General features: G+C 64.3%; 58 protein-coding genes (1 of these 58 only partly in view). 19 read left to right on the top strand and 39 right to left on the bottom strand.

The genetic code is table 11. From position 1 onward, the window contains the following. Positions 1–709 carry the 5' portion of a helix-turn-helix domain-containing protein gene (locus tag G365_RS0100285; RefSeq protein ID WP_019643494.1) on the bottom strand. Its footprint begins 104 nt before the window's first position, so 709 of the gene's 813 nt are visible here — the first part of the coding sequence; its start codon is at positions 707–709; its stop codon lies beyond the left edge, outside the window. A gap of 301 nt (positions 710–1,010) precedes the next feature. Here G365_RS0100285 and G365_RS0100280 point away from each other — a divergent pair, with 301 nt between their 5' ends. After that, positions 1,011–2,471 (top strand): alanine/glycine:cation symporter family protein, encoded by a 1,461-nt coding sequence (locus tag G365_RS0100280; RefSeq protein ID WP_019643493.1) that lies wholly within the window; start codon positions 1,011–1,013, stop codon positions 2,469–2,471. Positions 2,472–2,567: 96 nt separating this feature from the next. Here the strand turns inward: G365_RS0100280 and G365_RS0100275 are convergent, their stop codons facing one another. The 4 genes from G365_RS0100275 to G365_RS0100260 form a co-directional block, all read right to left on the bottom strand. Then, positions 2,568–2,930, bottom strand: a complete 363-nt coding sequence (locus tag G365_RS0100275) for a hypothetical protein (protein WP_019643492.1) — start codon at positions 2,928–2,930, stop codon at positions 2,568–2,570. A 209-nt stretch (positions 2,931–3,139) separates the two neighbouring features. Continuing rightward, positions 3,140–4,810 (bottom strand): methyl-accepting chemotaxis protein, encoded by a 1,671-nt coding sequence (locus G365_RS0100270; protein WP_155976068.1) that lies wholly within the window; start codon positions 4,808–4,810, stop codon positions 3,140–3,142. A gap of 262 nt (positions 4,811–5,072) precedes the next feature. Next, positions 5,073–6,443 (bottom strand): glutathione-disulfide reductase, encoded by a 1,371-nt coding sequence (gor, locus tag G365_RS0100265; RefSeq protein WP_019643490.1) that lies wholly within the window; start codon positions 6,441–6,443, stop codon positions 5,073–5,075. Positions 6,444–6,537: 94 nt separating this feature from the next. Further along, positions 6,538–7,176: a GNAT family N-acetyltransferase gene (locus G365_RS0100260; protein ID WP_019643489.1), complete on the bottom strand. Its 639-nt coding sequence runs from the start codon at positions 7,174–7,176 to the stop codon at positions 6,538–6,540. A gap of 293 nt (positions 7,177–7,469) precedes the next feature. Here G365_RS0100260 and G365_RS0100255 point away from each other — a divergent pair, with 293 nt between their 5' ends. Both G365_RS0100255 and G365_RS0100250 read left to right on the top strand, forming a co-directional pair. Then, positions 7,470–9,962, top strand: a complete 2,493-nt coding sequence (locus G365_RS0100255; RefSeq protein WP_019643488.1) for a nitrate- and nitrite sensing domain-containing protein — start codon at positions 7,470–7,472, stop codon at positions 9,960–9,962. A gap of 160 nt (positions 9,963–10,122) precedes the next feature. Then, positions 10,123–10,560: a GNAT family N-acetyltransferase gene (locus G365_RS0100250; protein WP_019643487.1), complete on the top strand. Its 438-nt coding sequence runs from the start codon at positions 10,123–10,125 to the stop codon at positions 10,558–10,560. A gap of 41 nt (positions 10,561–10,601) precedes the next feature. Here the strand turns inward: G365_RS0100250 and G365_RS19685 are convergent, their stop codons facing one another. Continuing rightward, positions 10,602–11,555, bottom strand: coding sequence for a LysR family transcriptional regulator (locus G365_RS19685; protein ID WP_019643486.1), 954 nt, complete (start codon positions 11,553–11,555; stop codon positions 10,602–10,604). Positions 11,556–11,602: 47 nt separating this feature from the next. Beyond that, positions 11,603–12,526, bottom strand: a complete 924-nt coding sequence (locus tag G365_RS0100240) for a JmjC domain-containing protein (RefSeq protein ID WP_155976066.1) — start codon at positions 12,524–12,526, stop codon at positions 11,603–11,605. 252 nt (positions 12,527–12,778) lie between these two features. Between G365_RS0100240 and G365_RS0100235 the strand changes: the two genes are divergently transcribed. Further along, the gene (locus G365_RS0100235; protein WP_019643484.1) at positions 12,779–13,057 is read left to right on the top strand and encodes a PqqD family protein; all 279 of its coding nucleotides are present in this window, start codon (positions 12,779–12,781) and stop codon (positions 13,055–13,057) included. A gap of 13 nt (positions 13,058–13,070) precedes the next feature. After that, entirely contained in the window at positions 13,071–13,976 is a 906-nt protein-coding gene (locus G365_RS0100230) for a phosphoenolpyruvate carboxykinase (ATP) (protein WP_019643483.1), read from the top strand. A gap of 11 nt (positions 13,977–13,987) precedes the next feature. Here G365_RS0100230 and G365_RS0100225 read toward each other — a convergent pair whose 3' ends face one another. From G365_RS0100225 to G365_RS19665, 11 genes are all read right to left on the bottom strand, one after another. Then, on the bottom strand, positions 13,988–15,985 hold the full coding sequence (locus tag G365_RS0100225; RefSeq protein WP_019643482.1) for an asparagine synthetase B family protein: 1,998 nt from the start codon (positions 15,983–15,985) through the stop codon (positions 13,988–13,990). Between the two features lie 34 nt (positions 15,986–16,019). Continuing rightward, on the bottom strand, positions 16,020–16,169 hold the full coding sequence (locus G365_RS23695; protein WP_155976065.1) for a hypothetical protein: 150 nt from the start codon (positions 16,167–16,169) through the stop codon (positions 16,020–16,022). 145 nt (positions 16,170–16,314) lie between these two features. Then, entirely contained in the window at positions 16,315–16,848 is a 534-nt protein-coding gene (locus G365_RS19680; protein ID WP_019643480.1) for a GNAT family N-acetyltransferase, read from the bottom strand. Continuing rightward, a complete protein-coding gene (locus G365_RS19675) occupies positions 16,848–17,390 on the bottom strand; it encodes a phage tail protein (RefSeq protein ID WP_019643479.1) in 543 nt (180 codons plus the stop codon). The genes G365_RS19680 and G365_RS19675 overlap by 1 nt, the downstream gene beginning before the upstream one ends. 14 nt (positions 17,391–17,404) lie before the next feature. Further along, on the bottom strand, positions 17,405–17,986 hold the full coding sequence (locus tag G365_RS23345; protein ID WP_081628379.1) for a phage tail protein: 582 nt from the start codon (positions 17,984–17,986) through the stop codon (positions 17,405–17,407). Between the two features lie 27 nt (positions 17,987–18,013). Further along, entirely contained in the window at positions 18,014–18,556 is a 543-nt protein-coding gene (locus tag G365_RS0100205) for a phage tail protein (protein ID WP_019643478.1), read from the bottom strand. 299 nt (positions 18,557–18,855) lie between these two features. Continuing rightward, positions 18,856–19,407 (bottom strand): phage tail protein, encoded by a 552-nt coding sequence (locus G365_RS0100200; RefSeq protein ID WP_019643477.1) that lies wholly within the window; start codon positions 19,405–19,407, stop codon positions 18,856–18,858. A 21-nt stretch (positions 19,408–19,428) separates the two neighbouring features. Next, a complete protein-coding gene (locus G365_RS0100195; RefSeq protein WP_019643476.1) occupies positions 19,429–20,007 on the bottom strand; it encodes a phage tail protein in 579 nt (192 codons plus the stop codon). 27 nt (positions 20,008–20,034) lie between these two features. Then, the gene (locus G365_RS0100190; protein WP_019643475.1) at positions 20,035–20,589 is read right to left on the bottom strand and encodes a phage tail protein; all 555 of its coding nucleotides are present in this window, start codon (positions 20,587–20,589) and stop codon (positions 20,035–20,037) included. A 215-nt stretch (positions 20,590–20,804) separates the two neighbouring features. Next, positions 20,805–21,119 (bottom strand): DUF6916 family protein, encoded by a 315-nt coding sequence (locus tag G365_RS19670; RefSeq protein WP_019643474.1) that lies wholly within the window; start codon positions 21,117–21,119, stop codon positions 20,805–20,807. A 392-nt stretch (positions 21,120–21,511) separates the two neighbouring features. Further along, a complete protein-coding gene (locus tag G365_RS19665) occupies positions 21,512–22,705 on the bottom strand; it encodes a MalY/PatB family protein (protein ID WP_019643473.1) in 1,194 nt (397 codons plus the stop codon). A gap of 218 nt (positions 22,706–22,923) precedes the next feature. Here G365_RS19665 and G365_RS0100175 point away from each other — a divergent pair, with 218 nt between their 5' ends. The 4 genes from G365_RS0100175 (at position 22,924) to G365_RS0100160 (ending at position 28,860) form a co-directional block, all read left to right on the top strand. Continuing rightward, the gene (locus G365_RS0100175; RefSeq protein WP_019643472.1) at positions 22,924–23,445 is read left to right on the top strand and encodes an RNA polymerase sigma factor; all 522 of its coding nucleotides are present in this window, start codon (positions 22,924–22,926) and stop codon (positions 23,443–23,445) included. A 101-nt stretch (positions 23,446–23,546) separates the two neighbouring features. Continuing rightward, positions 23,547–24,503 (top strand): FecR family protein, encoded by a 957-nt coding sequence (locus G365_RS22515; RefSeq protein WP_169545004.1) that lies wholly within the window; start codon positions 23,547–23,549, stop codon positions 24,501–24,503. A gap of 116 nt (positions 24,504–24,619) precedes the next feature. After that, positions 24,620–26,911, top strand: coding sequence for a TonB-dependent receptor (locus G365_RS0100165; RefSeq protein WP_019643470.1), 2,292 nt, complete (start codon positions 24,620–24,622; stop codon positions 26,909–26,911). Between the two features lie 401 nt (positions 26,912–27,312). Then, entirely contained in the window at positions 27,313–28,860 is a 1,548-nt protein-coding gene (locus G365_RS0100160; protein ID WP_019643469.1) for a PepSY-associated TM helix domain-containing protein, read from the top strand. Positions 28,861–28,929: 69 nt separating this feature from the next. Here the strand turns inward: G365_RS0100160 and G365_RS19655 are convergent, their stop codons facing one another. Further along, positions 28,930–29,895: an EamA family transporter gene (locus G365_RS19655; RefSeq protein WP_019643468.1), complete on the bottom strand. Its 966-nt coding sequence runs from the start codon at positions 29,893–29,895 to the stop codon at positions 28,930–28,932. A gap of 439 nt (positions 29,896–30,334) precedes the next feature. Between G365_RS19655 and G365_RS0100150 the strand changes: the two genes are divergently transcribed. Further along, positions 30,335–30,880 carry an AAA family ATPase gene (locus G365_RS0100150; RefSeq protein ID WP_026344970.1) on the top strand — a complete coding sequence of 182 codons (546 nt, stop codon included), beginning with the start codon at positions 30,335–30,337 and terminating at the stop codon, positions 30,878–30,880. Positions 30,881–31,154: 274 nt separating this feature from the next. On the opposite strand, the gene G365_RS0100145 is transcribed toward G365_RS0100150, so the two are convergent. After that, positions 31,155–31,679 (bottom strand): GNAT family N-acetyltransferase, encoded by a 525-nt coding sequence (locus tag G365_RS0100145; RefSeq protein ID WP_019643466.1) that lies wholly within the window; start codon positions 31,677–31,679, stop codon positions 31,155–31,157. Beyond that, positions 31,679–33,664 (bottom strand): DNA topoisomerase IV subunit B, encoded by a 1,986-nt coding sequence (gene parE, locus G365_RS0100140; RefSeq protein ID WP_019643465.1) that lies wholly within the window; start codon positions 33,662–33,664, stop codon positions 31,679–31,681. The genes G365_RS0100145 and parE overlap by 1 nt, the downstream gene beginning before the upstream one ends. 397 nt (positions 33,665–34,061) lie before the next feature. Between parE and G365_RS0100135 the strand changes: the two genes are divergently transcribed. Then, positions 34,062–34,445 carry an acyl-CoA thioesterase gene (locus tag G365_RS0100135; RefSeq protein WP_019643464.1) on the top strand — a complete coding sequence of 128 codons (384 nt, stop codon included), beginning with the start codon at positions 34,062–34,064 and terminating at the stop codon, positions 34,443–34,445. Positions 34,446–34,464: 19 nt separating this feature from the next. Here the strand turns inward: G365_RS0100135 and G365_RS0100130 are convergent, their stop codons facing one another. Both G365_RS0100130 and G365_RS19650 read right to left on the bottom strand, forming a co-directional pair. Then, the gene (locus tag G365_RS0100130; protein ID WP_019643463.1) at positions 34,465–35,097 is read right to left on the bottom strand and encodes a LysE family translocator; all 633 of its coding nucleotides are present in this window, start codon (positions 35,095–35,097) and stop codon (positions 34,465–34,467) included. After that, positions 35,090–35,761, bottom strand: a complete 672-nt coding sequence (locus G365_RS19650) for a GntR family transcriptional regulator (protein ID WP_019643462.1) — start codon at positions 35,759–35,761, stop codon at positions 35,090–35,092. The genes G365_RS0100130 and G365_RS19650 overlap by 8 nt, the downstream gene beginning before the upstream one ends. Before the next feature lie 72 nt (positions 35,762–35,833). Here G365_RS19650 and G365_RS0100120 point away from each other — a divergent pair, with 72 nt between their 5' ends. Together G365_RS0100120 and G365_RS0100115 are read left to right on the top strand one after the other, a co-directional pair. Beyond that, a complete protein-coding gene (locus tag G365_RS0100120) occupies positions 35,834–36,304 on the top strand; it encodes an OsmC family protein (protein WP_026344968.1) in 471 nt (156 codons plus the stop codon). 90 nt (positions 36,305–36,394) lie between these two features. Then, positions 36,395–37,273: a dienelactone hydrolase family protein gene (locus G365_RS0100115; RefSeq protein ID WP_019643460.1), complete on the top strand. Its 879-nt coding sequence runs from the start codon at positions 36,395–36,397 to the stop codon at positions 37,271–37,273. 8 nt (positions 37,274–37,281) lie between these two features. Here G365_RS0100115 and G365_RS0100110 read toward each other — a convergent pair whose 3' ends face one another. From G365_RS0100110 to G365_RS23690, 4 genes are read right to left on the bottom strand one after another with little or no spacing between them, the layout of a single operon-like run. Further along, the gene (locus tag G365_RS0100110; protein WP_019643459.1) at positions 37,282–37,722 is read right to left on the bottom strand and encodes a diheme cytochrome c; all 441 of its coding nucleotides are present in this window, start codon (positions 37,720–37,722) and stop codon (positions 37,282–37,284) included. Between the two features lie 3 nt (positions 37,723–37,725). After that, complete coding sequence (locus tag G365_RS0100105; RefSeq protein ID WP_019643458.1) at positions 37,726–38,139, bottom strand: DUF1924 domain-containing protein; 414 nt, start codon at positions 38,137–38,139, stop codon at positions 37,726–37,728. Further along, a complete protein-coding gene (locus G365_RS0100100; RefSeq protein ID WP_019643457.1) occupies positions 38,136–38,675 on the bottom strand; it encodes a cytochrome b/b6 domain-containing protein in 540 nt (179 codons plus the stop codon). The genes G365_RS0100105 and G365_RS0100100 overlap by 4 nt, the downstream gene beginning before the upstream one ends. After that, a complete protein-coding gene (locus tag G365_RS23690; protein WP_019643456.1) occupies positions 38,675–38,818 on the bottom strand; it encodes a hypothetical protein in 144 nt (47 codons plus the stop codon). Before G365_RS23690 ends, G365_RS0100100 begins: the two co-directional genes overlap by 1 nt. A 284-nt stretch (positions 38,819–39,102) precedes the next feature. Here G365_RS23690 and G365_RS0100090 point away from each other — a divergent pair, with 284 nt between their 5' ends. From G365_RS0100090 to G365_RS19640, 4 genes are all read left to right on the top strand, one after another. Further along, positions 39,103–40,167 carry a TRAP transporter substrate-binding protein gene (locus tag G365_RS0100090; RefSeq protein WP_019643455.1) on the top strand — a complete coding sequence of 355 codons (1,065 nt, stop codon included), beginning with the start codon at positions 39,103–39,105 and terminating at the stop codon, positions 40,165–40,167. A gap of 19 nt (positions 40,168–40,186) precedes the next feature. Then, on the top strand, positions 40,187–40,714 hold the full coding sequence (locus tag G365_RS19645) for a TRAP transporter small permease (protein WP_019643454.1): 528 nt from the start codon (positions 40,187–40,189) through the stop codon (positions 40,712–40,714). Further along, positions 40,711–42,012 carry a TRAP transporter large permease gene (locus tag G365_RS0100080; protein WP_019643453.1) on the top strand — a complete coding sequence of 434 codons (1,302 nt, stop codon included), beginning with the start codon at positions 40,711–40,713 and terminating at the stop codon, positions 42,010–42,012. Before G365_RS19645 ends, G365_RS0100080 begins: the two co-directional genes overlap by 4 nt. Before the next feature lie 358 nt (positions 42,013–42,370). Then, positions 42,371–42,649 carry a transposase gene (locus G365_RS19640; protein ID WP_019643452.1) on the top strand — a complete coding sequence of 93 codons (279 nt, stop codon included), beginning with the start codon at positions 42,371–42,373 and terminating at the stop codon, positions 42,647–42,649. A gap of 460 nt (positions 42,650–43,109) precedes the next feature. Here G365_RS19640 and G365_RS23685 read toward each other — a convergent pair whose 3' ends face one another. Further along, entirely contained in the window at positions 43,110–43,349 is a 240-nt protein-coding gene (locus G365_RS23685; RefSeq protein ID WP_155976064.1) for a hypothetical protein, read from the bottom strand. 166 nt (positions 43,350–43,515) lie between these two features. Here G365_RS23685 and G365_RS0100065 point away from each other — a divergent pair, with 166 nt between their 5' ends. Continuing rightward, positions 43,516–43,764 carry a hypothetical protein gene (locus G365_RS0100065; RefSeq protein ID WP_019643450.1) on the top strand — a complete coding sequence of 83 codons (249 nt, stop codon included), beginning with the start codon at positions 43,516–43,518 and terminating at the stop codon, positions 43,762–43,764. A gap of 176 nt (positions 43,765–43,940) precedes the next feature. Here the strand turns inward: G365_RS0100065 and G365_RS0100060 are convergent, their stop codons facing one another. The 6 genes from G365_RS0100060 to G365_RS0100035 form a co-directional block, all read right to left on the bottom strand. After that, the gene (locus G365_RS0100060; RefSeq protein WP_019643449.1) at positions 43,941–45,701 is read right to left on the bottom strand and encodes a thiamine pyrophosphate-binding protein; all 1,761 of its coding nucleotides are present in this window, start codon (positions 45,699–45,701) and stop codon (positions 43,941–43,943) included. Positions 45,702–45,813: 112 nt separating this feature from the next. Next, positions 45,814–47,073 carry an NAD(P)/FAD-dependent oxidoreductase gene (locus G365_RS0100055; RefSeq protein WP_019643448.1) on the bottom strand — a complete coding sequence of 420 codons (1,260 nt, stop codon included), beginning with the start codon at positions 47,071–47,073 and terminating at the stop codon, positions 45,814–45,816. A 173-nt stretch (positions 47,074–47,246) separates the two neighbouring features. After that, positions 47,247–48,017, bottom strand: coding sequence for an amino acid ABC transporter ATP-binding protein (locus G365_RS0100050; protein ID WP_019643447.1), 771 nt, complete (start codon positions 48,015–48,017; stop codon positions 47,247–47,249). A gap of 52 nt (positions 48,018–48,069) precedes the next feature. Continuing rightward, positions 48,070–48,729: an amino acid ABC transporter permease gene (locus G365_RS0100045; protein WP_019643446.1), complete on the bottom strand. Its 660-nt coding sequence runs from the start codon at positions 48,727–48,729 to the stop codon at positions 48,070–48,072. Position 48,730: 1 nt separating this feature from the next. Continuing rightward, positions 48,731–49,429, bottom strand: coding sequence for an aspartate/glutamate racemase family protein (locus G365_RS0100040; RefSeq protein WP_019643445.1), 699 nt, complete (start codon positions 49,427–49,429; stop codon positions 48,731–48,733). Between the two features lie 24 nt (positions 49,430–49,453). Next, entirely contained in the window at positions 49,454–50,323 is an 870-nt protein-coding gene (locus G365_RS0100035; RefSeq protein ID WP_019643444.1) for a transporter substrate-binding domain-containing protein, read from the bottom strand. A 251-nt stretch (positions 50,324–50,574) separates the two neighbouring features. Here G365_RS0100035 and G365_RS0100030 point away from each other — a divergent pair, with 251 nt between their 5' ends. Beyond that, positions 50,575–51,498, top strand: coding sequence for a LysR substrate-binding domain-containing protein (locus G365_RS0100030; RefSeq protein ID WP_019643443.1), 924 nt, complete (start codon positions 50,575–50,577; stop codon positions 51,496–51,498). Between the two features lie 105 nt (positions 51,499–51,603). Here G365_RS0100030 and G365_RS0100025 read toward each other — a convergent pair whose 3' ends face one another. From G365_RS0100025 to G365_RS24040, 5 genes are all read right to left on the bottom strand, one after another. Then, on the bottom strand, positions 51,604–52,005 hold the full coding sequence (locus tag G365_RS0100025) for a 3TM-type holin (protein WP_019643442.1): 402 nt from the start codon (positions 52,003–52,005) through the stop codon (positions 51,604–51,606). Continuing rightward, a complete protein-coding gene (locus G365_RS0100020; RefSeq protein WP_019643441.1) occupies positions 52,005–52,415 on the bottom strand; it encodes a M15 family metallopeptidase in 411 nt (136 codons plus the stop codon). The genes G365_RS0100025 and G365_RS0100020 overlap by 1 nt, the downstream gene beginning before the upstream one ends. Further along, the gene (locus G365_RS19635) at positions 52,403–52,648 is read right to left on the bottom strand and encodes a hypothetical protein (RefSeq protein ID WP_019643440.1); all 246 of its coding nucleotides are present in this window, start codon (positions 52,646–52,648) and stop codon (positions 52,403–52,405) included. Before G365_RS19635 ends, G365_RS0100020 begins: the two co-directional genes overlap by 13 nt. 147 nt (positions 52,649–52,795) lie before the next feature. Continuing rightward, positions 52,796–54,889 carry a phage tail protein gene (locus tag G365_RS22510; RefSeq protein ID WP_155976062.1) on the bottom strand — a complete coding sequence of 698 codons (2,094 nt, stop codon included), beginning with the start codon at positions 54,887–54,889 and terminating at the stop codon, positions 52,796–52,798. 142 nt (positions 54,890–55,031) lie between these two features. Next, on the bottom strand, positions 55,032–56,343 hold a 1,312-nt coding region (locus G365_RS24040; RefSeq protein ID WP_043741054.1), incomplete at its 5' end, for a phage tail protein.

Here is a 56,343-nt window from a genome sequence, read left to right as displayed (position 1 = left end):
ACAGCCGCAGGGCGCGCCGGGTGTCGATCGTCCGCCCAAGATAATCATAGACCACCCGGGCACAGACCGGCACCCGGTCCCACCGCCCCGCCCCCCCCAGACGCAGCCCGTGCAGCCGCACCACCCGGTTCCGGAACGTGGGGATCAGCACGGTCTGGGTGATTTCCAGCCCGGTCAGGGTTTCGTAATCATTCAGAAAAATCCGGTCGCCCAGCATGTGGGCAACCCCCAGATACAGGCCGTGCAGCGGTTTCTGGCCCGGCGCTTCCTGCACCCGTTCGGTGCGCTGGTAATAGACACCGCCATCCCGGCGGGTCAGGGTCACCAGCGTGCGCAAAATCTGGCCGGGATAGGCCATCGACAGATAGGTTTCCAGATAACTGCCGAGAAAGCGCTCCATCCCGTCGCCGCCGGTGTGGGCCAGCCGGGCCAGATGGGCGGCCTCCGGGCGCGGGGTGTCGGTGGCGGTGCCCCACTGCCGGGCGCGGACCTGCACCAGATCGGCAAAAGCGGCGGCAGGCAGCAGGATTTCGTGTTCCTCCACCCCGAAAAAGTCGCAGATCCGCCGGAAGTGGTGGCGGCTGGGCCGGTACTGTCCGGCCAGCCAGCGGTTAAACTGCGGGCGGTTGACTTCCAGCCGCCGGCAGACCTCGGCAATCGAGCGGTGATAGCCACACAGCAATCTCAGGTTGGCGGCAAAGTCATCCATCGTGCTGGGGCCTGCTCCCGGATATGGCGCAGAAGGCTGCATTGACTGCGCTATTCTGCACCATTCTACACCATTCCGGCAAATTGAGTTACCGGCATTCTCCTGCTGAAATCACCTGTCAGGATAAAAAAGCCGCAATCAAGGCTTTTCCAAGGCGAAAAGCGCCGCTATAAGGCCCGCCCCATAACAAATCCACCTGACACCCATAAGCCGCCGCAGTGAACGGTGGCACGCTCAGAGATCAATCGACGCCGCCGCCCCCTCAGCCGGGGCGGCGGCTGAGCCGGAGAGTAAACGCCAGATGTTAGAGTTTCTGAATGACCTGCTGTGGAGCAAAGTCCTGATTGCCGCCCTGATCGGGCTTGGTCTGTGGCTGACCATCGGCACCCGCTTTGTGCAGTTCCGGTATTTTGGCCGTATGTTTGCCATTCTGTCGGCCAATCAAGCCTTCAGCCACGACCGTCACGGTCATCTGTCGTCGTTTCAGGCGCTGATCCTGTCGGTGGCCGGGCGCGTCGGCGGCGGCAATATTGCCGGGGTGGCGGTGGCCATCACCATCGGCGGGCCGGGTGCGGTGTTCTGGATGTGGGTGGTCGGCCTGCTCGGCATGGCCACCAGCTATGTCGAATGCACGCTGGCGCAGGCCTATAAGCAGGCCAATCCCGACGGCACCTTCAGCGGTGGCCCGGCCCATTACATCGCCCGCGGTCTGGGCAAGAAGTGGCAGTGGCTGGCCGTTGTTTATGCCGCCCTGCTGCTGGTGACCTTCGGCTTCGGCTTCTCTGCCGTGCAGTCCTATTCCGTTGCCACCTCGATGCAGGATGCCTTCGGCATTCCGGCGGAAGCGTTCGGGGCCGGTCTGGCCCTGCTGATCGGTGCGATCATCTTCGGCGGCGTCAAGCGCATCGCGCAGGTGTCGGAAGTGATGGTGCCGGTGATGGCGGTCGGGTACATCCTGCTGGCGCTGGCGGTGCTGGGGATGAACATCGCCGAACTGCCGGGCGTGCTGATGCTGATCGTCAAAAGCGCTTTCGGGCTGGAACAGGCGGTCGGCGGCGGCATCGGCGCGGCGATGCTGATGGGCGTCAAGCGCGGCCTGTTTTCCAACGAGGCCGGTCTGGGCAGCGCCCCCAACGTGGCGGCGGTGGCCTATGTGCCCCACCCGGCCAGTCAGGGGATTGTGCAGGCGTTTTCGGTGTTTATTGACACCATCATCATCTGTTCCTGCACTGCCTTTATCATTCTGCTGGGCACCGTGTATCACCCGGGCATGTCGGCAGAAATGGGCGGTGTGGCGCTGACTCAGGCCTCTCTGGCCAGTCACGTCGGTGAATGGGGCCGGGCCGCCGTCAGCATCGCGCTGCTGCTGTTTGCCTTCACCACCATCATTTACAACAGCTACCTTGGTGAAAACAGCCTGAAGGTTCTGGCGGAAAAGATCCCCGGCGCGGTGATCGGGTACCGCGTTCTGGTGATCGTGCTGTGCGGCTGGGGGGCCACCACCGACCTTGGCACCGTGTTCGCGTTTGCCGATGTGACCATGGGCTTCCTTGCCCTGTGCAACCTGCTGGCGCTGGCCCTGCTGTATAAGCCGGCCATCCGCCTGATGAAGGACTTTGACCGTCAGGTCGCCGCCGGTGTGACCGAGCCGGTGTTTGACGCCAGCCGGTTTACCGATATGGGGGTTGATCCGGCGGCATGGCAGCTGGAACCCGAAGAGGCCGAAGCCCTGAAAGAGGTGCAGGCCAAAGCCGGGGCATAACCCGCAGCCGCAGAAACAGAAAAGGCCGGAGCAGTATTGCCCCGGCCTTTTTCTTTACCCCTCACCGGATCATGCGACCCGGAAGGCGCCTGCCGCTTACTCGTATTCAGCGGAGGTTTCGCCGGAGGCGCGGTCGTAATGAATGGTGATCTTGGAGGTGGTGCACAGGTCAAACTGTTCCCACTCAGCGGTTTCCTTGTCGGTGTAAACCACCTTCACGTCCCACTTGCAGGCCTGAGTCCCGCGGGAAAACTTGATGTGAACGCTTTTGCCGTTCTCCAGCACGTCCTGCCCCAGCACGTCTTCCTGCCAGTCAGAAGCGGCGGACGGAGAAACGTAAACTTCCTCGATGGCATAGCCGGTCTTGTTGACCATGGTGAAGTCCTGCTTACCGCCGGCGACAGCGGCAGTGGAGAACCCGGCCACGACGACGGCGGCGGCAATGAAACGAGCGAACATTGCGATGTTTCCTTGGCTGAATGTCAGTGCAGCCCGGATGTGCTGCCCGGTTAAGGGCGGCGGATCCCCCCGACGCTGCGCCGCACACTATGACTGAAAAACAGAGTTATCGAAAGAGCCTATCATTAAACCGCAAACAACTTGCCTTACCGGACACAATTCCGTGTACCGTCAACTCCCGGCGCAGGCGGGCGCCGGGTGCGCCCCCGTCACGCTGCCTTAATCGCCGACAGGAAGCGTTCAACTTCCCGCCGCAGGCCATCGGTTTCGGCCTCCAGACTGCGGGCGGCGGCATCAACCTTGGCGGCGGCCAGACGGGTCTGGTCGCTGGCATCCGACACCGCGCCGATGCTTTCCGTCACATCCTGACTGCCCGCTGCGGCTTCCTGCGCGTTGCGGCGGATGTCTCCGGTCGCCTCGCCCTGCTGCCGCACCGCCCCGGCAATCGCCCCGGTGATGGCGCTGACCTCGGCAATGGTGTCGCTGATCCCGGCAATCGCCGCCACCGCCTCAGCCGTGGTGCCCTGCACTGCGGCAACCTGCGCCGTAATATCGTCGGTGGCCCGGGCGGTCTGGGTCGCCAGCGACTTCACCTCATTCGCGACCACGGCAAACCCTTTTCCCGCCTCACCGGCCCGGGCCGCCTCGATGGTGGCGTTCAGGGCCAGAAGATTGGTCTGGTCGGCAATGGCGGTGATCAGGCCGACCACCTCGCCGATACGGGCAGCCGCATCGGACAGGCCACGCACGATGCCATCGGTCCGCCGGGCACTGTCCACCGCTGCCGCCGTCGCCTGCGACGACCGTTCCACCTGCGCCGCCATATCGTTGATCGACCGGGTCAGTTCAGCCGCAGCCACCGCCACGGCCTGCACATTTGCCGAAGACCGCCCAGACACCCGCGCGACATGGCCGGACCGTTCCGCCGTTGCCCCGGCCCCGGCATCCAGACTGACCGATGCCGACCGCAGGCTTTCAATGGATCCGTCAACGGTATCAATCAGGTGCAGCACGGTCTGATCAAAGGCTGCGGTCAGGGCATCCACCCGCCCCTGCCGGGCCCGGGCCGCCTCTGCCGCCGCAGCCAGATCACGCCGCAGCCCCTGCGCCTGTACCAGCGCCTGCCGGAACACCTCAACCGCCTGCGCCATTTCCCCGATTTCGTCGCGGCGGTTCAGGCCCGGCACCGTGATGGCGGTGTCATCCGCCGACAGCGACCGCATGCTGGCCCGCAGCCGGTCAAGCGCCCGGAAATTCCTGTGCAGCAGCCACCACACCCCGGCGCAGATCACCGCCACCAGAACGGCGGAAATCGCCACAATCCGCACGATCAGGGCATCAACCACCGTCTGGAACGATGCCCGTTCCAGCCCCACATACAGCACACCGATCACCGTGCCGTCAGCGGCGCGGATCGGGTCATAGGCGGTGTAAAAGCCCTTGCCGAGAATATCCGCCTCCCCCCGGAACGGTTTCCCCTGTTTCAGCACCGCCTCATACACCGGCCCTGCCGCCAGTCTGGTGCCCACCGCACGGCTGCCATCCGGCTTCAGCACATTGGTGGTGACCCGGGTATCACCGGCAAACACCGTTGCGGTGCCGCCGACTAGCGCCTGAATCTTATCCACCACCGCCGTATTGCCGTTCAGCACCAGATCCCCGGCAGAGAGGGTGCCGTCAGGGGCCAGCCGGAAAGGGCCGCCGGCCTGCTTCAGAACATCCCATGCCACATTCATGCTGGTGGTCTGCCGCTGCTGGGCCATCGCCGCCATTTCCTGCGACACCTGCCGCGCTGACTGGAAGGCCACAACCCCGGCCAGCAGCACCAGCGCCGCCAGCGTCATCAGGGTAAAGCGTGTACTCAGCCGGATCTGTCTCACCACCCCGTCCCTTTCTGTTCCTGCCTGCCCCCGCCCTGCGCGGATGCTCCCCGGATTTTGAAAGAGGTGACTATGTCAGGGGACCGACAGCGATGAAAAGAGGAATAGGCACATTCAGCACCGGGTTTATCGGTAAATTCGTATAAAATACCTGCAAAGTATAACGCATCTAAAGTTGCGCAGAAAAATGGCCCGCCCCCCTTGCGGGAGCGGGCCAGATCTGTCCCTGCCACGGCCCTTTCAGACCGGGCCCGGCCGCCTGTTACGCGTCCTCCGGGTCCGGGACCGGGGTGCGCAGGGTGACGAACTCTTCCGCCGCCGTCGGGTGGATGCCGACCGTGCTGTCAAAATCCTTCTTGGTCAGCTTCGCCTTCACCGCGATCCCGATGCCCTGAATGATTTCCGGCGCATCCGGGCCGACCATATGCGCCCCGATCACCACCTGCGTGGCGCGGTCAACGATCAGCTTCATCATCGTCTTTTCTTCCCGCCCTGACAGGGTGTACTTCATCGGGCGGAAGCGGGTGACGTAGACATCAACCTTGCCACGGGCGCGGGCGGCTTCTTCGGTCAGGCCGACGGTGCCGACCGGGGGCTGGCTGAACACCGCCGACGGCACGGCGTCATGGTCCGGCGACTGCGGGTTGTTGTTAAACTCGGTCTCGGCGAAGCAGGCCCCCTCGCGGATCGCCACCGGGGTCAGGTTGATGCGGTCGGTCACATCGCCCACCGCCCAGATGCCCGGCACATTGGTGCGGGAATAGGCATCAACCCGGACCGCGCCGGTGCGGGGATCAAGCGCGACCCCGGCCTCTTCCAGCCCCAGCCCCTTGGTGTTGGGCACTCGGCCGGTGGCGTACATCACCTGATCACAGGCTTCGGCCTCGCCGGTGGTCAGCAGCACCGACAGGCGGCCATCGGCCTGCTTTTCGATCGACTGCACCTCGGTCCGGCGGCGGATGCGGATGCCCTTGCGTTCCAGCTCGGTGGCCAGATCGGCGCGGATATCCTGATCGAAGCCGCGCAGAATGTTATCAGCCCGGATGACGATGGTGACGCTGGCCCCCAGCGCCCGGAAGATCCCGGCGAATTCCACGGCGATGAAACCGCCGCCGACGATCACGATATCCTTCGGCAGCTGCGGCAGGTCCAGCGCCTCGTTCGAGGTTATGGCGTGGCTGATGCCCGGGATCTCCGGCAGCATCGGCCAGCCGCCGACCGCCACCAGAATACGCTTCGTGGTCAGGCGGCGCCCGTTGACCTCCACCGTGTGGGCATCAATCACCCGGCCCCGGCCTTCGATCAGCTCGACCTTATTGTTGCGCAGGATGTTGCGGTAGATGCCTTCCAGCCGGTCCAGCTCGCGGTTTTTGTTGGCGATCAGGGTCGGCCAGTCAAAGCGCACGTCGCCCGCGCTCCAGCCGTAGCCTTTGGCGTCTTCCAGATCCTCGGCAAAATGCGCGCCGTAGATCAGCAGCTTTTTCGGCACGCAGCCGCGCATCACACAGGTGCCGCCGATGCGGCTTTCTTCGATCACCGCCACCTTCGCGCCGTAACCCCCGGCAAGGCGCGAGGCCCGCACGCCGCCCGACCCGGCGCCCAGAGTGATCAGGTCATACTCAAATTCCGACATCGTCCGGTCCTTATGCCGCAACAGAAAAGGGCTCTGAAGAATAAAGTCTCTGGCTGATAAGATAGGGCGGAGCAGCCCCGGTTGCCAACCCGGCCTATTCCGGCTGCGGCCCGGTCTCCTGTTCCGGGGGTAAAACCGGGGCTGGGGATACACCCGGCACTGGCGCGGCGCGGCGCGGGGCCGGGGCGGCGGCATCCCCCGGCACCGGGAAGCGGTAGCGGATCACCTGAAGCGATACCCCCAGATACGGCACCTCTTCCACGCCGTCATGAAGACCGCCGCAGGCCTCGTAAAACGGGTTCCAGCGGGCTTCTGCCGGGCTGCGCAGCAGTACCGTCCGCGCCCCGGCGGCACCGGCCCGCTCCAGCGCCTGCTGCAACAGACGGCTGCCGACCTTCTGGGCCTGATGGGCCTGCATCACGGTCAGATAGGGCATATCCCAGTCATGCGGGGCCGGGGCCTTGCGGCGGGGCACCGGCGGGCAGACACAGGCAAACCCGACCGACCCATGCAGGGAATCCGCCACCACCACCACACCGGCGGCGCGGCCGATGCCCTTGGCCCGCAGCCATTCCCGCCATTCCTTACCCCGGTCGGCGGCGCTGAGCAGCAGGGCAGACGGCGGCACACCGTATTCAATACCGGCCTGCAGGCTGATGCGGTGCAGCAGGCCGATGGCATCCGCATCGACCAGTGTGCCTTCCCGCAGAATGACGCCGTCCGTTGTGTGCATGGCTTTTACCCCGGCTGTGATCCCGCCGTGACCCCGGGCACCGTATCCGGCCCAGTTTCCGGCGGCACTCTGCGCCGTTGGGCCGCAAACGTCCACTGAAACCTTATCCGCCGCACAACCCGCTCTTTCAGAACGCTGAAACATCCCTGTGCAGACAAAATCCAAACCACTATAGTGTCCCTGTGGGGGAACGCGGATTATCATTATTCGTAAACGGGGTTTTCATCTTACGCCATATGACTTAAACAAATGGCGTTTGTGGGCGGGAAATGCAACCCAGAGGAGAGATCGGGATGCAGAAAATCCAGTGGAGCGATAATTTCGACGTAGGGTTGCCGGTATTGGATGACGGTCATCATGCCCTGCTCGCCCGTCTGGAAGCCCTGTACAGCGCGGTGGAAAGCGGCCAGACCGACACCCCCCTGCTGCCGCTGATCGAACAGATCGACGCCGCCGCCCGCCAGCATTACACCGAGGAAGAGGTGGAGATGCGCCGCTTCGGCTACCCCAAGGCCGAAGAGCATGCCGCCATCCACGCCCGGTCGCTGGAAGAGACAGCCGGGCTGATCCGCCGTCTGCGCGACGGCGACCCGACCCTGACCCCGCTGCAGGTGCGCCACACTCTCTATTTCTGGTTTCACAAGCATTTTCTGGATGAGGATGCCGACTTCAGCCGGTTCCTGCTCGGGCGGGGCATTGCTGCCTCTGGACGTCGCGGTTCGGTGCTGCTGCAACGGCTGTCACACCTGAGCGTCAGCGTCCGGATGTCCATTCTGGCACTGGTGCCGCTGCTGGCGCTGATCATTCTGGGCGGGCTGCGGATCAGTGATGCCCTGACCACCAGCCGCGAGATGGCCGCCGTCAGCACGCTGGCCGGGCTGGCCCCGGAAATCAGTGCCGCCGTGCATGAACTGCAGAAGGAACGCGGGAACTCCGTCGGCTTCACCGGGTCAAAGGGCACCGCCTTCGGGGATGCCCTGAAGGCCCAGCGCCTTGCCAGCGACGGCAAAATCGCCACCCTGCGTCAGAGCCTGTCCGCCTTCCCCGCCGCCGGGTACGGCCCGGCTTTTCTGGCCAAGATGGAAACCGCCCGCGCCACGCTGGACCAACTGTCTGCCCGCCGTGCCGATGTTGATAAGCTGGCCCTGCCCGCGCCGCAGGTTGCCGCCTTCTATTCCGGCCTGATCGGCCAGATGCTGGCGGTGATTGAAGAGATGGCCGTGATCAGCAGTGATGCTGACATCAGCAAGCGGATTCTCGCCTACACCGCCTTCCTGCAGGCCAAGGAACGGACCGGGCTGGAACGGGCGATCGGGTCTGCCGGGTTCGGGGCCGGGGCCTTTGACCAGACCCTTTACAGCACCTTTGTCGGGCTGATCGCCCGTCAGGAGACGTTCCTGCAGGTGTTTGCCGAATACGCCACCCCGGCGCAGAAGGCGTTTCTGGCCGATACCGTCAAGGGGCCGGATGTTGATGAAGTGGTGCGCCTGCGCGGCATCGCGCTGGCCAGCCCGTTTACCGGCACGACACAGGGGGTCGCCGGGCCGGTGTGGTTTGACACCATCACCAAAAAAATCAACCTCCAGAAAGTGGTGGAAGACCGCCTGTCGAAAGACCTGCTGGATGCCGCCGCCGCCGCCGCCGCCGCCAACCAGCGCCTGCTGACCGTGACCGCCGCCGCCGTGGTGCTGATCGCGCTGGCGATCACGGCGCTGACCCTGCTGATGATCCGCAGCATCACCGCCCCGGTGCGGGCGCTGACGCAGGCGTCGGACCGCATTGCCGACGACGATCTGGAAACCGACGTGCCCGCCCTGCTGCACCGTGACGAAATCGGCCGGATGGCCCGGGCCGTGCAGCACTTTAAGGACAACGCCATCCGCATCCGCATGCTGTCGGAGGAACGGGCCTCTAACCGCGCCCTCAGCCATGAACACCAGCATATCGAGATGGAAAAGCTGGCCCGGGTGTTCCAGAGCAATGTCGGCAGCGTGATCGAGGCGGTGTCCTCGGCCTCCACCGAGATGCAGGCCTCAGCCGAAACCCTGAACATCACCGCCGAGCAGACCAGCCAGCGCGCCACCAATGTTTCCGACAGCGCCCGTCATGCCACCGTCAACGTCGAAACCGTCGCCGCCGCCGCCGAGGAACTGAGCGCCTCGATCACCGAGATCGGGCGGCAGGTCGAAGAGTCCGCCGCCTTCACCGCCGCTGCCGTCGGCGAGGCGGAAACCGCCAATGGCCGGGTGCAGAAACTGGCCCAGGCCGCCGAACGGATCGGGCAGGTGGTGCGCCTGATCTCTGACATCGCCGCCCAGACCAACCTGCTGTCGCTGAACGCCACCGTCGAGGCCGCCCGCGCCGGTGAGGCCGGAAAGGGCTTTGCCGTGGTCGCCAACGAGGTGAAGGCGCTGGCAACCCAGACCGCCCGCGCCACCGAGGATATCGCCCGCCAGATCAACGCCGTGCAGAGCGAAAGCCGCGATGCCGCCGCCGCGATCAGCAGCATCACCACCACGGTGCAGAAGATCAACGCCATCGCCAGCGGTATCGCCGCCGCGGTGGAGGAACAGGCCGCCGCCACCCGCGAAATCGCCCGCAATGTCGAACAGGCGGCGCAGGCAACCCATGCGGTGTCGGAAACCATCGACGGTGTCAGTCAGGCCGCCGCCGAAACCGGATCAGCCGCCACCCAGATGCTGGCCGCCGCCAGCGAGCTGGGCCGCCAGTCGGTGCGCCTGCATCAGGAAGTCGATCAGTTTCTGGAGGAAGTGCGGCGGGACTGACCGGCTGCCGCCGGCTCCTGTCGCAGAGGCCCCCGGACCAGAGATTCCTGTCCCAGACTTTGCCGGGCGCGGACTGCGGTCTGCGCCCGTTCTCTTTTCAGCCCGTTCTCTTTTCAGCCCATTCTCTTTTCAGCCCATTCTCTTTTCAGAAAGACGCGCCATGCCCCTGATCAGACCGGCCCGCCCGGACGATATCCCCGCCATTTTCGAGATCCGCACCAGTGTGCGGGAAAACCACCTGTCACGGGCCGAGCTGGCCGAACTGGGCATCACCCCGGACAGTCTGCGGGCTATTCTGGAAGCCAGCCCCTGCCTGTGGGTTGCCGAGAGCGACGGTGCCGTCGCCGGTTTCAGCATGATTGATGCCGCCGATGCCTGCCTGTTCGCCGCCTTCGTCCACCCACGGGCGGAAGGCCGGGGGCTGGGTCGCCTGCTGGTCGCTGCCGCCGAAGAGGCCCTGTTCAGCACCCATGACAGCGCGTGGCTGGAAACCGCCGCCGCCAGCCGGGCCGCCGGATTTTACCGCCGTCTCGGCTGGGCCCAGTCCGGCCCGGTCAGCGTAGACGGTGATATCCGCATGGAAAAGCGGCGGCCATAAGCCGGGGACCTTCTTCAGGGGGGGGCTTTCAGGTTGGGGGCTCAGCCGTTTTCCGGCGTCCATCGGTGGTCTGCCCCCAGCCTCTCCGCCATAAAGTCGATGAACACCCGCACCGCCGGATTGCTGAACCGGCTGCGGTAATACATTGCGTACAGGGTGTGTTCGGTCCGGGCGCGGTACTGCGGCAGCACCCGCCGCAGCCGCCCGGCGGCCAGATGCGGCCCGGCGACATAATCCGGCAGGCAGACCACCCCGCAGCCATCCAGTGCCATTTCCGCCAGGGCCAGACTGGAATTGGAGACAACCCGCCCGCGTACCGGCACGGTCAGCGGGCGCTCAGCCTGCCCCGGCCCATTCCCCCCGTCACCGTCATCACGGACGAACCCCCACTCCGCCCCGCCGGTCATCTCCGGGTACAGCAGGCAGGTATGCCCGGCCAGATCCTGCGGCACCGACACCGCCGGGTGGCGGTCAAGGTATTCCGGCGCCGCACAGTACACCCAGCGGATCGCGGTCAGCCGCCGCGCCGGGTCCGTCCAGTCCTGCCGGGCGGTGATCCGCAGGGCGACATCAAAGTCTTCCTGCGACAGATCGACACAGCGGTCTTCCAGCGTCAGCACCACATCAATCTCGGGGTAGGCCTCTGAAAAGGCCCGCAGCAACCGGGAGACCTGCGTGCAGCCGAACGCCACCGAGCAGGTCACCCGCAACACCCCGCCGGGCCGCCGGAACTGCATCGCTGCCGTAATCGCCGCGTCGGTGTCGCGCAGAATGGCCGAGGCCCGGTCCAGCATTACCGCCCCCACCTCGGTCAGCGACAGCCGCCGGGTGGTGCGCTTCAGCAGGGTTGCCCCCAGTTCCGCTTCCAGCTGGGCCAGACCTTTGCTGACCGCCGACGGCGTCACCCCCAGCACCCGCGCCGCCTTTGACAGGCTGCCCAGCTCCGCCGCCCGCACAAAAATCTCCAGCCGCGACAGCGATGTTGAATGGCGCATGGTGTGGTCTCTCTTCCCCGGTCCCGCCGGACGGGGACCGGAGGAACCTACTTCTCTGTGCCCTGCGCCGTCGCGGTGACAGCGCTGAACGGGCCGGAACCGGCCAGACCAGAACCGGGGGGCCGCTGTTTGCGCGCCAGCCAGTCCCGGGTCAGGGCTGCGATATCGGCTCCATCCACCAGACGGATCAACGCCTGCTTCATCGCCGCCTGCTGCCGGTCAGAAACGGTGCCAGCCTCCGGCACATCCAACCGGTTTCCCAGTGCCGGGTCAACCTCCCAGCTCTGCTGCATGCTCTTCAGCAGATCAGCGCCACAGGGGCGGCGGATCAGAATCCCCAGATGCAATGACGGCTCCAGCGGTACGCAGTAATGATGCAGCCCCGCCGGGACAAACAGCGTATCGCCGGGCTCCATCACAAAATCATCCACCACCGTCTCAGGCCGCGGTACAGGCCGCTTGCGCCACGGGCCGTCAACCGGGGCCCCCAGCACGGTCCAGCGCTTCCGTCCCGCCACCTGCACCAGAATCAGATCCCGGTTGTCATAATGCAGCGGCAACCCCTGCTGCATCCCGAAGGACCCGATGGCATCAATGCTGATCACCGCCCCCAGCGCCTGCTCCAGCCTGCCGGCCTCTTCCCAGAGGGAATCCGAAGAGCTGTCGAGGCGGTTGAACACAATGGTCAGCCCCTGCGGCAGCAGCGGTTGCAGGGCGGTACGGTCCAACTGCCCCTGCCGGTCGATCAGGCCAAACCGGCAGGGATCGACAGCCTTGCCGCGCAGGAAGAAGCGGAACCGTTCAGGGTGCCCGCCGCTGCGGTGCAGCAGCCGGTCAATCCAGCCCCAGGACAGAATGCCGGGAATCTCGGGGAAAACCCCCGGCAGGCGGCAGAGTTCCTGCCGTTCCGCCAGATCATTCCAGGCCGCCGCAGAGCGTATCGACAGTATTTTTTCAGACAGACTGATCACGGATACCCCCATCCTCACCGTTGCCGGAACAGGCCCCTCTGTCCCGGAAGCGTATACCATCCCCCGTTGCACGCCCATCCCGGGAGTGAGAAAAGGGAAAACATCATCAAAATTCTATGTGTACGGTTTATTGATACAGCGGTCATTACTTTAGCGGGAATTCCTGCTTTTCCACACTGTCTTTCTCCGATATCAATGGGGCCGCCCCGGTCAGTCTGACCGGCCTGAATACGGTGGAGAAGGGACCTGACAATGCTGACAGCCGAGACAGTTCTGGTACGGGCCGACCACTGTCTGACCAGCGAACTCGACACCGAACTGGTGATGATGGACGCCGAGCGCGGCTCTTACTTCTCCCTCAATGCCGTTGGCCGCGAGATCTGGAACCGGCTGGACCAGCCGGTAAAAATCGGGGATCTCTGCACCTCTCTGGGCCAGAGCTACGATGCCCCGCCAGAGGTGATCGCCCGCGACGTCCTGACACTGCTGGAGGCGATGGTCCGCGAAAATCTGGTGAAAATCGCGGCATAGGCCGCAGCCCCCGATGCACCATTACCGGATCAGCGGCTGGACCCTGTCGGCGGATAGACCGCTGCCGTATCTGCACCCCTGCCCGGCCCCGACAACGGCAACCGAGACCGATCTTTCCCTGCGCAGCGGCCCGGTTGCGCCGCCGCTCCTGCCGGTGCGGCTGGACCGTGACGGCATCAGCATCGGCGCCGACGGGGCTGCGGTGATCGACGTGCCCGGCTGTGTCCGCATCGGGGTGACGGGCGGACGCCACGTCACGGTTGATCCGGCCCCCGGTGTGCCGTGGGCCGAAGTTCAGACCTGGCTGCTGGGGCCCTGTCTGGGGCTGATCTGCCATCAGCGCGGGGTGCTGCCGCTGCACGCCTGCGCCATCGGGAGCGGAGAAAAAGCCCTGGCCATTGTCGGCAACAGCCGGGCCGGAAAATCCACCACCGCCACCGCACTGGTGCAACGGGGCCATCGCCTGCTGGGCGACGACGTGCTGGTGACTGACCCCGACAGCGGGCTGGCTTACCCCTGCTTTCCGGCGGTCAAGCTGTGGGACAGCAGCCGGGCTGCCCTGTCGGTCAGCGGAGAGGATCTTCAGCCGGTCTTCCGCAAGGCCGGAAAATGGCACGTCCCGATGCGGCACGCCTTTGACCCCACCCCCCGGCCCCTGACGGCCATCGTACACCTGCGCCCCGACGCCAAGGCCCGGCGCCCGGCGCTGACCCGCTGCGCCCCGGCCCATGCCGCCGCAATCCTGACCGCCATGACCTACCGGAGCTATCTGGCTGATGCCCTGCACGGGCGGCAGCATGTGCTGTCAACCGCAACCCGGCTGGCAGGGCGCATCCCCGTGTGGCAACTGACCCGCACCACGGAGTACACCGACCTGCCGGAAATGCTGGCGCTGCTGGAGGCCCTGATCAGCGGCTGACACCGCCGCCGTCAGCCGCCCTCTTCCACCATACGGATAAAGCGGCCGACCGACAGGCCCCGCAGCAGGGCCAGACAGTACCCCATCGTCCCGTCGGAGCTTACCAGATACCGGATCGCCGCCGGATCAGCCGCAGCCCCCGGCGGTGGCAGACAGGCCATCATCCGCCGCAGCCGTGCAAGATCCAGCACCTGACGGGCCAGCGGCGACCCGTCCAGCCTGTCCAGCTCAGCCACGATCCCGGCCTGATGGGCGATCAGCCCTTCATACCAGTCTGCCGCCTGCAATCCCTGTATCCGGCGGGCCAGCAGCGCTTCCGGCAGCAGCCCGTCCATTGCATCCCGCAACAGGGATGCCTGCCGCCCGCCCTGAATGAACACGTCATCCGGGACGGTCAGGCAGAACTCCATCAGCCGCCGGTCAGAGGTCGGGTCACGGGTATCAATCCCGTGTTCGGCCAGCGTCGCATGGTGATACACCCCGGGGTCATTCTGCCGCAGGGCCCGGAAGCGCGCCGTCCAGCTATCGCGGAAAAATCCCTCGGCCGAGAGGGAACGTCCCCGGGCGGCGGCCAGACGCGGCAGATCAATCGCGGCGGCAAACTCCGGCGACAGGGCGCTATAGGCAAACACCGCATTCCGCCGCCGCAGCCGCCGCAGCCGCCGCAGCCGGTCGGGCAGATAGGGGCCGATGGTCAGGGCCGCCAGCCGCCGCCAGCCCACCCCTTCAGCCCGCATGCCAGCGGCCACAGCGGCCAGCGTGTGCCAGCGCCCCTGACGCAACAGGCGGGGCAGGCAGGCTGTGCCGCTGTAACTGGAGGTCAGGTTGCCCAGCGCCCCACTCAGCAGCACCGTAATCCCCTGACCGGCGGCATCGCGCTGAATGGCCTCCATCCACGCGATATTGGCAGCATTGCGGAACGGCATTTCCAGATGGGGCAGCTTGCGGTCCAGACAGTCCAGCAGGCTGACCGGGCCGGGGCGGACGATGTGATGCCGGACATTTGCGTACCGGCGGGCAACCTCAGCCGCCATCACCGATTCATCAACGACAGTGGCGGGGGAATAAGCCCCGCTGAACCCCTGCCGGGGCGCCCCGGTAAACGCCGTCAGCCCCCCTCCGGCCCCCGCCAGAGCTGTCGCCGCCAGCGCGGTGACCGAGCTGCTGTCAAACCCGGCGCTGAGATAGCTGCCGATCTCGGTCCCCGGCAGAGCCCGCAGACGCGCCCCCACCGCCCCGGCATACAGACGGCGGAATTCTTCGAGATAAGCGTGGTAATCCCCCCTGTGGGAAGCGGGGCGGGAAGCGGGGCGGGAACCGGGCCGGGCCGGGCCGGGCCAATACCGGACCATCCGGTGATGATCGCCCCGGACCAGAAGATAATGGCCGGGCGGAACGCGCGACAGATCCCGGTACAGGGTTTTGGTATCAACCTGCGGGACAAGGGCCAGATAGCAGCCGACTTCCAGCGGATCCAGCGCCCGGGAGACACCATCAGCCGCGAACAGACCTTTCGGCATCGACGCAAAGGCAAACAGGCCGGGCCGGTGGGTGAAAAACAGCGGGCGGCTACCGATCGCATCGCGGGCCAGCAGCAGGTGCTGCGCCTGCCGGTCCCACAGGGCAAAGGCAAAGTCGCCGGTCAGCCGGTCGACACAGTCCGGCCCCCAGCGATGGTAAGCGGCAAGGATCAGGGCAGCATCAGACCGGCCTTCGGCCTCTCTGACCGTCCAGCCAAGCCCGGCGGCCAGCTCCGCCGTATTGTCGATACGGGCATCGGCAACAACACAAACAGACCGCTGATCATCCCACAGGGGCTGGCGGTCTGCTGTGTCTGTCACGGTAGTATGAGACATCCGGCAGGTCAGGGCCAGCCCGGCGTCTTTGATCTCGCAGGAGCCCTCTCCGTCACGGCCATAGGGGGCAAGAGCAGCCCCCATGCGCGTGATCTGGCGGGAAACATCTGCCCCCCCGCCATCATGCTGCCAGATCCCGGCAATGGCGGTCATTCAGCGCGTCCCGCGTCCTCCCCCGCCCGTCGGATCAGGATGCCCCGTCAGGAAATTCCCCGTCGTTAAAGGGCTTGTTAGCCTCTGCGGCCGTGCCGGTGCTGACATCCAGACGCTGCAGCACCGGGGTCTGCCATTCCGCCTTGGGCTGCCGGTCGGCAGGGAGAGTTACGCTATCCATCATCAACCTCATCGGAACTGCACGGGATCAGGACTGTATGGGCCACCGTTCCGGTTGTTACACCGCTAAGATGAGCCTGTCAGAAAGATTAAACCGAATATGGCAAAGGAAAAGCCGAACCGTCAACACAAATACCACCGCAGATACACTAAACACTTTCAATGCAGTCAGCATCCCAGAGATACCCGTCATGCGTTGCCCCCGGCGCGGTCAGGCGGAACCCGAGGCGGCGGTACAGGTCTGCCGCCGCGCGATTGCCATGCTGGACATGCAGTGACACCGGCTTTCCGTCCGCCCTCGCCCGCTCCTGCACGGCGGTCAGGATACGGGTGCCGATCCCCCGCCCCCGGGCTGATGGCAACAGCGCGATATCAATCAGATGAATCACCGGGCCGGACAGATCAATGTACAGCCGCCCGACCGGCTCGCGCCGCAGCTCCGTCACCAGAAAACAGGCGGTGGGATAACGATGGGTATAATCCTGATGCTGCGCCTCAAACTGGCTGCGGCAGAAATCGCGCAGCATGGCCTCCGGCCAGTTCAGGGCGGCAAGCTCCCTGTCCCGGCTGGAACGGTAAAGACGGCGCAGAAACGGCAGGTCCGCCGACCGCGCCGGGCGCAATGCCACACCCGGCACGGTCAGGGATACAGCACAGGGCGATGCGGCAGGAAACACCGTCATTAACCCGGAAATGGCGGGTATATGCCCTGATGGGCAATCATAGGCGTCAGAGCGAGATAAGGCTGACGGTTTTCATGCGCTTTCGGCTTCTCAGAGTAAGCGTTCCCCAACGATGACTTATGGAGGTTGGTATTCATTTTATTTTTCGGCGCGGCCCAGAACTGTGGCGGGGCAACACTCGCCAGCATACTGCCCGCCGTGGCCGTCCCTGTCGTTGACGGCGTCCCGGCGAAATACACCTTATGATCGTGGACGGGCGCATGAAATTCCGTGTCAAGAAGGACCTCATCTTCGCCCTTAGCCATTCCCAACCTCCACTGAATGTACCCATCAGGAACCTGCCCTATCCCCACCGGCACGGTACCAGTCAGGTTCGGGATCCGAAAGGTTTTAACACCATCCCCACCGTATTTGTTACCGATCAAGCTATAAAGGGCAGGATATTCATTAACAGAAAACTCAGACCCAGAGCAAATAAGCCAACCAACGATTGCCCTCGAAAAAGGAAAATAGGTGATCTGACCAATAAATGGTTCACTCATAATATTTACCCCCCTCAATATCTATTTTGAACTGGATACTCTCCAGCGAAGCAAATTATGTATTTCAACCCAAGGCTATTCATAATATTTGGATGAGGCCGCCCCACCCCGGCGTAAGAAAGCACATCATCATTGAACACCCCTATCCGTGGAAGCGGCTTCGGAACCGGACTGACATACCGCTTATAGGCGGGGTCCTGGCTGCTGCCGAAGAGCACCCCCGTACCGGGGGTCTGAGTGGTGTTTTCCTGTGTTGTGGCATAAAAGGTGTGGCTATGCGGGGGGATCATTTCCGTCGTCAGCGCCACACTTTCACTGCCGCCCTTCTCCCCGACACTCCGTGAGGTCAAGGTCCCGGGGCTATTTGTATTCGGCGCAGCCTGCCCCGTTCCCCGACCGACCAGCACCCGGCCATTAAAATCAGGGAGTCCAAAAGTCGACTTACCATCACCACTATAGGTTACGCCAACCAAAGAAAAAAGAGCCTGATACGCCGAAATATAAACAACTTCGCCATTGCAATTCAGCCATCCGTCCGGCGGATCTGACCGGACATAAGGGACAAGGCGAATTTCACCTATAAAAGCATCGGCCATGACATACACTCCTTCTATGCAGCCGTATTACTGAAATTCGGGAAAAATGCCGGTCAGCGCGATCGCCGTATTTACAACCAAAAATGGCTGCATATTGGGGTGTGCCTTACCCTCCCCGACGCTCGAGACCGTCTCAGCACTCAGCGGCACCACCGAATTAGTCCCAGACGGCGCGGCGTACATCGGTGTGGGGATCGATCCGGCAATAGTATTCTTGGCTGTCGTCGCCGGAATATTGTCCGCCGCACTGACACTGCCAGCAACGGTGGACGCCATGACACCATGATTGTGCGCAGGCAGCTGTGCCGCGGTCAGCGTCACCTCCTCTACCCCACCATATTCGCCAAGATGATAAGAAGATCCCCATTGATTAGCCCCGACAACAACCCGGCCCCGCAGGTCCGGCAACCTGAAAGTTGTGCTCCCATCCCCCCCAAAGCGCGTGCCGATCAGGGCATAAAGAGCCTGATTCTGACGGACCGGCAGCGTAGCCCCATCACAGAAGGCATAGCCTTTGGGCGCGAAAGGAAACGCCGCAAATATAATCTGTCCTAAATAGAGTTCCGACATAATATTAACTCCCCTCAAGATCAAAGTGATAAATGTTTTAATTTAAAAATTAAAAATAAAACTGAGCAAAACAATAATAAAATTATCATTATTTATATTTTATTATTTTCACAATAGTTTTTTAAATAAAATAATAGACACAAACTTACACCATAATCTTCTCCTTCCATTCAGGGCAGCACCAGACATCATGGGGCGGAACAACGCCTGACATGATCCTGATGCTGCGCCTGAAACCGGCTGCGGCAGGACTTCCGCCGCAGAGCGGCCTATCCGGAAAAACAGGTGTTTTCAGCCCGTCAGGAATTCAGGTCGGGGTATTCCCCATCCCAGGCAATGCAGGGATTGAGAACAACAAAGGGCTGCCGGTTTTCGTGCGCAGCCACGCCCCCAGAAGTAGAATACGCCGCCCCCAGAGTTGCCGGGTGCAGGGTGGTATTGGCCGCCGTATTGGTCGCCCAGAACTGGGCCGGGGCGATGTTCGACAGCATCGCATTCGCCACCGGCGTCCCGGTGGTGGAGGTCGTACCGGCGAACGAAACCGTATGATTATGGCTCGGCAGGTAGCCGGTGTTGCTCAGGATAACCGCGTCCATCCCGTGGACGCTGCCCAGGGTCCAGTTCAGCACACTGCCGGGGGCAGAGGCGAGACCAAGGCCAACGGGCACCCGTCCCCGAAGATCAGGCACCTTGAAGGTGGTCTTGGCATCCCCGCCGTACACAGTGCCAATCAGGCTGTATAACGCCGGATAGTGCTGGATGTTATACGTGGTGCTATCGCACGGAAGCCACCCCTCAGGGGTCCACGGAAAGCTGAAATAGCATATCTGGCCGATAAAAGGTGTGCTCATGATTATCTCTCCCCTTGATCCTTAAGGCCGCATCGGAAACAGGCCGGCAGTGACGCAGATGGCGTACCGCAGCCCCATACCGGCCATCAGGTTGCTGTGAGACGCATTGCCGCCGGCAGAGGACACCGTGTTCTCATTCAGCGTGCCGATCCGCGGGGCCGGATTGGGAACCGGCGACACATAGCGCTTGAAGGTGGGGGCGGTATCGCTGCCGAAAAACAGCCCGGGGCCGGGAATGTCCGTCGTGTTCGGCTTGGTCGAGGCCGAAAAGGTATGATCATGCGGCGGGATCATTGCCGTTGTCAGAACAACACCTTCGCTGCCACCGGTCTGCCCCGGATTCCGCGGGGTCAACGGCGATGGCGTGGTGGACTTGGGATCAACTGCCCCCGTCCCCTGGTCAACCAGCACGCGGCCATTCAGGTTCGGCAGCGCAAACTGCGTGATGCCATCCCCGCCATAGATGGTCCCGATCACGGCAAACAGGGCCTGATAGTCTGACATGTTCAGAAGTGCGCCGTTGCAGAACATCCATCCCTGCGGAGGGGTGTTTTTAAAATAAGGGAACAGGCGGATTTCACCGATATAAGCGTCACTCATGATGTTTTCTCCTTCTGCACCATCAGTTTAAGGACGCATCGGGTAGATGCCGGTCGTCGCTATGACGGCGGTCGCCACCAGAAACGGCTGCATGTTGGGATGCGCCTGCCCGGCGCCGACGTCAGACACCGTTCTGGCATCAAGCGGCACAAGGTCAGTCGGGACAGACGCCAGCCCATACATGTTGGTCGCGGTCGAACCGGTGATGGCGGGGTTTACCGCCGTCTTGGACGGAAGATTGTTACTGGCACTGATGTTGCCCGGCACTGTACTGGCGGTGACCATATGGTTATGGGCGGGCAGCTGTGCCGCCGTCAGTGTCACGGCTTCTGCCCCGCCATAGGTCCCGGCCTGGTAAGAGGCACCGGAAACCTGCGATACCCCAGCCCCGACAGCGACACGGCCACGCAGGTCAGGCAGCCTGAAATTATTCGTAGCGGTCGAGCCATAAAGGGTGGTGATCAGGGAAAAAAGGGCCTGATTCTGCTGGATCGTCATCAGCGATCCATCACAGAAGGCGTAGCCCTGAGGGGCATACGGAAATCCCCCGAACATAATCTGCCCTACATAGGGTTCTGACATGGGACCCTCCTTAGTCCTTGTTCCATCCGGCCTGATCCCAGATGGAAAAGTTGACAGTCCGGCTGGCAACACCTGCCCGCCGGGCATGCGGAAGCGCTTTCAGCCGGGGCAGAATGCTGCCCTTGCCGACCCGGAACGCTCCAACTCTCTGAAAAAAGGCCCTGTTCCCTGACGGACCGGCACCCGGCCCTGATGACAGGGGCCTCAGTCAAACATCAGTCGAACACGGCGTGGTAAATGATGCCCTCGGCATCCGCGCCCACCGCCGTGACAAAAATATCCATCGGATCGAAGTTGGTTGTCGCCATCTGATACAACCCCTGCGGCAGGATTATTTTCCGCGCACACCGAAAAACAAGTGTGAAGGGATTCTCACGGAACAGACCTTTATTAATCCTTCGCCTTACAGAGACCTGAATAAGTTTAAATTCAGCCTGTATATCGGCTTTCATCCCTGTAAAGACAGAATTAACAAAGGGCTCGAAGTGAGAATGATTAACCCCCTGCATTTTAAAATCCTCCGCGATCACTGATTTAATCCTGAAGGTAGATGTAAGAAAGACGGTTGATCAATGGTTCCATATTTCCGTCAATCACAGTCCCCCAGCATCCTCCCCCACCAGACCGGAGCGCAGATGCCCGGCCACAGCCCACGACCCCAAAAGCAGCAATTTCTAAAAAATAATCTCAAAAAGTGTATATCACATAAAATAGTCTTTTTGGTTTTGAAATTCTTCTTCCACAAACATTTAAGAGCAAAATTGGCACGACACCGCGCAGCCACGGGTTTTTCCCGGCTCTGGCAAATGTGCCTGTACAGCAACAAAAAAGCAGGCCTACACGGCCTGCTTCCCTGAAACACCCCCTGTCAGGCAGAGTCCGCCTGATAAAAGATGATTATTTTCAATATATTGAGAGAGACTCAGCCCTTCGGAAAGGCTTTTTCCAGCCGCCGCACCGCCTCTTCGACCACACTGCGCGGGCAGCCGAGATTAACGCGGACAAATCCATGCGCATCGCTGCCGAATTTCGGCCCCCGGTCCAGCCACAGCCCGGCCCGGAACAGCGCCGCATCCAGATCCGTGACCGACAGGCCGGTGCCCCGGCAATCGACCCACGCCAGATACAGCGAGTCCATCGGCAGCACCCGCACCCCGGCGCAGCGGCTGTTGACCGCGTCAGCAAAAAACGCCTGATTGCCCCGCACATAAGCCAGCATCGCATCGGCCCACTCTTCCCCGCCGGTGTAAGCGGCGGCTGTGGCGACCATGCCCATCTGGCTGGGCGAGGTGGTGGTGTTGCGGTCCAGCGTGCGCCGGATCTCGCGGCGCACCAGCGGGTCGCTGATAATCATCGTGCCACACTGCAACCCGGCAAGGTTGAAGGTCTTGCTGGCCGAGGTGCAGGTGACGCTGTTGGCGGCAAAGCGCGGATCAAGCGCGGCAAAGGGGATATGCTTCAGCCCGTCACCCAGCACAAAATCGGCGTGGATTTCGTCAGAGATGACAAACACCCCATGCCGCAGGCAGATTTCGCCCATCGCCCGCAGGTCGCTTTCTGACCAGACGTTGCCGGTGGGGTTATGCGGGTGCGACAGAATGAAGAGCCGGGTTTCCGGGCGGATCGCCTGCTCAAACGCCACCGGATCAAAGCGGTAGCGGTCGCCGTCCAGCGTCAGCGGTGCCTGCACCACCGTGCGCCCGTTGATCACCGGGTCAGCGTGGAAGTGGTGGTACACCGGAGTCTGGATCAGCACGCTGTCACCCGGGCGGGTCATGGTCTGGATCGTCAGCTTCAGGGCTGCCACCACACTGGCCACCGGCATCACCCAGTCCGCCGCCACCTGCCAGCCAAAGCGCCGGGCCTGCCAGCCGGTGACGGCGGCGACATAGGCCGGGTCAGCCCCGTTGGCATAGCCGAAAATCCCGTGATCAACCTGCCCCTGCAGGGCGTCGATGATCGCCGGGGCAACCCGGAAATCCATATCCGCCACCCACATCGGCAGAATGTCATCGGCAGACACACCGGCCGGAAGCAGCCCGGCGGGCACCGTCCACTTCATGGAATTGCTGTTGCGGCGGTCAACAACGGTCTCGAAATCAAAGGCGGCGGTCATGATCCGGTGATACCCCGTGCGCTGTGGCGGTCAAAAGCGGTGAACAGGCCGATGCTATCCCCCCGGCGGTGGGCGACGGAAACGAATTTCCGGCACAGGGCCTGTGAGAAAAAGTTGAAAATCAGAGCATTCGCACAAACGCCCTTTTGCCTTATTGCAAATAATTATCACTTACCGTAGAGAGGGGCCTTCCGCCACCGTCCCGAAGGGTCCGTTTGATGGCCGCCTCCGACCGGGCCCCGGCAGACCGCGCATCGCTGCTGGGGCTGCTGATCAGACATTACGACGACCTGACCCGCCGCCTGACCCGGCGGATGGGCTCGCCCGCCGCCGCACAGGATGTTGTGCAGGATACCTATATGCGGGTCAGCAGCCTGACCAACGTGCCGGATCTGGATAACCCCCGCGCCTATCTGTACCGCGTGGCCGGGAACATCGCGCTGGACCACCTGCGGGCAGAAAGCCGCGAGGCCCGCCGCCACCTGCCCGCCGAAGCGCTGGACGGCCAGCCGTCAGACCACCCCGGCGCCGACGCCGTGGCTGAGCAGCGCCAGCGTCTGGCCCGCCTGAACGCAGCCATCAACGATCTGCCGGAGCGCTGCCGCGCGGTGTTTCTGCTGCACAAAATCGACGGCCTCAGCCATGCCGAAATCGCCCGGCGGCTGGGCATCTCGCGCAGCGCGGTGGAAAAGCACATTATCCGCGCCCTCGCCCATTGCCGTGACCGGCTGGTCGATTAAAATGCACGGCAGGGTGAGGATGATGGCCGCCTTGATCGTCTATATACACGGGGGGCGGGAAAATGCCCCCGGCAGATGCCGCAGCAAAGGGGGCAGACACCGTGTCTGACCGGTCGCAGTTTTCAGATGTCTCCGATGCCCGCGAAACGGCCCTGCGCTGGTTCGTCCGCCTGCACTCAGGGGACGCCACCCGGGATGACCATGCCGCCTTTGCCGTCTGGGCCGCCGCCACGCCGGAGAACCGGCAGGAATACGACCGCCTCGGCCGGCTGTGGAACGACCTTGACCACCTGCCCGACCCCCGCCCGGCGCAGCGGCAGCAGGCCCGCGCCCGCACCCGCAGGCTGGCCGGGGTGGCGCTCTGTACCGCCCTGACCGCCGTTGCGGCGGTGCTGCTGACCGGCCCGTTCGGCCCGCTGCCGCTGGGGGATGGGGTCGGCTATGCCGCCGCCACCGGGCAGGTGCGCCGGGTTGATCTGGCCGACGGATCGCACCTGATGCTGGATGCCGGAAGCCGCGTGGTGGTGACGTTTTCTGAACACCGCCGCCATGTTGATCTGCAGTCGGGCCGGGTACAGGCCGTTGTCGCCGCCGATCCGGCCCGGCCCTTTGACGTTACCGCCGGGCCGGTCACCGCCCGCGCTTTGGGCACCGCCTATACCGTGGAGCAGCGCCACCACGAAGCCAGCATCGCGGTGCAGGAAAGCACGGTGGACGTGCGCCGCGACGGCCAGCCGCCGCAGCGGGTGACACAGGGCCAGCGGCTGGTGCTGACCGAGACGGGCGACGCCGTACTCGGCCGGGCCTCGCTGGCGGATACCGCATGGCAGAGCGGGCATATGGTGTTTGAGGATGTCGCCTTACAGGATGTGGTGGCAGAACTGAACCGCTGGCGGCCCGGCACGGTGCTGTTGCTGGGGGCCGGTCTGGCCGCCCGCCGGGTCAGCGGGGTGTTTGACACCGCCAGCCCCGACGCGGTGCTGACCGCCCTGACAGCCACCCTGCACCTGCGGGAGACCCGTCTGCCCGGCGGCGTGGTGCTGCTGCGGCAGGGGTAAAACTTTTTTTCAGAAAAATCACGGTCAGGGGGTGAGGATCTTTGCCGCTGGCATCGTCATGACAACAACGCATTGCGAATGCGTACCGTTATCATCATGAGCCAAGGAAGCCCGCCGTGCCCGTTTCGCCGGATTGCCGCCCCGCCGCCCGCCATATCATCCGCCCCCGCAGCCGGTACGGTGCCGCCACCGCCATTGCGCTGGTCCTGTCGGCCCCTGTCATGGCGCAGGCCCAACAGCCGCAGGCGTCGCAGGCCCAGACCCAGGCCCAGCCAAACACCGTCGCCTTTTCCATCCCCGCCGGACCGCTGGCAGCGGGCCTGACTGCCTTTGGCGTACAAAGCGGGCTGCAGGTGCTGTATGCCGCCGACCTGACCCGCGACCGCACCGCCCCGGCGGTGTCCGGCAGCCTGTCGCCCGATGCGGCGCTGCAGGCCCTGCTGGCGGGCAGCGGCCTGACCTTCCAGTATACCGGCCCGGCCACCATCACCCTGTTGCAGGCCCCGGCGGCGGTGCCCGGTGCGATCAGCCTGTCACCGCTGGCGGTACAGGGCCAGCATGACCGCTACAGCGGCTGGCCGGAAGCCAGCCGCACCACCGTCACCCCCGAGGATCTGGAGCGGAAAAACCCCGGCGACGTCCGCCGCGTCTTTGCCGGAGAAACCGCGGTCCGGGTCGGTGGATCAATCCCGATGAGCGAGAAGGTCTACGTCCACGGCGTGGAAGAAACCAATCTGGCCGTCAGCATCGACGGCAGCCGCCAGAACAACAAGGTGTTCCACCACAACGGCACCACCCTGATTGACCCGTCCTACCTGAAGGTGGCGCGGGTGGATTCCGGCGTTGCCCCTGCCGACGCCGGGCCGGGGGCACTGGCCGGGGCCATCGCCTATGAAACCAAGGATGCCCGCGATTTTCTCGATGCCAACGGCGTCGGCGGCATGGTGAAAACCAGCTACAACACCAACGGTAATGTCTCGACCAACAATGCCGGTGTCTATGCCCGGCAGGACTGGGCCGACGTGATGGCCAGCGCCACCTACGCCAAAGGCGGCAAGTTTAAGGACGGTCACGGCGACAAAGTGCGCGGCAGCGCCACAGACATGCAGAGCGGCCTTGGCAAGCTGGGCCTGCAGGCTGACAGCGGCGACCGTGTCGAGGTCAGCGCTGAGCGGGTGCGCGACAGCAGCAACCGCCCGTACCGTGGCAATATCGGCAACATCACCGGCCGCCCGGCGTGGGAGCCGAAAGAACGCCAGTACACGCTGGAACGGGACAACCTGACCCTGTCCTATTCCGACGCCACCCCGACCGACCTGTGGAACCCCAAGGTGGTGATGGCCCGCAGCGGCACCAATGTGACCCTGCCGATTGTCACCTCCTCCACCTCTTACACCGGCGAAGGGGAAACCACGTCGCTGAACGGTAAGGCGGAAAACACCTTCACCTTCGCCATCGGCACCGTGACGCTGGGCACCGACTTCTACCGTGATCGCGCCGGGTATCAGGACCGCACGATGGCGGCGAAGGAAAAAGCCGACAACACCGGCCTGTATGCGCAGGCCCGCCTGAATCCGGTTGATCCGCTGCACCTGTCCTTCGGGGTGCGCAACGACTGGCAGACCTTTACCGGCACCACCGGGCAGGAATGGGAACAGTCCGGCGCCAGCCCCAATGTCTCCGGCGAGCTGGACGTGGTGCCCGGCCTGCTGAAGGCCAAGGCCGGATATGCCCATGTGTGGTCCGGCGTGCCGCTGGCCGAAAACTTTATCATGAACCCGGCCTGGACCTATGCCACCGCCCCCCGGGCGGTACAGTCTGACAACGTCACCGCCGGGCTGGAGCTGACCCACAGCGGCTTTACCGTCGACTGGCAGGTGTTCCAGACCAAAATGGATGACGTGCGCGCCGCCAAGTTCAGCGCCGCCAGCTCGACCCTGACCCGCGATGTGCTGTCGCAGGGCTATGAGGCCGGGGTCCGGTACGCCTGGGATAACGGCTTCGCCCGCATCGCCTATGCCGATACCGACGTGACCATCGACGGCCAGCCGGCGGATTCCGACACCGGCACCTACATCGCCACCCCGATGGGCAAGGTGATCTCGCTGGCGGCGGAACACGTCTTCCGCGATGCCGGGATCACCGTCGGCGGTGATGTCGATATCGTGCGCGACAACAACAAGGCCGCCCCCGGCAATCAGCCGCTGAAGGGGTACGAGGTCTTCAATCTCTACGCCGCCTATCAGTTGCCCGGCAGCCTGAGCAACGTCAGCCTGCGGGCCGATGTGCTGAACCTGTTTGACGCCGTTTATGCCGACCGCGCCACCTATGGGCAGGAATTCAGCACCGTCACCCCGCTGTATCAGCCCGGCCGCTCGTTCCTGCTGACCGCCACCGCGACGTTCTGAAGGTACGGCTGCGCGGTGTTCTTTGTTGGGTCCCTTGTTTGTTCGGTCCCTCACACGCCGGGCGCGGGCGTCCGCCCGCTTGGCTTACGTGCCCACGCGGGCACGGGGCCTCAATGGCCCAGTCAGCCCGGCAGGGCCGGGCTTCCCTTTGTTCGGTCCCTCAAGCGCCGGGCGGGCGCGTCCGCGCCCTTGGCTTACGTGCCCACGCGGGCACGGGGCCTCAATGGCCCAGTCAGCCCGGCAGGGCCGGGCTTCCGTTTGTTCGGTCCCTCAGGCGCCGGGCGCGGGCGTCCGCCCGCTTGGCTTACGTGCCCACGCGGGCACGGGGCCGCAATGGCCCAGTCAGCCCGGCAGGGCCGGACTTCCCTTTGTTTGGTCCCTCTCCATAGATGTAAGGCCTGATGTCACACCCCCCAAAACGCCGTATCCCGTGGTTTACCCTGCATCGCTGGCTGGCGGTGCCGGTGTGGCTGCTGCTGACCCTGATCTGCGTCACCGGAACGGTGCTGACCATCGCCTTTGAAATACAGGGCCTGTGGGACCCTGCCGTTCTGGCCACCGCACCGCAGGCCATCGCCGGTCCCGCCGCCGAACAGTCGCTGAACGCGGTTCTCGCGGCGGCGGCAGCGGCAACGCCGGACGGGATTGTCACCGCCCTCGGGCGGCGCGATCTGCATCTGGCGTACGAAGCCACGCTGGCCCTGCCCGATGCCCCGCAGGCCCGCGCCTTCATCAACCCCTTCACCGCCGCCGTGCAGGGGATCACCCTTGGCCCCGGCTTTACCGGCACCCTGCTGGCCCTGCATGGCTGGCTGCTGTTTCCCGGTGATTACACCACCCTCGGCTGGTACGGGGTGACAGCGCTGGCGGTGCCGATGCTGGGGGCCACCGTCACCGGGCTGTTTGTGTACCGCCGCTTCTGGACGGCGCTGGTCAGGCCGCGGATCCGCCTGACCGCCGGGGCGCGGGTGTTCTGGGGGGATCTGCACCGCGTCGGCGGGGTATGGGGGCTGTGGTTCGCGCTGCTGATGGCCATCACCGGCCTGTGGTTTCTGACCGCCGCCGTGCTGGCGGGCAATGGTGTGCGCATCTTTCCGCCCCCCAAGCCGGTCGCCACCCGCGACGCGCCGGAGACCCTGCCCGATGTTGATGCCGCTCTGGCGGCGGTGCAGGCCGTGGCCCCGGGGTTCCGGCTGCACTATCTGACCCTGCCGACCCAGCCGGGGCAGGCGCTGGTGCTGTTCGGCGACCGGGGCACCGCCCTGACCGGAAAATACGGCCACCGCTTTTATCTGCACCCGCAAACGCTGGACATCACCGCCGCCATCACCCCGCAGGAGATGACCGCGCTGCAGACCACCGCCCGCGCCATGGGCAGTCTGCACTTTGGCAATTTCGGCGGGCCGCTGACCAAAACCATCTGGACCCTTGGCGGCGTGATGCTGTCCACCTGTCTGATCGGCGGCGGCATCGTCTGGCTGCACCGCACCGCCAAAACCACAAAACCCGGCAAAACCACAAAACCCGGCAAAACCACAAAACCCGGATCAGGAAAAACCGCGTTCCGGCGGCGACTGCCGGGGTTTCTGCCGCTGGCGGTTCTGGCCGTGCCGCTGCTGACCATCGGCAGTTATGCCAGTGGCCGCGCCGATGCGGTGCCGCACGGCAGGCCCCTGCCCGCGCAGCCGCTGGGGCCCCACAGCGCCACCCTGTGGCTGGAGGAAGAGCCCGACGGCACCACCGGCGCGGTGGTGATCCTGTCGCCTGAAGCCGCCAGAACCGCCCGCCGGGTCACCGTGCAGCGCGACGGTGGCAAGGCCGTGCCCCTGCGCGGCACCCCATACCGCCTGCGCGGCGAGATGCGGCCCGCCGCAGGCAGCGGCGCGGTGACGGTGACACTGGAAACCCGCGACGGCAGCCGCTTCAGCACCATCTGGGCAGCGGAATAACTCGGCTGGGCAGCAGAATAACCTGGCTGGGCAGCAGAATAACCCGGCTGGGCAGCGGAATAACCCGGCTTACGCCGCGTCCCGCAGGGGTTCTTCCTCCGGCGTGTCCTCCGGCAGGTCGGCGCGCTCCGGCGGGGTCGGCGGGGTCGGCTCGCCGAACGTGGTGCCGAGCGAGGCCAGCACCACCAGCCCGATCCCGGCGCAGGAAACCAGCGACAGCGCCTCGCCCAGCAGCAGGAACCCCATCGCCGCGCCGACCGCCGGTTCGCAGCTGGTCAGCACGCTGAAGCTGCGGGCGGGCAGCCGCCGCAGGGCAAACATTTCCAGCGTGAACGGCACCGCGGACGACAGCACCGCCACCGCCACAGCCAGCGCCGCCACATGCCACAGGGGGTCTCCCCCCGGCCCGGACCCGGTCGGCAGCACCAGCAGCAGCGGGGCAACCGCCAGCGCCGCACAGATCATCCCCACCGCCGGGGCCCGCCCGCCGTGATCAGCCCCGGCCCGCTGGCCCAGCACGATATAGGCCCCCCAGCATACCCCGGCGCCCAGCGCCATCAGCATGCCGACGGGGTCAAGGCCGGTGGCTTCCACCCCGTTATGGCTGCTGCCGCTGGGCAGCAGCAGGGCCAGCCCGACCAGCGCCAGCCCGATCCAGACGAAATGCGAGCGGCGGCGCGACGACAGCACCGCCACCGTCAGCGGCCCGGTGAATTCAATCGCCAGCGCGATACCCAGCGGAATCCGCTCGATCGCCATATACAGCAGCAGGTTCATAAACCCCATCGACAGGCCGTACAGCACGCCGGAGCGGATGGAGCGCCGGGTCAGCGGCGTGCGCCACACCCGCAGCACCACGCCAAGAATCAGCGCCGCCAGCCCCAGCCGCAGCATCGTGGTGCCGACCGGGCCGACCAGCGGAAACAGCGCTTTGGCAAACGACGCCCCGGCGGTGATCGACACCATCGCCGACAGCAGGGCAACCATCGGGGCCAGACGCGACCCGGCAGCAGGGGCAACAACAGGGGCAGACATGACAGCGACACCGGCAGAGAGAGGGCAAAACGGCGGCGACTGTAGCCGGTTCCGGCGGTTTAGACAAAGACCAAGCCGGTATGGGGGCCAGACAGGAGCAAGGATTATAGGGATTTCGCCTGACCGAAAAATATCTTAGAAAATTAAAGAACAGACCTATCCTAAATTGTCCTCCGGACATCTTTCAGGACCAACCGCATGCGATCATACATCCCGATGGTCCCCAGAGGCGGCAATCGGTATGTCGCTGCAATGCTGACATCCCCACGCACCGGAATGAAAGCTGAAGCGCAGGCTTACGCACACTCAATCTAAAAATATCTTAGCCTTTACAATATGTTCTTTGCATCAAATCAGGCTCTTCACTTTCACCCGGCAAGTCCAGCTTAGCGAAACAGGGCAAGTACGGAAAACGCGCTCTGAAATCAAGGAACTGATCATGCTCAAATGTAAAGGCGAAGTCCTCATTTTAACCGGGCCACCGGGGTCCGGAAAAACGACGATCGCAGCAGCACTTGCTCAGATGGCGGGGTCGGCGAAGGTCCATCTCCACTCTGACGACTTCTGGCATTTCATTAAGAACGGCGCCATCGCGCCCTACCTGCCAGAAGCCGACACTCAGAACCGGGTGGTGATGGATGCGCTTTCCCGAGCCACATCCTCCTATGCCAAAGGTGGGTATTTCGTCATTCTCGACGGGATTATCGGGCCATGGTTCCTGTCGGTGTTCGAAAGCCTGACGGTTCCCGTCCATTACATAGTTCTTCGGCCACCGTTACGCGTGGCTATCGACCGCTGTCAGCGGCGGGGTGGCGATACGCTAACCGACCCACAGGCAATTACCGCACTGCATCAACAATTCAAAAATATTGAACCATTGGAAGCGCACGTTCTGGAAATTTCCGAAAGCGACAGCCCCGATTATTTGATCAAAAAAATCACATCAATGACCATGAGTCAAAAATACATCCTGAACCTGAAATAAAAGTATTAACTCACAGAATTACATTTAATTATTATTTTTACAATACAATAAATTGAAAACATCCGGAAAGCGTGCTTTCTCTATCTATCATCAAGGTGATATGGCACTCTTTCGGGCCTTCGGAAGTCAATTCCGCTTAGAATAAAATCTGAGCCCCACACTAAAAAGTGAACATATCATCACATAAAATATCAATAGAAAAAAACAAATAGACATTTACATAAACAAATCGATTTATATTGATATAAATCATCAACATACAGCCTGCTTCCCCTCAGGCGTAAAACGCCACTGGCGGCTTGCCGGGGAAAACCTCCCGCAGGCCCTGACAGGTCAGGCCGAGTTTCTGCAAAATCCGCTCCGACCCGATATTGCCGGGCGAGACGATGCCGACGATGCGCGGCAGGCCAAGCACCATCAGCCCCAGATCACGGCAGGCCACCGCTGCCTCGCTGGTGTAGCCCTGCCCTTCGTATTCCGCCAGCAGGGCGTAGCCGATTTCCACGTCTTCCATGCCGTTACGGCGCAGCAGGCCGCAAATGCCGACCGGCACGCCGTCGCTTTTGCGGTCCACCCGCCACATCCCGAAGCCATGCACGGCGTAAGAGTCCAGCGGGCCGGTGCGCAGGTGGGTCACCGCATCGTCCAGCGTGCGCACGCCCTTATCGCCGATATTGGCGAGAAAGCCCGGCTCATTCAGCAGCCGCAGCATAAAGGCGGCATCGCCCGTGGTCAGGCGGCGCAGGCGCAGGCGGGCGGTCTCGGTGATCAGCAGGCCTTCCGGCGCCCCGTCCGGCATCAGATGTCCAGATCCTTCACAAACTGGGCGTGGGCCTGAATATACTGGAAGCGCAGCTCCGCCTTACGGCCCATCAGCTGCTCCACCAGACTGGCGGTGGCGTGGTATTCCTCCACCTCTTCCTCGGTGCGGCGGTTGGGCAGCATCACCCGCAGCAGCGTGCGGGTTGCCGGGTTCATGGTGGTTTCCTTCAGCTGGGCCGGGGGCATTTCCCCCAGACCTTTAAAGCGGCTGACATCAACCTTGCCGCGCCCGCTGAACTCGGTGCGCATCAGCTGGTCTTTATGGGCGTCGTCGCGGGCGTACTGGCTTTTGCCGCCCTGCACCAGCCGGTACAGCGGCGGCATTGCCAGATACAGCCGCCCGGCTTCGATCAGCGGCTGCATTTCGCGGTAGAAGAAGGTCATCAGCAGACTGGCGATGTGGGCCCCGTCAACATCGGCGTCGGTCATGATGATGATTTTTTCGTAACGCAGCTTATCCAGCTCGAAGTGATCGCGCACGCCGCAGCCCAGCGCCTCGACCAGATCTTTCAGCTCCTGATTGGCGCGCAGCTTGTCATCGGAGGCTGAGGCGACGTTAAGGATCTTGCCGCGCAGGGGCAGAATGGCCTGCGTCTCGCGGCTGCGGGCCTGCTTGGCCGAACCACCGGCGGAATCCCCTTCGACGATGAACAGCTCGGTGCCGTCAGCGATGGAGCGCGAGCAGTCGGCCAGCTTGCCGGGCAGACGCAGCCGCTTGGTGGCGGTCTTGCGCGACAGGTCTTTGCTCTGCTTGCGGCGCAGGCGCTCATCCATGCGCTCAATCAGATGGCCGAGCAGCACATTGGCCGCATCCGGTGCCCCGGTCAGCCAGTGGTCGAAGTGATCGCGCACCGCCTGTTCCACCAGCCGGGTGGCCTCGGCACTGGCCAGTTTTTCCTTGGTCTGGCCCTGAAACTGCGGCTCGCGGATAAACAGCGACAGCATGATGCAGGCGCCGCCGGTGACATCTTCCGCCGTCAGGCCCGATGCCTTTTTATTGTTCACCAGATCGGCGTAGGCGCGGATGCTTTTGGTCAGGGCGTTGCGCAGGCCCTGTTCATGGGTGCCGCCTTCCGGGGTCGGCACGGTGTTGACGTAGGAAGAGAAGAACGCCTCCTGATCCTCCGGCCAGCACACCGCCCATTCCACGCTGCCCATGTCGTCGGCCAGCGCCCCCGACCCGGCATAAACGCTGGAGACCGTCGCCCGGTCCTTCAGGATGGTGGCGAGAAAATCCTCCAGCCCGTTGGGGAAGTGCAGCTCATCCTGCGCCGGGATCCCGTCCAGACCATCCAGCAGCACCGGGTCGCACGACCAGCGGATCTTCACCCCCCGGAACAGATACGCCTTGGAGCGCGCCATGCGGTACAGGGTGGCAGGCTTGAAGCGGGCGCGGGGGCCGAAAATCTCGGGGTCCGGGCGGAAGCGCACCAGCGTGCCGCGCCGGTTATGGACCGCGCCAAGGTTTTCCAGCCCGCCCTGCGGCAGCCCGCGGGAAAAGCTCTGGCGGTACAGGGTGCGCTCGCGGGCGACCTCCACCACCATGCTTTCCGACAGCGCATTCACCACCGAGGAGCCGACGCCGTGCAGGCCGCCCGACACCTTATAGGCATCGCCGCCGAACTTGCCGCCGGAATGCAGGGTGGTCAGAATCACTTCCAGCGCCGACTTGTCGGGATACTTGGGATGCGGGTCAACCGGAATGCCGCGCCCGTTGTCGCGGATGGAGACCGACCCGTCCACATGCAGGTCAAGGTCAATGAACGAGGCATGGCCCGCCACCGCCTCATCCATGGCGTTATCCAGAATTTCCGCCACCAGATGGTGCAGTGCCTTTTCATCGGTGCCGCCGATGTACATGCCGGGGCGCTTGCGCACCGGCTCCAGCCCTTCGAGGACCTCGATATCCTTGGCGGTATAGCCGGTGGACTTGGGGGCGAGATTTTCGAACAGATCGGACATGGACGGGGGAACACTCGCTGCTTCAGGACGGAAAACACAGGGCGGGCACAGTACCGGCCCGACAGGATAAGACCACAGGAAACCGCATGGCACCTATCGGAAAACCCGGTCTGGGCAACCCGCCGTCAGGGATACTATATCAGTCGGACTGAGAAAACAGCGGAATCCCCGCCTGTCCCCCGGGGCTTTTTCGGCCCTGCCTGTTAAGATTTCTGGTCCGATCCCGCCGCCGATGACATATTCTGACCCCCGTATTGATCCCGCTGCGCCGGGCTGCTATCCCCGGCCCGACTGTGCCCTGCCCCGGCCCGCCGGTTCATCCCTGACAGCCGGTGTAACCCTGACCGCCAGTTCATCCCTGACCACCAGTTCATCCCTGACCAGAGGACTCCCCCTGATGAGCAGTGACAGCCCCGGCCCTTCCGGCGAAATCTCGATCCGTACTCTGGCGATGCCCGCCGACACCAACCCGTCGGGCGATATCTTCGGCGGCTGGCTGATGGCCCAGATGGATATCGCCGGGGGCACCTTTGCCCGCTTCAAGGCCAAAGGCCGTGTCGCCACGGTGGCGGTGGATGGCTTTACCTTCCACAAGCCGGTGCTGGTCGGTGACGAGCTGACCTGTTACTGCCGCGAAGCCCGGCGGGGCCGCACCTCGATCGCGGTGCATGTCGAGGCCTGGGTGCGGCGCGGTGACAGCGATATTCACGAAAAAGTCACCGAAGGGCTGTTCACCTTCGTCGCCATCGACGAAAACCGCAAATCGCGGGTGATCGGGTAAGGGCCCTCAGGCGGGCCCTTTACCGGTCCTGCACCGCCAGCCGCAGGCCCAGCGCAATCAGCAGGCCGCCCAGAGTCCGGTCCAGCCACAGGCCGATCTTCGGGCTGGCCCGCAGCCGCGCGGTCAGCAGCCCCCCGGCCAGAATCAGCGGCGGCTCCACCACGGCAGCCGCCGCGATCACCAGCACCCCGTGCAGCATCAGCTGCGCCCACAGCGGCCCGGCCCCCGGCACCACAAACTGCGGCAGAAAGGCCAGAAAAAACACGGCCACCTTGGGGTTCAGCAGCGACACCACAATACCCTGCCGGTATACCGCCCCCAGCCGGGCCGGGGGCGCGGCATCGACCGTCAGCCCCCCGCCGGAAGACCGCAGCGCCTTGATCCCCAGCCAGATCAGATAAGCCGCCCCGGCCCATTTGACGGCAGCAAACGCCACCGCCGAGGCCGCCAGCACCGCCGACAGCCCGGCGGCGGCCATCAGCACATGGCCGAAAGCGCCGGTCCAGATCCCCGCCAGTGCGGAAAACCCGGCAGACCGGCCACCGCGCACCGTCTGCCCCAGAATAAAGGCCATATCCGGCCCCGGCGACAGGTTCAGCAGCAGGGCGGCGGACAGAAAAGCCCCCCAGTGCAGCAATGAATACTCAAACATGGCCCAGATCCTCTGCCACTTGATTTCCTGACCCCTGACTTCCCGCTCCCGGATCCTCAGGGGACAGCCCCAGCAGAAAGCGCCGCGCCGCATCCAGATGCTGTTCCAGCGCCGCCACCGCGTCTTCTGCCCGCCCGGCGACCGCCGCCCGCGCCATCGCCGCGTGATGGGCCAGCCAGTCCGGCGTTGCCTGCGTCAGCGTATCATAGCTGGGCACATGCACCAGACACAGGCGGCGCAGTTCCTCCGCCATCGCCAGCTGGCGCGGGCGGCTGGCCGGGGCATAAAGGGTGCGGTGGAAAAACCAGTCGCCGTCGGCCCAGCCGGGGCGGCCGGCCTCAAGGTCTGACTTGCGCAGGGCGTAATCAACCTCTGCCGCATAGTCCGGCCCCGCCGCCCGCACCGCCCGCCGCAGCAGGTCACCTTCCAGCAGAATCCGCAGATCGTAAACCTCTGTCAGCTCTGCCGCAGACAGGCGGATCACCTGCGCCCCCTTGCCGGGGATCACCGTCACCAGCCGGTCATGGGCCAGTTGCTGAAACGCATCCCGCACCGGAATACGGCTGACGCCGTACCGTTCCGCCGTTTCTGTCTGCGACAGCAGGGTGCCGGGGGGCAGCCGCCCGGCCAGAATTTCCTGCCGCAGAAGATCCGCCAAAGACATCTTGCCCTCCGACCCAGAATCCGTATACGCGTATACATGCCGCACTCTGACGGCTCTGGCAAGGACAGCATCATGGCCCACACCTACACCAGCCACATTCACTGGACCGGCAACCGTGGCGACGGCACCGCCCATTACCGCGCCTATGACCGCACATGGGACATCGCCGTGCCGGGCAAGCCGGTGATCAGCTGCTCCAACGATCCGCTGCTGGGCGGCGACCCGACGAAGATGAACCCGGAAGATCTGCTGCTCTCCGCCCTCTCGGCCTGTCATATGCTGTGGTATCTGCACTACGCGGCCGACGCCAAAATCACCGTCACCGCCTATCAGGACACGCCGACCGCCACCGGCGTGGTGGAACCCGGCGGGGCCGGGCGCTTCACCGAAGCCACCCTGCGCCCGAAAATCACCGTGCGCCCCGGCACCGATCTGGCGGCGGCCGAAGCGATCCACCACCGCATTCACAGCGTCTGCTTCATCGCCCGCTCGGTGAATTTTCCGGTGTCTTACGCCCCGGACTTTGTGGTGGAGGGGGAATAAGGCCCGTTAGAAACATCCGTAAAAAACGATGCCGGGATTTTCAACCGTGCAAAGATAAAATCACTCTCCCGTCCGGCAAGGGGTTCGTCCATGCGTCTGCCTGTTCTCGCCCTGTCCCTGCTGCTGTTGCTTGGTCCCCTGCTGTCCCCACCGGTCGCATCCGCCTTCGAGGAGGTGACCTTTCCCGGGGCACAGGGCACCGGGTATCCGGCGCACGGAACCGTCACCGCCACCCTGCGCCTGCCGGAAAACGGTGCGCCGCCGCCGTGGCCTGCCGTGGTGCTGCTGCATGGCAGCGGCGGCATTGACGGGCGCGGGGCCGACCATTCCCGCGCCCTGCAAAAGGCGGGGATGGCAACGCTGGAAGTGTTCATGTTCAACAAAGGCCAGCGCCCGCGTGGCGGCCATACGGAAACCCTCAGCCATGCCTTCGGGGCGCTTCAGTATCTGGCCGCACGGCCGGATATCGACCCCGCCCGCATCGGGGTGATGGGCTTTTCGTGGGGCGGCAATCTGGCGGTACGTACCGCATCGCAGGCGACATGGGCCGCCTTCTTCCCCAACGGCGGACCGAAATTTGCCGCCCATGTGGCCTTTTATGCCGTGTGGTACATGCATGAGAACATCGCAAAATCACCCGACACCGCCGCAGTCTACGCCGAACTGACAGGTGCGCCGCTGCGTCTGGTGGCCGGGGGGCAGGATACCTACGGCCCGCCGGATGCCGCCCGGCGGTTTATGGATGCCCTGCCGGACAGCCAGCGGACCCTGATGACCCTCGATTACTACCCGGATGCCACCCACGGCTTTGACTCACCGCCCGGCATGGACAGGACCATCAGCGATCCTGCCGCCAATCTGGGTCAGGGCGGCAGTGTGGCCTTCATCCGCAACGTCGATGCCACCGAGAAGGCCCGGGCTGGCACCGTTGCCTTCTTCCGCACGGTGTTTGGCCTGACCGGACAGTAACCGGCGGCTCAGTCATCCTCATACACCCCCTGCTCTGCCCCCCGGTGGCAGGCGGCGCAGTTGGATTTTGTCACCACGCCGGGCTTTTTCCAGACCGCCGGGGCAAAGTCGTGTTCGTGGGTGAACCAGCGCGCCTCGGTGATCCGCTGCGGGGTGGCATCGGGGGCGCGGCGGTCCCGCCCGGCCCCGGCCACCAGCACGGCGCGGATGTGCGCCACTTTATCCGGCGGCAGGCTGGCATCATCGCCGAAGTGATCGGACAGGGTGTCCATCATCCGATCCCACGACCGCGCGGGCAGCAGCCCCGGCTGAAACGCCATGTGGCAGGTGCCGCATTCCGCCCGGGTCAGGGCATCGGTCAGCGGCGGCACCCGGTCGGGCCCGGCCAGTGCCGGAAACCCCAGAACCGCCGCCACCAGACCGACGGGGGCAAACAGGCTGATCTTCATTTTTTACTGCCCCATCAGAAAGGTGATGTAGTCGCCCTTTTCCTGCGCCGTGCAGGCCCGGTTAAGGACGGTCTTACAATCGCGGCTGAACTGCTTTTCCACCCGGTCCGCATCGGTGAAACGGTCGGAATTGGCCGACACCGCCACCGGATCAATCGCCCGCCCGGTCTTGGCATTCTGGCCCGGCTGGCGCGGATTGGCGGTGTGGCAGCTGGTGCAGCCGGTGATGCGCGGGTCGCTGCCCGCCACCACCGCCCGGTACAGCGCTTCGCCACGCCCGGCATCAAAACCGCTGAATCCCGGGATCTCCGCCTGATAGGTTTTCAGGATTGCCTGCCGGGCCGCCGCCCCGTCAGCCGCCAGCGCCGGAGACGCCGCCGCCAGCAGGGCCGCCGTCAACAGAACAGCCGTTTTCATGATGATTTCCCCCCAAAGCGGTCTTTGATCCGGCGGATCTGCGCCAGCAGCCACGGCCGCCCGCCATACTGGTAAAACACAAAGGCAACATGGGCGAAGATCACCGCCAGCGTCACATCACTGGCCGCTTCGTGCGGGTGCTCCATCCACGTCATCCAGTCGGCCACCGCACCGCTGGTCGCCGTGGCTGCCACCGTCAGCAGCAGGGCCACCGCCAGCCCGGCAAACAGCGGATTGCGCCCGCTGCCGCGCCGCAGCCAGTCCATCACCTGCTGCCGCCGCAGCACCGGCCAGCGCAGCAGGCTCTCCGCCGGGCTGAACGCCGCCATCAGCGCCCGCAGCACCAGCGCCGCCAGCACCACGTACCCGGAAAACTGATGCAGGGCGTAGGTGTTCTCATCCCCCGTCGCCCACGCGACCACAAAGCCCCCGGCCAGCAGCGCGTGCCACAGGCGGAGAACGGCAATCTGCGCGGGCCGCTTCAGTCCGCCGGATGCCCGCCGGGTCTGCCCGCCGGATTGAGACAGCGCCGCCATCAGTCGTCCCCTTCTGCAAAGGCTGACGCCATCTGTGTCAGTCCGGTGGAAACATCAGGGGCCCGCATCAGCGCATAGCCTGCCGACAGCAGGCCGATCACCAGCGCGGAAAAAATCCCCTGAAAAATCATTTTTTTCAACATGATGCTACCTACCCCTTAAAGGTGCTTCATATTGAATATGTCATTTTAATGATGAATAGGGCCTGAAGCGGCCGTTCAGGGTTGCCGCCGCCTGCTGCACCCGCGTCCTGCGCGAGAAGCACCGCACAAAAAGAAACTGATCCGAAAAAATAGTTGCGCGGGAAACTATTTTGCCGTCCCCTGTTTACAAGCCTTCCACACTGCGGCCGCATCAGACCCTCTGCTGCCAAGCAGACAATGACGGAAGGCAAAAAAGGAAACGACCAAACCGGGAGCCCCCAGCCATGACCCGCCTGCCCGCCATCCGCCTGCGTCGCGGCCTGCGCCACGCCCTGCTCTGCCTGTCTGCGCTGACCCTGCCCGCCCTTGCCGCCCTGCCGGCACAGGCCGCCGAAATCACCCTGAAGATCAGCCATTACCTGCCCGACAAGCACGGGATCCACACCGATTTCCTCGAGCCCTGGGCGCGGGAGCTGGAAGCAAAGACCAATGGCAAGGTGGCGGTGGAAATTCTGCCCGGCCCCAGCGCCTTCGGCAATGTCGCCAAGCAGATGGATCAGGTAAAGGCCGGGGTGGTCGATATGGCCAACGGTCTGGCCGGAATGCCGCGTGGCCGCCTGCCGCGCACCTCGGTCATGGATATGCCGTTCCTCGCCAAAACCGCCGATGCCGCCACCCGCACCCTGTGGGACCTGCATAAGGAAGGCCTGCTGGCCGATGAATACAAGGGCGTCAAGCCGCTGGCCCTGTACTGCCACAACGCCGGGCTGATCCACACCACCGACAGGCCGGTGCGCAGCCCCGATGACCTGAAGGGCCTGCGCCTGCGCACCCCGTCCCCGGCCATTTCCGAGGCCGTGACCGCCCTTGGCGGTACCCCGGTCGGCCTGCCCCCGGCAGAAGTCTATGAAAGCCTTCAGAAAAAGGTGCTGGATGGCACCATCTTCACCTGGGATGCGGTCGGGGCCTTCCGTCTGAACGAAGTGCTGAAGTACCACACTGACGCCCGCACCTACACCACCTGCTTCTTCTTTGTGATGAACGAAAAGAAGTACGAAAGCCTGCCCGCCGATGTCCGCGCCGCCCTTGATTCCATCAGCGGCGATGCCCTGATCCCCAAGTTCGGCCCGTGGTGGGATAAGTGGGATGCCCGTGGCATGGACGACGCCAAAGCCAAAGGCCACGAGATCATCACCCTGACCGATGCCGAACGGCAGGCCTTCGCCGACCGCCTGAAGCCGATGGCCGACGCCTGGATTGCCAAGCTGGCGAAGGACGACAACGTGCCCAACGCCGCCGCCCTCTACGACCGCGCCAAGGCACTGGTCGCCAAGTATGAACAGCGCTGATCCCGGCAGGCACACCGCCATGCTGACCCGTCTGTTCACCGTCACCGACCGCGCCCTGCGGTCGGTGGCCTTTGCCGGGCTGGGGCTGATGGGCCTTGCCGTCACCGTCACACTGGCCGATATCGCCCTGCGCGGCAGCGTCGGCCAGTCGATCCGGGGCACCGTCGATATCACCCAGCTCGGGCTGATCATCTGTGCCGCGCTGGTGATCCCCTTCGCCTTCCTCCGCGATGCCCATGTGCGGGTTGATATCGGCGTGTCGCTGATTCCGCCCCGCCTGCGGCACGGGCTGGATGGCGTCGGCGCCCTGCTCGGCGCGGGGCTGATGGCCGCCATCCTGTGGGCGGGCAGCGGCACTGCGGTTCAGGCGCTGGACTACGGCGACCTGTCGCAGACCATCGGCATCCCCATGGCCCTGTACTGGGCCTTCTTTCTGGCCGGGGCGGCGCTGTCGGTGCTGGCCTGCCTGCTGCTGGCAGCGCGGGATCTGGCAATTGCCGCCGGACGGATCCCCGCCCCATCCCGTTCTCAGGATATACTGTCATGAGCCTGTGGCCCGGACTTCTCGGCTTTGCCGCCGTACTCGCCCTGATCGGCCTGCGGGTGCCGGTCGCCGTCGCCATGGGCATCACCGGGGCGGTCGGCCTGTGGATCCTGAACGGGTTTGACACCACGTGGTTTCTGCTCGGCAATCAACCGTTCGAGGCGGTGTTCCCTTATGGCCTGTCGGTGGTGCCGCTGTTCATCGCCATGGGCATCTTTGCCGCCCGGGCCGGGCTGTCGCGCACCCTGTATGAAGGGGTCTATGCCTTTATCGGCCACTGGCGCGGCGGGCTGGCGATGGCCACCATCGGCGCCTGTGCCGCCTTTGGGGCCATCTGCGGGTCATCACTGGCCACCGCCGCCACCATGGCCAAGGTGGCCATGCCGGAAATGCGGCGGCGCGGCTATGACGACCGCCTCGCCTCGGCCTCCGTCGCTGCCGGGGGCACGCTCGGCATCCTGATCCCGCCCTCGCTGATCATGATCATCTATGCCCTGCTGACCGAACAGTCGATCGGGGCGCTGTTTGCCGCCGCCCTGCTGCCCGGCGTCCTCGGCACCGCCCTCTACATGGCGGCCATTGCCGTGCAGGTGGCGCGGCGGCCAGAGCTTGGCCCCGCAGGCGACCGCCTGAGCTGGGGCCAGCGCCTGCGCGCCGTGATCCGGGTGTGGGATGTGACCCTGCTGTTTGTCGTCGTCATCGGCGGGATCTATGCCGGTCTTTTCTCCCCCACCGAAGCCGCCGCCGTCGGCGCCTTCGGGGCGCTGCTGTTCGCCGCCCTGCGCCGCCAGCTTGACCGCGCCGCCCTGCGGCAGGCCCTGACCGAGACCGCCACCACATCGGGCATGATCTTTCTGATCATGATCGGGGCCACCCTGTTCAACAGCTTCATCGAGGCCACCGCCCTGCCGCAGACGCTGGTCGGGCACCTGAACAGCCTCGCCCTGCCGCCGCTGGGGGTGATGCTGATGTTGCTGGTGTTCTACTTCATCCTCGGCTGCTTCATGGACAGCCTGTCGATGGTGCTGCTGACCGTGCCGGTGGTGGTGCCGATTATCCTCGCGCAGGGCTACGACCCGGTGTGGTTCGGCATCGTGCTGGTGACGGTGGTGGAAGTCGGCCTGATCACCCCGCCGATCGGCATGAACCTGTTCGTCATTCAGGGCACCACCCCGGGGCTGGCCCTGTCCACCGTCGCCCGGGGCATCCTGCCCTTTGTGGTGGCAGACGCCGTGCGCATCGCCTTCCTGCTCGCCTTCCCCGCCCTGTGCCTGTGGCTGCCGAAGGCCCTGGGGTTTTAAAGACCGGAAGATGGGAAGACGGGACCCGTGGGCTTTGCCCACACCCACCAAGGGCCGAAAGGCCCTTGGATCCCGGTTTTTGGGGGCCATGTTGCCCCATAGGATAGGGGCCTCTGTCCTTGCCCTGCCAATGGTGCGGCTTTTTGCGGCGAATGCGGCTAACCTTCCCGCAGGCCGCCGGACAGCCTTGAGGAGTCGCGGACGGAACTGTTCGAAAGGGACCGTCGGATCCAGCTTTTCCAACGGATCACCCTCCGCTCTCAAGATCCCAGAAACCCGCCGGACCTGTCATCTTCACCTCCCGGCATAGACACCGGAAAGCGAATCACACATTACGCAGAACGGCCAGATTCCGGAGGTGTCCATCTCTGCTCCCCTTGTCCTCGACGGCCCGATGAATGGGGAGGCGTTCCTTGCCTATGTTCGCCAGATCCTTGGCCCTTCTCTGCGGAAGGGGGACATCGTTGTCATGGACGATCTTCCGGCACACAAAACGCAGGATGTTCAGGCGTCCCTAAAAGCAACGGGCGCACAGTGTTTTTATCTGCCGCCATACTCCCCCGACATGAACCCCATTGAGATGGCTTTTTCAAAACTCAAAGCCCTGCTGCGGCAGGAACCGCAGCGCACCATATGATGCGCTGCGGGATCAGGTCGGCAGACTTATCGAGCGCTTCTCTGCACAACAGTGTGCAAATTTCTTCAAAGCAGCGGGTTACACACACTCAATCTGAAAATGCTCTAAGGCGACACCGGAGCTGAAGCCGGAGCCGACTGAAACCTCAGCATTTAGCGCTTGGCGATGCCCTTCGCGGCCTCGATGATCTGACGGGAAACACCTTCTCCGATTGCGCGGTAGCTATCATGACCCTCAGGAGTGTACTCAAGGGGGCTATGGCTAGTCGCGACGGGCATTAGCCCGTCGATAACGCCCTTAAGATACGAGTTCAAGCGACCGACGGGGAGTTCGTCCGGGATTTCAATCTCAATCTTCATTTTAACCTCGGAGGTTGCGGTGGCAGTAGAATGATTGCCTACCCAATTGTGCCGGTGGCAAATTTTTGCCGAGGGCATCACCGTTGATGGTATCGACTTAGTCAGGAATTGCAAAGTTTTTTAGCGGTTGCGATAACATCCAATACTTCTTGCCTATCAATGTTAAGATTATATTCTTCAGGATTGTCTCGGCAAATTCCATAACAATCCCAGTCTACATTTTCTTGATTAACTGTACCTATTATTATTTCTCGCATAGCCACGGGGTCAATACCTGTAATTTCGGCATCCATACCGCCCTTGGTAATTGTCTTGACTTTTGCGATCATTATAGTGGACATTTAACCATTCCTTATTTTGAATATCACAACAACACCCGCATTAGTAGCTGTAATGTGGGGCCGTGTCCAACAAGGACTTCGTTCTTGAACAGCTGGACAGCTCCGGATACTCGCCTTTCGGCTAAATATGTAATTCGCTTTCTGCTGTCGATGCTGGGAGGTGAAGATGACAGGTCAGGCTGGTTTCTGGGATCTTGAGAACAGCCTTGAAGCGCTTTCAGCGGAGGGGGATCCGCTGGAAAAGCTGGATCGGACGGTACCGTTCGAGCAGTTTCACCCGCTGCTGTTGAAGGTCGTCCGGCGGTCCGATCCGTCGAAAGGCAGACGTCCGGGGTCCGGTCTGGTTCTCAAGTTTAGGATGCTGGCCATAAACCATCCGTTCTTAAAACGGCATCGGCGGATCGGATTTTTTTGAAAAATATGAGGTCAAGGAGCCCAAGGCTCCTTGTGGGGTGTGGGGCAAAGCCCCACGGGGTGGGGTATGGGGCAAAGCCCCACGGTAAGGCCCCATCATTCCACAGAAGCGGAGCCCCCACAAAAGCGACAGGGCCCGGCGTCTTCCTCCGGGCCCTGTGCTGACGCGGGGCGGGATCAGAAGTAGCTGACCTCTTCCGCCTCCACCGACAGCGGATCGCGGCCACGCTTGGTCAGCCACGAATAGACCGGCGGCACCCGGTCGGCGATGGATTCCACGTGGATGTCGATCAGGCACGGCCCGCCGGTATAGGCGAAGGCTTCGGCCAGCGCCGCGTCCAGCTCCGCCGCCGAGGTGGCGGTCCATGCCTTGACGTCGAAGGCTTCGGCAATGGCCTGTCCGCGCGGCGGGGTGAAGTCAACGCTGAAGCACTGGTTATGGCCGCGCAGGCGGTGCAGGCCCTTGATCCAGCCGAAGGTGCCGTTGTTGAACAGCAGCAGGATCGCCGGGACATTCAGGCGCACCAGTGTTTCCAGCTCGCCCACCGTCATCCCGAATGATCCGTCGCCGAACATGCCGATCGGGCGGCGGCCCTTGTCGGCAAACCATGCGCCGACGGTGGCGGGCAGCGCCGACCCCAGCCCGCCGAAGGCGCGGGGGATGGCAAAGCGGGTGCGGCGGTCTTTCAGGCGCAGGAAGCGGGTCATGTGCGGGGTTGGGGTTCCGGCGTCGGAATAGATGTGGGCCGCCTGCCCCGATGCCTCCAGCGCTTCGTTGAAGCAGCGCACCGCCCGCTCTGGCCGCAGCGGCAGGCTTTCGCTGGACAGCAGCGCCTCCGCATTGTCCCAGAAGGTGGCGCGCAGCCCGTTCAGGTCATCAACCCACGCCTGCGTGCGGGCCGGGCTGTGCGGCGCGGTGCAGTCGGCCATCGCCACCAGCTGTTGCAGCACCAGCCGGGCATCGCCCTGTACCGACAGCACGTTTTCATAGTTGTTGGCCATGATCTCCGGGTCGATGTCGATCTGGGCCACCCGCTTGTTGAGCGTGATTTTGGGGAAGGTCCAGCCGATTGTCACCACCGACCCGACGCGGGAGCCGATGAACAGCACAAAGTCGGCGTGTTCCAGCGCCCAGTTGGCATGGGGATGAAAGCCGTTGTCGCCGATCACCCCGACCGCCAGCCGGTGATCATCGGGCATGGTGCCCTGCCCGGTCATGGTGGTGCAGACCGGAATGTTCAGCCGTTCCGCCAGGGCCTGCACCTCCGGCCCGGCGCAGGAACGGTTGACCCCACCGCCGGAGACGATCAGGGGCCGTTCGCTGGCGGTCAGCAGGGCCAGCAGCGTATCCAGTTTCTCCGGCGCCGGCAGGGTCGGATAGGCGGGGAAGGTGCGGCATTCCTCTTCCACATGCAGCGAGACGCGGGCCGGATCGACCTCGGCCAGCAGCATGTCTTCCGGGATTTGCAGATGCACCGCCCCCGGCTTGCCGGAGCAGGCGGCGCGGAAGGCCCGGCGGATGATTTCCGGCAGCTTTTCCGGTGTTTTCACCTGCACCGACAGTTTGGTCACCGGCTCAAACAGGCGGGCGCAGTCCAGCTCGGTCAGCACGCCCCGGCCTTCGCCGGGCAGCGGAATATCGATGGTCAGCAGGATCACCGGCACCGAGGAGGAATTGGATTCCGCCACCGGCGGCAGAGAATACATCGCCCCGGCCCCCGACGGGCATTCAAACACCCCCGGCTTGCTGGTAAAGCGCCCGTAGGCATCGGCCATATACCCCGCTGACCGTTCATCGCGGGCCATCACATGGCGGATCTGCCCTTCATGCCGTTGCAGGGCCTCGTAGAACGGCACATTGGTGTCACCGGGCACGCCAAACACCACCTCCACACCATATCCGATCAGCATTTCGACCAGAATATCCGCACCGCGCATCGTCAAACTCCATTCAAAAAGACAAAGGGGGGCCTTTCCCGGCCAGCAGGGGCCGGGGCATCCACGGTTCAGTCAGGAAAAGGGCCGGGAAAAGGGCCCGGGAAAGGCGGTGTCAGCGCCGGAAGCGGGCCGCCATATAGGGGGCCAGGACGGCGTCTTCGGCCACACCGGCCAGCAGGTCAGCCACCAGTCGCCCGGTTTTGGGGCCGCTGGCAAAACCGACATGGCCGTGCCCGAAGGCGTAAACCACATCCTTGCTGCGGGCAGAGCAGCCAATCACCGGCAACCCGTCGGGGGTGGACGGGCGATGGCCCATCCAGCGGTCATCAGCCACCGGCCCGCCCGCCGCCGCCAGCCCGGGATAGGTGGTGACGGCATGCCCGGTCAGAATGTCAGCCCGCCGCCAGTCAGGCGCCGCCGTTACCGAGGCCAGCTCCACCTGACCTGACAGCCGCAGCCCGGCGGTGGTCGGCGTATTGGCCATCCGCCCGTCGCTGGGCATCACCGGATACCGCGGCCCGGCGGCCGGGGTGGCCAGCACACTGTGATATCCGCGCTCGGATTCCAGCGGCACCCCGTCGCCGCAGTGCCGGGCCAGCGCGGCGGACCACACCCCCCCGGCCAGCACGGCCCGGTCACAGTCAACCCGCCCGGCATCGGTGGTCACCGCCACCAGACGGTCGCCGGAAAACACAAAGCCGGTGGCCGCCGCTGTCATCAGGGTTGCCCCGCCCGCCTGCGCCGCCGCTGCCAGCGCCGCCACATAGGCCCCGGCATCAGTGCAGTGGCCGCCATCCACCGCCAGAATGCCAAAGCGGTAATGCGGGGCCAGATCCGGCTCCCGCGCTTCCAGCGCCGCCCGGTCCAGTTCCTGCCAGCGCAGGCCGGTGATGCGGCGCAGGTGCCATGCCGTTGCCTCCGCCTCGAACGCAGAGCGATCGGGGTAGGCATACAACAGGCCATCCTGCCGGATCAGGTCCGGCACCCCGGCCTCTGCCGCCAGCGCCTGATGGCGGGCCGGGCTGTCGGCCAGCAGCACCGCCAGCGCCCGCGCCGTCCGTTCCACCCGCTGCACCGTCGATCCGGCCCGCAGGAAGCGCAGCAGCCACGGCAGCAGCCGGGCCAGAAACCGCCAGCGGATCACCAGCGGCCCACGCGGGTTAAGCAGATAGCCCGGCACCTGTTTCCACAGCCCCGGCATTGACATCGGCACCACCGAGGCCGGGCTGATCCAGCAGCCATGCCCATAACTGGCCGCCTGCCGCCCGCCGGGGGGGCCGGGGTCAACCAGCGTCACCTGATGGCCGTCGCGCACCAGCTCCAGCGCGCAACAGACCCCGACAATACCCGCACCGATCACCGTTATCCGCATGTTACCCTTTCCTTTCCGACCCTGCCCGACGGGGGCCGGATCAGGACACAGCCCGGGGGTCCGCGCCCGGCATCATGCCGGGCCGGGGGGCACCGCCCTGAAAAAAATGTTATTTATCAGATCACTGCGATCCTGATCGCCGTCAGGCCAGACCGTTGTGAACCAACTGGCCGTCAGGCCAGCCCATTATGAAAGTGACTGAGGAATGCCTGTGTCGCCGGGTGCGACGGCTGCTCGATCACCTGCCGGGCCGGGCCTTCCTCCACCACGCAGCCATCGCGCATAAACACCACGCGGTCGGCCACATCGCGGGCAAAGGCCATTTCGTGCGTCACCAGCAGCATGGTCATCCCTTCCGCCGCCAGCGACCGGATCACCGCCAGCACCTCGCCCACCAGCTCGGGGTCAAGGGCCGATGTCGCTTCATCAAACAGCATGACATCCGGCTTCATCGCCAGCGCCCGGGCAATCGCCACCCGCTGCTTCTGCCCGCCGGAAAGGCTGTCAGGGCGCATCTCTGCCTTGTCGGCCAGCCCGACCTTGGCCAGCAGCGCCCGGGCCTGATCCCGCGCCGCAGCCTTCGGGGTGCGCAGCACTGTCACCGGGCCTTCCATCACGTTCTGTTCCACCGTCATGTGGGGAAACAGGTTAAACCCCTGAAACACCATGCCGGTGCGGGCGCGGAACGCCGCCAGATCGCGGTCCCGCGGCAACGTCTGGGTGCTGGAGAAATCCATGCTGTGATCCCCGACGCGGATAAAGCCGCTGTTGGGCACCGTCAGCAGGTTGATGCTGCGCAGCAGGGTCGATTTGCCCGACCCGCTGGGGCCGATCAGGGCGACCACCGCCCCCTTTTCCACGGTCAGGGAAATATCTTTGAGAACCTGCAAGGTGCCGAAGGATTTCTGCACCCCGACCAGCTCGATCATCCGGGTGTTGGACATGGCAGCTGCCTTCCGCTCGGGCCCGGCGCACCCTGCGCCGGGCGGGTTAACCTCAGTGCCCCGGGCGGGCTTCCAGCCGGTGGGCCAGCCGCGTCAGCGGGAAGAGGATGGCGAAATAAATCACCGCAATCATGGTGTAGGTTTCCAGCGGGCGGTAACTGGCCGAGGTGATCAGCTGGCCCTGATACAGCAGATCAGGCACCGCCAGCACCGACAGCAGTGACGTATTCTTCAGCTGCAGCACGGTCTGGTTGACCAGCGGCGGCACCATCCGCCGCATCGCCTGCGGCAGCACCACCCGGCGCATCAGCTGTGACCGCCGCATGCCCAGCGCCCGCCCGGCATCCCACTGCCCCATATCGACAGAGATGATCCCACCCCGGATGATCTCGCCATAAAAAGACGCGCCATACAGGGTCAGGGTCAGAAAAGCCGCCGTCGCCGGGGTCAGTTCCAGCCCGGTCAGGATCGGCAGCGCGTAATAGCACCACACCAGCTGTACCAGCACCGGCGTACAGCGGAAAATTTCGATAAAGGCGGTCACCACCCAGGTCGCCGCCCGCAGGTGCGACAGCCGCAGCAGCGCCACCAGACAGCCGACCACCAGCCCGGACAAAGCCGTGGCGATGGTAAACCCGACCGTGTACAGCACACCGACGCCAATCAGCGCCTTGTATTGCAGCAAAAAACCAAAATCCCATTGATACTGCATGTCAGTTCCCTTCAGCCGCCGGTGCCGGGGGCGTCGCCGCCGCGTGCAGCCAACGGCCCAGAGTCAGAATATCGTAGACCGGCAGGCCGGTATCCTCGGCCAGCAGGGCCGAAAAAGGCGGCAGATTGGTGCATTCCAGCACCAATGCCCCGATGTCCGGCACACGGGCGATCAGCCCCCGGGCCACAGCCCGCAGCTCTGCCCCCAGTGCGGCGCGGTCATAGGGCTGCCCGCCTTCAATCATACCGTGGAAGGCCCCGCCACGGGGCAGACCGGCCACCGGCGGCACCGCGGTCAGCCCGGCAGCGGCAAAGTGGGCGGCGGTCAGGGCGCTGGCATCATAGGTGATCACCCCGACCTGCCGGCACAGCGGCAGGGTGGCCGCCACCGCCGCCACCTGCAACAGGCTGGAGGTGGCAACCGGCAGCGGCAGCCGCGCCGCCAGCGCCTGTTGCCGCAGCACCAGAAAGCCGCAGGATGTGGTGACGGCACAGGCCCCGGCCCGGTGCAGATCTTCCCCCGCCGCCACAAAGGCATCCAGCAGCGGGCCATCCTGCCCGCTGACCACCCGGCGGGCCGTGGCACCGCTGACCGTGCGGTACAGCACCGGAAACGGCCAGCTTGCCGGATTGCCGACATCCCCCGGCGGGCGGGGGAAGGTGGTATCAAGCATGATGATGCCCAGCGGTGCGGCCATCATAATCCCCTTCCCCGGTGCCGGGCCTCAGAACTGCAGGTCAGGCGGAATGTCCTGCTTTTCGACCCCGACCAGCTCAAGGCTGGAGGTGATCCACCCCGTCACCACGCCGGAAGAGCGGTTGAATTCCAGCCAGTTATCAACAAAGGTCCGGAAGCGCGGGCTGTCTTCTGCCCGCACCCCGGCGCAGGTCGGCTGACGGATCTGCGGGCCCGGTACGACGATCTTGCCGACGCTGCGGTTTTTCTTTACCGTCACCAGTGACAGCATCGCCACCTGAATCACCGCATCGGCCCGGCCCGACTGCACCGACAGCGTGGCTTCATCCGGGGTCTTCAGGGCCAGCAGGGTGGCTTTCGGCAGCACCCGGCGGGCAAACAGATCGTGGGTGGAACCGATATCAACGGCAATCCGCACCTCTGGCCGGTTCATCTCTTCCCATGTTTTCGGCTCAAAGCCGGGGCGGGCGATGATGGTGAAGGTGTTCTGCATGATCGGACGGGTGAATTCCACCACCAGCGCCCGCGACGGCGTCGGGCTGAGGCCGAACATGATGTCGATCTTGCCCGCCTGCAGGTCCATCACCGCATTGCCCCAGGTGGTCTCGCTGATCTCCAGCTCGGCTTCCATCGCCTTGGCCAGATCCTGCGCCATGCTCATGCAGAAGCCGGACCAGCCACCGGTGGTGATGTCTTTGTGGTAATAGGGCTCGGTGCCGACAATACCGGCCACTTTCAGCTTTTTGGTGCTGCGGATGCGGTCAAAGGTTGACCCCTGCGCCTGCTGCGCCAGCGCCGGGGCCGAAACCGCCGTCACCGCCGCCCCGGCGGCCACTGCCGCCGCCGCGCCGGTGCCCGCCAGCCCGAGAAGGCCGGCAAATTCTCGCCTGTTCATCATGTTCGGTCCTCTTCTGCCTGACTGCGTGAGGTCTTCGGGGATTTCCGTCACCGGGCCTGCGGTATCCTCCCAGATCCGTGTGCGGGGGGTGACGGTAACAAATTGATTTGCCGGATGATGTTCGCCGGTCTGCGGCGGATCATCCTGTTGGCTCAGTGTGGCCGGGCAGCCCCCTGAAATTAAAACATTGAAAAATGTCTGTTACATGACTTTTAGTCATGATGACACCTTCCCAGCCCGGACATCCCCCCATGCGCCGCTATCTGCCCTCTCTGTCCGCCCTGCATGCGTTTGAGGCTGCCGCCCGTTATATGAACTTCACCAAGGCCGCCGATGATCTGGGCCTGACCCAGAGCGGGATCAGCCGACAGATCAAAAACCTTGAGGATTTTCTTGGTGTTACCCTGTTTCACCGCTCTGGCCCACGTCTGGTTCTGACCGAGGTTGGCGCCACCTATTACCGCAATCTGGCCCTGACGCTGGACCGCCTGCACGAAATCTCGATTGATGCCGTGCGCGGCCGCACGCTGGATGCCACGCTGATGATCGGCACTCACCCGGTGCTGGGGGCGCAATGGCTGCCTGCCCGGCTGGGCTCTTTCATCCGCGCCAACCCCGATATTCCGCTGGAGGTGCTGGTCGCCACCCCGGAGACCGACTTTGAAACCACCCGCCTTGATCTGGCAATCCTGCGCGGCGGCGGATCGTGGCTGCACGCCCGCGCGGTCGAGCTTTTTCCCGAATATCTGGCCGTCGTTGCCTCGCCCGGCCTGATCCCGCCCGACCAGCCGCAGGCCCCCGGGGCCTTCTGGCAGTACCCGATGCTCCAGAATGCCGGCCGGTCCACCCTGTGGCTGCACTGGCTGCAACTGATCGGCCACAGCTATACCGGCACCATTCAGGGCAACCGCTTTGCCAACAACACCATGCTGATCAACGCCGCCATTCATGGGCTGGGCATTGCCGTGGTGCCAACGTGCTTTATTGAAGAAGAACTGCAGCAGGGTCTGCTCCACCTGCCCTTCGGCCCGCCGGTCGCCTCGGGGGATTCCTATTTCGCGGTTTACCCGGAACGGAAAGCCCATCAGGCCAACATCATCCTGATGCGCGACTGGCTGCTGCGCCAGACACTCAGCCTGCGCCAGACCGGCAGCCCGGCAGCGGCCTCTTCCTGAACAGAACAGCAGGCCTGAACAGAACAGCAGGCCCGAAAAGCAACAGACCCCGGAGTTTCCCCCGGGGTCTGCCTGCCTTAACGGCGTTCTCTCCCCTCTTCCCCCTCACCGCGCCACGCCGCGCATTTTCTCCACGGTGCGCAGCCCGGCAACGCCGAGCATGGCGAGGATCAGCTCCCACAGCATGTCATCCAGCTTGGGCAGCGGCGGCACCGGGTGCCCGGCGGCGGCGGCGGCCCATTCCAGCAGCGGCCCGGCCACATACTGCGCCGCCAGCGCCGCCCCGCACACCCAGCCGATAAACGGTCGCCAGCCGCCGATGAACAGGCTGCCGGTCGCGGCTTCCGTCTTGTTCACCTCCACCTGTGCCAGTGCCGCCTGATTGGCGGCATCAACCAGCCGCAGCTCCAGTTCCGCCTTCGCCTTCGCGGCTTCGGCGCTGTCGGGGATCAGCCGGTCCAGCACACTGCCCAGCACCGGCACCAGCGCCGCGATCAGCGGCACCATCACGGATACCCCTTGCGGGACAGCTGGAAGTGCGGGCCGTCTTTCAGGGTCTTCCAGTCGCCGCCCCATTCCAGCATGACCCCGGCCTTGGCCGCCTCGGCCTTCACCACGGCGGCAAGGCGCGAGAACAGCGGCCAGTCCCACCGCGCTTCGCCGTTGACCGCCACGTACAGGTCAACCGCGTGGCCGGTCAGGTGGCGGCTGTTCTGGGTCTGGCTGGCCCCGGCCTTCACCAGCTCGGCCTGACGGGCCGGGGTGCGCAGCCCCTCTGATACCTCAACATTGCAGCCGGGGTATTGCTGCTCATACGTCGCCGCAGCGGCGGTGATCACCCGCACCAGATCGGGGTGAACCCCGCTGAGGCGGGCAAAAGAACGCCCATTCAGGGAACGGTCATTCAGGGCAGGCATTTCGCGCTCTCCTCTTCATCCAGGTGACGCTCTTCAATCGCGGCTTCGCGGGCGCGGACCCGCGAAACCTTCCATTCGTTCCATTTGATCGCCAGCGTAAACAGCGCGATCAGCACCCCGACCGGGGCCACGATAATCGCGGCAATCTCGGGCAGGTGGGTCAGCCACCACGGCGCTGACATCGCTGCCGAGGCGGTGGTGGTGGCGGCAATGTCGCCTGCGGTGATGGTCATCACGGCTCTCCGTCTGATACCCCGGAAAGGGGGCGGTCAGAAAAGGGCGCCGCGCCCGGAGCAAAGCCCGGCCACGACGCCCCGACAGTCTGTGTGCTAGAAGCCCGAATGACCGGCAGATGACCGACGGTCATTCGGCCCGGCAGATCACGGCTCGCCGTACAGCACGGCGGTACCGGTCAGGGTGCCGGAGGAGGCGATGATGCGCACCGCGTTGACTTCTGCCGACGCATACCGGCCCGAGCCGGTGTTGTGCGCGATGTACCCGCCGACCAACAGACCGGACATAACAAAGCGGGCGTTGATCCCGGCAGTGGGCAGGAGCGTCAGGTCAATCTGACCGTTAACGGCAACCTGCGGCCCACCTGCGCCAGCCATATTCTCCAGCAGAGTCAGGGCTGATGCGCTGTCAGCGTTGGTGGCCACCAGAGCGGAAGACACGCTGCTGCTGCCGATCCGCACCAGCTTATAGCCGCTTCCCGCCCACGTCGCCCCGCCGTCAGCAGAGACCTGAAGCAGCAGACTGACAGCACTGGTGGCAGACAGCACATTTTCCAGCTCAACCCGGAACCGGCTGTACCCGGCAGGCAGCGGCAGCACCAGCGTATCGGTGACGGTCAGCAGCTTGCGGCGGGTGGTGTTGAGAAGAGTCGTCACCTGCGCCGCCAGCGCCACCGTGTCGAGGGTGCTGGCATCCACCGGCACCGAGAACGCCTTGATAATCGGCAGACGCCCGGCGTTTTTCGGGCGGGTTTCGGTACCGCCGGTCGCGGTCGCAGCCCCTGCGTTCGCTGTCCCGGCATTAGCCCCGCTGCCCGCCCAGCCGATCGGTCTGCCCCCGGGAAGACCACCGGAGCCATCGCGGGTAAGGACATCGTGGCCGTGGCTTTTCAGCTCATCTTCCTGCCGCCGCCCGAAGTCAGGGGCATCGGCTGCCTGCGCCCGGATGAACAGGCCATCGGTGGTCAGATCCGGCAGGCGGAAGGTGGTGCTGCCGTCCCCGCTGGAAAACTTCGACCGGTTGGCCGGGGTGCCGGACCAGGCGGTATCGCTGATCAGCATGCCCGACGACTGGGCAAACGCCCACAGGCCCGGATAAACCGCACGCGACAGCAGCGCGCCGTTCTCAATCACCCAGCCGGCAGGCGGGGTGGTTCCGGCAAACCACATTTCCGCACCAATCGGGGTCGCATCCCCGACCGGCAGGCCAAACGACTGGCTGACCCAGTTATCCGGGCTGGCGTCGATGTCGCTGTTCAGGCGGACCCCCCCCTGCTCAGACCGCAGCAGCAGCGGAGCAGTGCCACCATCCAGCGTATCAGTCCCGCTGACGGAAACCGACACAGCATTGGCAGTGCCGTCAATCTTCTTGACAGTCAGACGGAACGGCTCGCCGACACTGGCGATCGTCGGCAGGGTGATCGTCACCGGCCCGGCAGCGGCATTGACCGCAAACACCTTGTCACGGTCGGCAGACACGGCAGTGCGGTTGGTGGTCACCACTTCGACCATTTCCTGCCCGATGCTGGCCGCGATGCTGGCCGCAGTCGCGGCGCTGGCCTGCGCCGCATCACGGGCAGACACGGCGGTCTGGGCAGCCGTTTCCGCACGGCCACGGTCGGCAGCAGACGATGCGGCGCTGGCCTGCGCCGCATCACGGGCAGACACGGCGGTCTCGGCGGCAGCTTCCGCACGGCCACGGTCAGCAGCAGACGATGCGGCGCTGGCAGCAGAGAAGGCCGCGCTGGTGGCCGCAGCGGCAGCACTGGCCGCAGCAGCACCAGCCGACTGGTGGTCGCAATCGTGACGGGTCGGCACCAGACCGACAGTGGCGTCAAACTTCAGCGATTTTCCGGCCAGCTGTGCCAGGGGCGGCAGGGTTAACGACATGCCGGCAGAATCGGAAAGATCCATCTGCACGCAGTGATCATGATGCGGGTGATCCGGATGACAGGTCTCTTCCTCTTCGCAGGCGACCGGCTGACGGTACAGCAGGGTCAGAATCTGCCCGGCCATCAGTGCCGGACCGGACAGCGGATAGGTGATGGTGCCGCCCGGGGTGCAATCCAGCTGCTGCACCCGGTATTCCGACGGCCCCACAGGGGTCTCGGTGCCATCCGCAGCGGTCACGATCAGAGAGAGATCACAGACATCCCCGACCGAAAACGAAAACGGCCACACCGTGGTGGTACCGTTGCCGAAATAGGTCTTCACAGAAACGTTATTGGTTACTTTCATCATCAAATTCTCCAATTTGGTTATTCAGAATGCCGCAAATCTCCCGTTTCGCCAAAAAATCGCATTTAGCGTCAAGCAATCGGAAAGATCAGAGAGTCAGAAAGAGAGAAAGAGGCCCCCCAGAACCGCTTATCGGCCCAGCGCCTTACGGCTCTCCGTACAGCACTGCGGTCCCGGTCAGGGTGCCGGAGGAGGCGATGATGCGCACGGCGTTGACGGCTGCCGCCGCATACCAGCCTGATCCATGATTGGTTGTCAGATACCCGCCATTCGACAGCCCTGCGGCAGAGAACTGCACAATAAGGCCGCTGGATGCCCCTGCCGTGACCAGCGCTGACAGGCCGATACCCCCCTTCCACGCGTACTGTGGTCCGGCGCTTCCCATATCAGCGCCCAAAGTGATGGCCGTTGTGGCGTCACTGTTGGCTGCACTGACCCCGGAAGGGGAATTGGTGCCTGTCGCAATGCGGGTGCTTTTATAGGCTGCCCCGGTCGCCCACGTTGCCCCGCCATCTGACGACACTTGCAGGAACAGGTGAGCGCCGCTCACCGACGCCAGCACCTTGTCAAAGTCGATATGGTATCGGGCGTATCCTGACGGGAGCACCATGACGAGAGTATCGGTGACGGTCAGCAGCCTGCGCCGGGCTGTCGCCACCTGCGCCGCCAGCGCCGTCACGTCAATACTTTTGCTATCGACCGGCACCGAGAACGCCTTGATGATCGGCAGGCGCCCGGCGTTTTTGGGGCGGGTTTCGCTGGCGGTGCGCGGTGTGCCGTTTCCGTTGTACTCCCCCGGAATCAGTGAATTCAGCGGGACCGCCGCGCCATTGGTTACGTGGACACGCCCCGCCCCCGGTGCCGATGTGGGGCTGGCCCCCAGCCCCTCAAGCCCGTTATTGGTGAGCTTAAGCGATGAATCCAAACTGTTAACCATCTGGAACGCCTGAAACGCGTCCTCCTGCCGCCGCCCGAAGTTGGGGGCGGTTGCAGGCTGCGCCCGGATGAACAGGCCATCGGTGGTCAGATCCGGCAGGCGGAAGGTGGTGCTGCCGTCCCCGTTGGAAAAGCTGGCGCGGTTGGTTGGCCCGTTTTGCCAGTTGGCCTCCGTCACCAGCATCCCCGAGGCGTTCGCATGCGCCCACAGATCGGGGTAAATCGCCCGCGACAGCAGCGCCCCGTTTTCCACCAGCCAGCCCGGCGGCGGGGTGGTTCCGGCAAACCACATCTCCGCCCCGACCGGGGTGGCATCGCCGACCGCCAGCCCGAAAGACTGGCTGACCCAGTTATCCGGGCTGGGGTCTATGTCACTGTCCAGCCGCGCCCCGCCCTGCTGCACCCGCAGCCGCAGCGGCGCGGTGCCGCCATCCAGCGTATCGGTGCCACTGGCAACCACCGATACCACATTCGCGGTGTTATCGGTTTTCTTGACGGTCAGCCGGAACGGCTCCCCCACC

Source organism: Novispirillum itersonii subsp. itersonii ATCC 12639 (assembly GCF_000381985.1).
GTDB classification, from domain to species: Bacteria; Pseudomonadota; Alphaproteobacteria; order Rhodospirillales; family Rhodospirillaceae; genus Novispirillum; species Novispirillum itersonii.
The sequence above is the reverse complement of the archived record's forward strand: the minus strand, read 5'-3'. Positions and strand labels throughout refer to the sequence as shown.

Coding starts and splice junctions, on each gene's coding strand:
- G365_RS0100280 (WP_019643493.1), top strand. CDS start 1,011: ATGTTAGAGTTTCTGAATGACCTGCTGTGGAGCAAAGTCCTGATTGCC.
- G365_RS0100275 (WP_019643492.1), bottom strand. CDS start 2,930: ATGTTCGCTCGTTTCATTGCCGCCGCCGTCGTCGTGGCCGGGTTCTCC.
- gor (WP_019643490.1), bottom strand. CDS start 6,443: ATGTCGGAATTTGAGTATGACCTGATCACTCTGGGCGCCGGGTCGGGC.
- G365_RS0100260 (WP_019643489.1), bottom strand. CDS start 7,176: ATGCACACAACGGACGGCGTCATTCTGCGGGAAGGCACACTGGTCGAT.
- G365_RS0100255 (WP_019643488.1), top strand. CDS start 7,470: ATGCAGAAAATCCAGTGGAGCGATAATTTCGACGTAGGGTTGCCGGTA.
- G365_RS0100250 (WP_019643487.1), top strand. CDS start 10,123: ATGCCCCTGATCAGACCGGCCCGCCCGGACGATATCCCCGCCATTTTC.
- G365_RS19685 (WP_019643486.1), bottom strand. CDS start 11,555: ATGCGCCATTCAACATCGCTGTCGCGGCTGGAGATTTTTGTGCGGGCG.
- G365_RS0100235 (WP_019643484.1), top strand. CDS start 12,779: ATGCTGACAGCCGAGACAGTTCTGGTACGGGCCGACCACTGTCTGACC.
- G365_RS0100230 (WP_019643483.1), top strand. CDS start 13,071: ATGCACCATTACCGGATCAGCGGCTGGACCCTGTCGGCGGATAGACCG.
- G365_RS0100225 (WP_019643482.1), bottom strand. CDS start 15,985: ATGACCGCCATTGCCGGGATCTGGCAGCATGATGGCGGGGGGGCAGAT.
- G365_RS23695 (WP_155976065.1), bottom strand. CDS start 16,169: ATGATGGATAGCGTAACTCTCCCTGCCGACCGGCAGCCCAAGGCGGAA.
- G365_RS19680 (WP_019643480.1), bottom strand. CDS start 16,848: ATGACGGTGTTTCCTGCCGCATCGCCCTGTGCTGTATCCCTGACCGTG.
- G365_RS19675 (WP_019643479.1), bottom strand. CDS start 17,390: ATGAGTGAACCATTTATTGGTCAGATCACCTATTTTCCTTTTTCGAGG.
- G365_RS23345 (WP_081628379.1), bottom strand. CDS start 17,986: ATGGCCGATGCTTTTATAGGTGAAATTCGCCTTGTCCCTTATGTCCGG.
- G365_RS0100205 (WP_019643478.1), bottom strand. CDS start 18,556: ATGTCGGAACTCTATTTAGGACAGATTATATTTGCGGCGTTTCCTTTC.
- G365_RS0100200 (WP_019643477.1), bottom strand. CDS start 19,407: ATGAGCACACCTTTTATCGGCCAGATATGCTATTTCAGCTTTCCGTGG.
- G365_RS0100195 (WP_019643476.1), bottom strand. CDS start 20,007: ATGAGTGACGCTTATATCGGTGAAATCCGCCTGTTCCCTTATTTTAAA.
- G365_RS0100190 (WP_019643475.1), bottom strand. CDS start 20,589: ATGTCAGAACCCTATGTAGGGCAGATTATGTTCGGGGGATTTCCGTAT.
- G365_RS19665 (WP_019643473.1), bottom strand. CDS start 22,705: ATGACCGCCGCCTTTGATTTCGAGACCGTTGTTGACCGCCGCAACAGC.
- G365_RS0100175 (WP_019643472.1), top strand. CDS start 22,924: ATGGCCGCCTCCGACCGGGCCCCGGCAGACCGCGCATCGCTGCTGGGG.
- G365_RS0100160 (WP_019643469.1), top strand. CDS start 27,313: ATGTCACACCCCCCAAAACGCCGTATCCCGTGGTTTACCCTGCATCGC.
- G365_RS19655 (WP_019643468.1), bottom strand. CDS start 29,895: ATGTCTGCCCCTGTTGTTGCCCCTGCTGCCGGGTCGCGTCTGGCCCCG.
- G365_RS0100150 (WP_026344970.1), top strand. CDS start 30,335: ATGCTCAAATGTAAAGGCGAAGTCCTCATTTTAACCGGGCCACCGGGG.
- G365_RS0100145 (WP_019643466.1), bottom strand. CDS start 31,679: ATGCCGGACGGGGCGCCGGAAGGCCTGCTGATCACCGAGACCGCCCGC.
- parE (WP_019643465.1), bottom strand. CDS start 33,664: ATGTCCGATCTGTTCGAAAATCTCGCCCCCAAGTCCACCGGCTATACC.
- G365_RS0100135 (WP_019643464.1), top strand. CDS start 34,062: ATGAGCAGTGACAGCCCCGGCCCTTCCGGCGAAATCTCGATCCGTACT.
- G365_RS0100130 (WP_019643463.1), bottom strand. CDS start 35,097: ATGTTTGAGTATTCATTGCTGCACTGGGGGGCTTTTCTGTCCGCCGCC.
- G365_RS19650 (WP_019643462.1), bottom strand. CDS start 35,761: ATGTCTTTGGCGGATCTTCTGCGGCAGGAAATTCTGGCCGGGCGGCTG.
- G365_RS0100120 (WP_026344968.1), top strand. CDS start 35,834: ATGGCCCACACCTACACCAGCCACATTCACTGGACCGGCAACCGTGGC.
- G365_RS0100115 (WP_019643460.1), top strand. CDS start 36,395: ATGCGTCTGCCTGTTCTCGCCCTGTCCCTGCTGCTGTTGCTTGGTCCC.
- G365_RS0100110 (WP_019643459.1), bottom strand. CDS start 37,722: ATGAAGATCAGCCTGTTTGCCCCCGTCGGTCTGGTGGCGGCGGTTCTG.
- G365_RS0100105 (WP_019643458.1), bottom strand. CDS start 38,139: ATGAAAACGGCTGTTCTGTTGACGGCGGCCCTGCTGGCGGCGGCGTCT.
- G365_RS0100100 (WP_019643457.1), bottom strand. CDS start 38,675: ATGGCGGCGCTGTCTCAATCCGGCGGGCAGACCCGGCGGGCATCCGGC.
- G365_RS23690 (WP_019643456.1), bottom strand. CDS start 38,818: ATGTTGAAAAAAATGATTTTTCAGGGGATTTTTTCCGCGCTGGTGATC.
- G365_RS0100090 (WP_019643455.1), top strand. CDS start 39,103: ATGACCCGCCTGCCCGCCATCCGCCTGCGTCGCGGCCTGCGCCACGCC.
- G365_RS19645 (WP_019643454.1), top strand. CDS start 40,187: ATGCTGACCCGTCTGTTCACCGTCACCGACCGCGCCCTGCGGTCGGTG.
- G365_RS0100080 (WP_019643453.1), top strand. CDS start 40,711: ATGAGCCTGTGGCCCGGACTTCTCGGCTTTGCCGCCGTACTCGCCCTG.
- G365_RS23685 (WP_155976064.1), bottom strand. CDS start 43,349: ATGTCCACTATAATGATCGCAAAAGTCAAGACAATTACCAAGGGCGGT.
- G365_RS0100065 (WP_019643450.1), top strand. CDS start 43,516: ATGACAGGTCAGGCTGGTTTCTGGGATCTTGAGAACAGCCTTGAAGCG.
- G365_RS0100060 (WP_019643449.1), bottom strand. CDS start 45,701: ATGCGCGGTGCGGATATTCTGGTCGAAATGCTGATCGGATATGGTGTG.
- G365_RS0100055 (WP_019643448.1), bottom strand. CDS start 47,073: ATGCGGATAACGGTGATCGGTGCGGGTATTGTCGGGGTCTGTTGCGCG.
- G365_RS0100050 (WP_019643447.1), bottom strand. CDS start 48,017: ATGTCCAACACCCGGATGATCGAGCTGGTCGGGGTGCAGAAATCCTTC.
- G365_RS0100045 (WP_019643446.1), bottom strand. CDS start 48,729: ATGCAGTATCAATGGGATTTTGGTTTTTTGCTGCAATACAAGGCGCTG.
- G365_RS0100040 (WP_019643445.1), bottom strand. CDS start 49,429: ATGATGGCCGCACCGCTGGGCATCATCATGCTTGATACCACCTTCCCC.
- G365_RS0100035 (WP_019643444.1), bottom strand. CDS start 50,323: ATGATGAACAGGCGAGAATTTGCCGGCCTTCTCGGGCTGGCGGGCACC.
- G365_RS0100030 (WP_019643443.1), top strand. CDS start 50,575: ATGCGCCGCTATCTGCCCTCTCTGTCCGCCCTGCATGCGTTTGAGGCT.
- G365_RS0100025 (WP_019643442.1), bottom strand. CDS start 52,005: ATGGTGCCGCTGATCGCGGCGCTGGTGCCGGTGCTGGGCAGTGTGCTG.
- G365_RS0100020 (WP_019643441.1), bottom strand. CDS start 52,415: ATGCCTGCCCTGAATGACCGTTCCCTGAATGGGCGTTCTTTTGCCCGC.
- G365_RS19635 (WP_019643440.1), bottom strand. CDS start 52,648: ATGACCATCACCGCAGGCGACATTGCCGCCACCACCACCGCCTCGGCA.
- G365_RS22510 (WP_155976062.1), bottom strand. CDS start 54,889: ATGATGAAAGTAACCAATAACGTTTCTGTGAAGACCTATTTCGGCAAC.